Source organism: Clostridium sp. AF27-2AA (assembly GCF_003478505.1).
Taxonomy (GTDB): Bacteria; Bacillota; Clostridia; order Lachnospirales; family Lachnospiraceae; genus Brotaphodocola.
Genome location: NZ_QUFI01000016.1, coordinates 1 through 57,671, shown reverse-complemented (window position 1 = coordinate 57,671; position 57,671 = coordinate 1). Strand labels below are relative to the sequence as shown.

Sequence of the window (57,671 nt, the reverse complement as noted above, 5' to 3'; positions counted from 1 at the left end):
AGTGATTTCCCTCTCCTGGTCTGCAAAACTGCACCAGGATACTTTTCCTGTATCCGTGTTCAGGATCAGCCACCTCTTTTTGTAAGTCTGCGGACATAAAATGTTTCTGCCTATGGAAACAGCCCCACCAAATACCCCCGGAATACCACGTACCTTATTCTTATCCGCCATTGTATAGGTTACATGTCCGGAAGTAAGATCTATGCAAAGGATGCTGTTGTACCATGCAGGCATACAATATAGTACATTACCTCTCTGAAAGCCTTTCAGGAATAACGGCTGTTCTATAAAATGCTCTGCATCACGGATCTGTACGGACTCAAACTGATCCTTATCTATATGGTAAATGGCCAGGTTTCTAGCAAAATACGGGATAAGATACAATTTATCTTCCACCCATACAATTGAGCGGAATAAATCCCTCTTAAACGCCAGTTCTCCCGGAACCTTTCCTATACAGGAAAGCAATTTCTTTTGTTTATCATAATGGAACAGCAGATTTACTTTTCCATGGACAAACCACACTTCTTTTTCATCCTCACAAAAAGCCCCCGGCCAGCATGGGATCTTATATTCTTTTTCTCTTACCAGGGAATCCTGATATAAAACCGGTTTTCCTGTTTCCCAGAACAACTGGGCTACAGAGCTGTAATCCCCGTAATAGCAGTCGCAGGAAGCAATGGCAAGATCAAGATCGTATCCGCTGTCCAAGATTCCCCAGCCTTCTTCTTCATAAGAAGCCAGAAGTTCTCTATATTTCTGTAAAAGCTGGGGCCGCATCACCTCCAGTGTCTGTTCATACAGTGGATGAGGACGAAGCCATAAAGCGAGATCTTTTCTGTTTCTAAAATATTGAAGCACCTCTTCTATCTTCTGCATCATATCTGGCTGGTTCAGAAGTGCCTCTACAGACGGACTGTAAAATACAGTCTTTTTCCTGGCTCCGTCAGGTCTGTAAAGACATTCCCTCCATTTTTCTGGAAGAGAACTGTCCTGTCTTTTCGTACTTCGGGCACGTTCAATCTTTGGTGATCCAAAGTTCTGCACTTTCTCTTCCCATTGCTCTGTTGGAACTCCTTTGAGTCCGGAACACAAAATATTGATAAACAGTTCTCTTTCCTGCTCTGTTGCCGTAACAATACAGTCTGCATTAACAGCTCCAGGCTCCATGACAAACCCAGTGCTTCTCGCCTGGCGTTCCGCGGATTCTACGTTTCCAGTACTTGCTGTGGTATAATAAGGCAGATATACAAGCTGATCTGCATATTTCTTCAATCTGCTGCTATAAAAATCCGGATGGACACTGGTCAATCTATTGTTCTGGTCATAGGGATTGTGGATAAACACCGCATCCGGTTTTTTATCTTCCAGGCGGAATGTGCGGTAATCTGTGACAGGAACATCTGGTGGATACTGATCTCCCTCGTAGTGTTCTACTGCAAGATTTCCTTCCTGGTCTTTATCAAAATAGGGGATCGGTACAACGTAGGCATCGCAATCCGGATCCTTATCTGATGCTTTCCAGACGGTTTCCATAGAATCCCACATAGACACTTTATATGGAAGAAAGACAAAACAGAGACGGTCTGTTTCCATATCATTCTCCATGCGTTCGTATAAAAGTTTCAATTCTTTCTTTATTTTTTTATACAGCCTTGCAATCTGTTTTTTACTGTGAAGATTCTGACTCATCTCATAAAGATCTTCACAATATGCTTCCAGAAGGGGGACCAGATCTGCTTTCCCCACATTTTCCAGCTCTGTTCCCAACAAAAGGGCTGTTTCCTGAGATTGTGAAAGAGCATCAATCATCACTTCTTCTGTATTCTGGCCGAATCCCATGAACACTCTTTCATTTGCCCGCATTAAGAGGGCCGCTGTCTGCAAAAGCCTTCTTTTTTCTTTTCTTTTGATCGCCATTTTTACGGTTTCCTCCAAAAATGATCAGATATCCTATCTCAGATAATTTTATCGGCGTTTTCTTTTTTTTTATAACTGTTTTATCAACTCACTGTTTCTTTTTGGAAATCCCCTTATCCATTTTCAACCACCGCCGATAAAGTTAAAAGAAATACTATTCTGATTATTATGAAAAAAGGCGGTGTACAATATGAGCAGTGGTATGGACAGCAGTATTCTGGATACATACCTTTATGAAGAAAACAATCTTTTAGACCAGTTAGACGAAATGCTGGTTGCTGATGAGAAAAACGGTGATTTTTCCACCGATGACGTAAATGAGATCTTCCGTATCATGCATACGATCAAAGGCTCTTCTGCAATGATGGAATTTAATTCGATCTCCACGATCGCCCATCATATTGAAGATGTATTTTTTTATATCCGTGATAAAGGAATCGAAACTCTGGATCCTGAACATAAGAAAGAACTTTTCAACCTGATGTTCCGTTCAGAGGATTATTTAAGAAGCGAAATCGAGAAAGTAGAACAGGGAGTACCTCTTTCTACTGATATTGATGCGTTCTCCAATGAGATCAATTCTTTTTTGAAGAAGATCAGCGGCGCTGCACCTGCACAGCCGGAAGCTTCACAGGCTGCTCCCGGATCTTCCAGTCCTGCCGCTCCTGCTTCTCTCCCTGATGATAAGGATGCTGTCTGCTTTTTCCATGTTTTTCTGGAAGAAGGCGTGGGAATGGAGAATCTGCGGGCTTATATGATCGTAAATGCAGTAAGGGAATGTGAAGTGACTTTTCGTTTCTATCCCAGTGATATGGAAACAGATTCGGATACTTCACAGAAGATCGCAGAAAATGGCTTTTTCCTTGCTTTTGACTCCAGTGAAGACGCTTCTAAGGCTGAAGGGATTTTAAAAACCCAGAACCACATCCGATCTTATGAGCTTGTAAATGTCCCAAAAGCCGCTCCTCCCGCAAAAGCTGAGGAAAAAAAGGCATCTGTTTCCAAATCCACGGCACCAGCACCTGCATCCACAGATACAGCTGCCGGGAAAGCAGCTCCTATGCTTTCCCATGCCCCGGTCAAGCAGAATCTGATCAGCGTCAACCTGATGAAGCTGGACAGCCTGATGGATATTGTTGGTGAGATCGTGATCACTGAATCCATGGTCACATCTTCCCCTGAATTAAACCTGCTGCCAAGGGACAACAGGGATAATTTTATGAAATCTGCACGTCAGCTGCGTAAGCTCACCAATGATCTGCAGGATATTGCCATGTCTTTACGCATGGTCCCGATTTCCGGCGTATTCCAGAAAATGAACCGTATTGTGCGTGATATGAAGCAAAGCCTGGGAAAAGACGTCCGTCTGACCATTGTAGGTGAAGATACAGAGGTAGATAAGACGATCGTAGACAATATACAGGATCCTATCATGCATATCGTGCGTAACAGCATGGATCATGGGATTGAAGAAACAGCCCAGGAACGTATTGCTGCCGGTAAGGATCCCCAGGGCGAGATCGTTCTTTCCGCTTCCCATACCAGCAGTGAGGTTGTTATCTCCGTTAAAGATGACGGATATGGCATGGATCCCCAGAAGATTCTTGAAAAAGCCCGGTCAAAGAACATGCTGACCAAGCCTGATTCTGAATACAGCCAGAAGGAGATCCTGGGGCTGATCATGCTTCCCGGATTTTCCACCAATACAGCGGTAACTGAATATTCCGGTCGTGGTGTTGGAATGGATGTTGTAAAGAAAAATGTAGAATCCTTAGGCGGTATCGTTTCTGTATCCAGTACCTACGGTGAAGGAACTACGATTTCCATGAAGATCCCGCTGACTCTGGCTATTGTTGACGGCATGAAGGTAACGGTAGGTGATTCTATTTTTACTATACCTATCGCCAATATCCGTCAGTCCTTTAAGGTGAAAGCGGATCAGGTGATCAAAGATGAATATGGCAATGAAATGGTAGAACGTGTTGACCACTTTTATCCTATCGTCCGCCTTCATTCCTTCTATCACCTTCCAACTGAGGTTACCCAGATGGAAGACGGTATCCTTTTATGGGTGGAAGCAAATGACCGTTCTTACTGCCTGTTTGTAGATGATCTGATCGGCGAGCAGCAGGTGGTAGTAAAGCCGCTTCCTGCTTTTCTCAGTGAATTTAACCTGAAAGACCACGGCATCACCGGCTGTACTATTATGGGTGATGGCAATATCAGCATCATTCTGGATATCCTCAGCTTATATTCCATAGCTGTAGAGAATGCGTAAACAGGAGGTTTTAAAATGGCTGAAGTAACAGAAACAAATATCCAGACAGACGTACCGGCTGAAAACCAGTCCGTTGAACGCTGTCTTACCTTTGAGTCGGGAGATATGACTCTGTTTTTAAGTATCAATAACGTAACGGAGATCATCAATGACTGTGCGATCACTCATCTTCCACTGGTACCTGATTATATTAAAGGAATCATCAATCTGCGTGGTCAGATCCTTCCGGTAGTAGATATACGGCTCTATATGGGCAAGCCTGCTTTGGAATATAACAGTAAGACCTGCTTTATCGTTTTAAATGTAGACGATCTTCCTGTATGCATCGTTGTGGATTCTGTACAGCAGGTGATCGATATTGATCTTCAGGATGTACGTCCGATCCCTATCAAACGCAGACAGAAGCTGTTAGATGGTATGATCACACTTGAAAATGGGACTGTGCTTATGTCTTTTGACTGCAAGTCCCTGGTCAGCTCTTAATGTACTCCCGGAATCTTTTTGTACTTGATTTTGCGAGAAGATTTTTTGTCAGTCGCAAAGGCAGGTGCAGGAAAGACTCCGAGAGTACATCCGATTCCTAAGGAGGTCATACAATGCTTACATTAAGTGACGGGGATTTTAACCGTCTTTACACTTATATTCAACAGCACTATGGCATCAATCTGAGCCACAAAAAACAGCTGATCACCAGCCGTCTTACTAATATGCTGCAGCAGAAAGGGTTTCATAGTTTTACAGAATACATAGATGAGATCATCTCAGGTAAAGATCCTGAGATGGTTTCTGTTATGTTAAACAAGCTGACTACCAACTATACCTATTTTATGCGGGAAAAAGAACATTTTGACTTTCTCCAGAAGCAGATTCTTCCTGAGCTTGCAAACAAGCACTCCCGGGACCGTTCTATTGCGATCTGGAGTGCCGGCTGCTCCTCCGGTGAAGAACCTTATAACATTTCTATGTATCTGAAAGAATATTTTTCCGCTATTCCCGGAAGCTGGGATACCCGTATCCTTGCTACGGACATTTCCCAGCGTGTTCTGGATTCTGCCATGGATCCCAGATATTCCCTTGAAAGCTTAAAAGAGCTTCCTCCTTCCTGGCAGGAACGCTATTTTGTTCCCATAGGATATAAAACCTATACCGTTTCAGATGCTTTAAGGAAAAATGTGATCTTTCGTTCCTTTAACCTGATGGATCCCATCCATTTCCGCAAAAAGTTTGACCTGATCTTCTGCAGAAACGTGATGATCTATTTTGATCGTCCTACGAAGGCGGCACTGGTAAGGCGCTTTTATGATGCTACCGCTCCGGGAGGCTACTTATTTATCGGACATTCTGAAAGCCTGGATAAGGAAAGCTGCCCGTTTTCCTATATTGAACCGGCTATTTACCGAAAGATCTGATCCCGTAGGTTATCTCATACGTTGTTACACTTATCTTATTAAGGAGGCATTATGATCATGGATCATAAATTAAAATTAATGGTGGTGGACGATTCACCCTTGTTCCGCACCTGGCTGATCCGTTCTCTCTCTGCGGATGACCGTTTCCAGATTGTAGGATATGCAGTAAATGCCCTTGACGCCCAGGAAAAGATCCCGCTACTGCAGCCGGATATGCTTACCCTGGATATTGAAATGCCGGGAATGTCCGGCATTGATTTTTTAAAGCAGCTTCTTCCAGTCCACCCTATCCCGGTGATTCTGGTATCTTCCCTGAACCTGAGGGTTTTTGATGCCCTGGAAGCAGGAGCTGTGGATTTTGTACGGAAACCGGATGAAACCAATGGACTGTCTAAAGAGATCTTTCTTTCTACACTCCGCTCCAAACTTATGGTAGCGGCTGCTTCCCACGTACACCTTCCTTCTGCTCTCTCAGACCCTCAGGCAGGTGGTATCCGCAAGGTTTCTTCTTTACCTCCTGCCAGAAATACTTTCCTGCAGAAACCAAAGATTCCTCTGGGTGCTTCCCCTGAAACAGTGATCGCTATCGGGGCATCTACAGGCGGTACAGAAGCCATTCTCGAAGTAGTAAAGAATTTTCCTGCAGATACTCCCGGAGTTGTCATCACCCAGCACATGCCTGCCGGTTTTACAGCCATGTATGCAGACCGTTTAAACAAGATCTGCAAAATGGAAGTACGGGAGGCGAAAAATGGAGACCGGATCCGCAAAGGTCTCATGCTTTTAGCTCCCGGAGGTCTGCAGATGCGTGTGGTACCTCTTGGAAACTCCTATGCAGTCAGTGTGCAGGAAGGAGAAAAGGTAAACGGACACAGGCCTTCTGTGGATGTGCTTTTTGACTCAGTCGCATTACATGTGCGGGAACACGCCATCGGCGTTCTTCTCACAGGAATGGGAGCAGATGGAGCTGCCGGTCTTTTGCGTATGCGCAAAAACGGCGCTTATACCATCGGACAGGACAAGAACAGCTGTGTTGTCTACGGCATGCCTATGGAAGCACATAAGATTGGCGCTGTATGCCAGCAGTGTCCTTTAAATACCATTGGTCAGACTGTCCTGGCCCGTCTATCCCTTCGTTAACGGATAAGAAATGAATGGATAAAAAATGAAAGATAGAACTTTAAAGAATCAAAAAAAACATATAAATAAAACCTTGAAACAGTTCCGACTTGCGAAAACGCTGATCCAACTTTCTATTACCGGTACAGTTTCGGTGATCACTGCCAGCCTGAGCTTTTATTTTTGCCCAGGCTTTTCTTCCCAGGTCGTAGATGAGGCCAGATCTGGCATTTACTTTGTACAGACTGCCAGCCACCGTAAATTTCAGGAGCTGGAAGACTTTTTAAAAAAACAGAATCAGACAAAACAGGGAGCACAATCAAAGACAGAGCTTTCAAAGGATACTTCCGGAATACAGGGGGGTCCAGATACATCTTCTGTCACCTCAAAGACCTCTCCGGTGATCCTTGGTAAAGCAGAAAACCTGGATATGGAGGCAAAACCGGGATCAGACGGCAATTCTTTAGATGCTGCCATCCTGGATACCAGTATGGGACCGATGTACTACTATAATCAGGGAGATACCCGCTGGAGCAGTTATCTCTACGGCGGTTCAGATCCCATGCTCCAGTATGGATGTGGTCCTACTGCTGCAGCCATGCTCATCTCCAGCTTCACAAATGACGGAGAAGCCATTACCCCGGTAACGATCGCAGACTGGTCTGCTGCCAATGGCTATTATGCCCCCCAGGGAGGTTCCTATCATAGCCTGATTCCTTCTGTCCTTGCAGCCTATGGCTTCCAGGTGGAATCTGTAACAGACCATTCTCCCCAGAATGCAGCTTCCCTTCTTTCTTCCGGTCATATCCTGGTCGCCCTTATGGGTAAGGGAAGCCTGACGCAAAACGGTCACTTTGTCCTGATCACAAAACTCCTTCCTGACGGTAATGTTTCTATCGCAGATCCTAACAGCTTTGATAACAGCACCTGCGAATGGGAGCTTCCTCTTCTCATGGAAGAGTTGAAAAAAGTCTATGACAGCGGTGCCCCGCTCTGGGCCGTTTCCATGGCTGCATCAAACTCTTCCCTCTCCTGAGGAAGGAGGATTCCCCTGAACATCCGCTCCAGATCCTTTCTGCCTATTGCCATAGCCACCCGCAGAAGGATCACCTTGTCTTTTATATCAGAATAATCATAAATCTTACCTAAAAACTGAACTACCTCTTCTGCGCTGACATTGCTCTCTGTAAAACAGTTGATCAGAGTCAGCAGCGCATTCATATCTTTGTGGTCAGTATTCAGTACGATCACACAATAGCGGACCGCTTTCTGGTAATCTCCCAGCCTTCTGCAGCCTTCTCCCAGACACTCATACATCTGGATCAGCATAGAGGTGGTAATGATCCCCCTGTTCACTGTCCCATAGGTTTCCAGCTTTGCTATAGCCAGTTCATACATCTGTACCGCTTTTTCATATTGCCCCTTTCTCCAGTACCAGTCCCCCATAACACAGTCAAAATCAGGCTCTTTCGGAAGCTTTTCCACTGCTTCTTTATAAATAGCTTCCACCTCGGCTTCCGGTGCATTCAGGCACTGGGAGACCCTTAACAGGTTTGTATAGGTATAAGAACTTCGCTGATCATATACCCCCAGTTTTTCCGGCATGGCTGCCACCGCCTTTTTGTATGCATCCCTTGCTTCTTCATTTTTTCCGTCTGAAGAATAGGTATCTCCCAGATATCCAAGATAATCACAGTTTTCAGGCTCCTGCTTCAGGATCTCCAGGATGATGTTCCGATTCCTTTCAAATTTTGACTTATCCTTCTTCTCCTGTTCCTGGTATCCGGTATGAAGGAAAGCCAGCTGCTTTGTAGCATCTGTCAGATGCAGTCCGGATCTTCCTTTTCTGACCAGGTGTTCGTGTATTTTTCCTACATAGCGCAGGTCCGGCCGGTTTACAAAAAAGCGGATCATGGTGCCGCCGCTTGTAATATGGTTGTTTTCATCCAGATCTACAATCCCTGTAAGAAGACCATCTACATCGTCTCCAACATATTCCAATATCTCCGGTATCTTCTTTGTATCCTCCGGAGTAAAGCTTTCATCTGCATCAAGAAAGGCGATCCAGTCTCCTTTTGCCTGGTCAATGGCAAAATTTTTGGCAGCAGCAAAATCATTGATCCATGGGAAGAAAAATATCTTTGCCCCCATTTCCCTGGCAATCTCCACAGTACGGTCACTGCTTCCTGTATCTACTACGATCTGTTCACACATGATATCCTTCCCCCAGGAAAGGGCACGGCGGATATTTTTTTCTTCATTTTTCACGATCATACACTGTGATATGGTTTTTTTCATCATCGGTTACCTTCTTTTTAAGTTCTAAAGGACATATTTAAAAAAAGAGGATCTGCGCAAAGCAGATCCCCTAAAAGATGCAGAATCAATTTCAAGATTACTGCAGCATACTTAATACACCCTGAGGCATAGCGTTGGACTGGGAAAGCATAGACTGAGCAGCCTGTAAAAGAATGTTGTTCTTTGTATAAGCTGTGATCTCATCTGCCATATCAGTATCACGGATACGGCTTTCCGCTGATGTAATATTTTCAGAAGTTACCTTCAGGTTGTTTACTGTATGCTCCAGACGGTTCTGGGCAGCACCAAGGGTCGCACGGTAAGTAGATACTCTCTCAATTGCAGCATCTACAGATGCCATTGCCTTGAATGCATCCGTTGTAGTACTAACTTTGATCTGATCAATAGTTAATGCTGCCGCTGTCATAGTCAGCTGTGCAACGGTCATTGCGTTGGTCTTATCTGCAGTAGCACCGATGAAGAAAGTCAGGTTCTGCCCTTTCTTCGCAGGACTTAAAGGTGTCTCACCATTGAACTTTGTAGTAGAAGCGATACGGGTAATCTCCTTGTTCAGTGCATCGACCTCAGCCTGGATGTTATCTCTTGCAGTCTTGGTATAAGTACCATTTGCTGCCTGGGTGGTCAGAGTCTTCATACGCTGAAGCATGGAGTGGGTCTCTGTCATAGCACCTTCTGCTGTCTGGATCAGACCGATCGCATCGTTTGCGTTGTTTACAGCCTGGTTTAAACCATTGATCTGGGAACGCATGGTCTCGGAAATAGCCAGACCTGCTGCGTCATCGCCTGCACGGTTGATCTTGTAACCGGAAGACAGCTTCTCTAAGTTTTTGCTCAGTGCACTCTGGTTGGTACTTAAGTTTCTGTAAGAATTGATCGCTGCAATATTATGCTGAATTACCATAATGAATTCCTCCTTTTATAAAAGAAAATATGGCAGTGGACTCCTTTCCTCTGTCTTCTATTGTCCCAAGGGCCCATTCTGGAACAGCAGAATTTTCTTTCTATATATATATATCGTCTTATGTAAAAAAAACATAAGCCTGTTTTTCATTATTTCTTTCATTTTTATTTTAAAAGTTCAAGTATGGTCTGAGGGAGATTATTTGCATTTGTAAGCATCATATTAGAGGACTGTAGGACGATGTTACTGCTGGTATATTTTGTGATCTCCTCTGCCATATTGGTATCACGGATCTGGCTTTCTGCCGCCTGCATGTTTTCACTTGTAACACTCAAGTTATTGTGAGTATGCTCCAGATGCATATAAGCAGCTCCAAAAGATGCCCTGACCTTAGAAACAGCCTCTATCGCGTTTTCAATGTATCCCACAGATTTATGTCCCTTTTCTACATCGGAAAAATCTGTCTTATCCAACTGTAGTTCCTTGCTTCCTATATAATAGCGTTCTACATCCAGAACTTCTTCAGCCTGAGCTGAACCGCCGATCTGGAGCGGGATCGTATCGTCCAGCTTTGGCGGCTGCCAGAGCGTTGTATCTGTCTTGGCATCTGCCCTGGAAAACAGGGAGATTTCTCCAAATTTAGTGGTAGAACCAATCCTGTCAATCTCCTCAAGGATCTGGTCTTTTTCCATGTTCAAGGTTTCCCTGTTGGATTGATCGTAAGTTCCATTTGCAGATTTTAAAGCCAGAGTCTTCAGTCTCTGGAGCATGGAATGGACCTCTGTCAAAGCGCCATCTCCTACATTGGTAAGTCCGATGCCGTCATCAATGTTTCTCATCGCCTGGTTCAGGCTGTTGATCCTGCTGCGCATACCTTCCGAGATCGTCAGGCCAGCTGCATCATCTCCTGCACGGACGATCCGAAAGCCGGAAGACAGCTTTTCAAGGGACTTTTTCAGCTTTCCTGTTTCGATCCCTTGATTTCTGGCAGCATTTATGGATGCTATGTTATTCTGTACCTGCATGATGTTTCACCTTCCTTTGTATCTTCTATGAGAATATCATCAAATAACCATTTGTTTTTATTATCGGCAAAATGCCTTACTTTATTGATACCAGCGTCAAGAAGCCGGAATTGCGGGAGTGCAAAGCACGCAGCAATGCGGTATCTGTCTGTCAGATCAGCGTACCCCTATCCTTACCCATATTCATCATCATCTGAAGACGGAGAATCTGCACCATATTAGACCAGTCTTCCCCGGAAAGGTTCTCTCCCTTTCCTGCTGCCAAAAGTGTACCAAGGCTGCTTCCTGTAAGGCCACTTCCTATAAGGCTGCTCACTGCTATACTGCCGGATGTTTTACCATATGTTCCGGTACTCACCGTACGTCCTGCCAGGATCGTATTGTTTCCCGCATAATCTGCCATGATCTTTTTTACATAATTCTGGGTTTCTTTATATGGTGGGATGCCTCCGTATTTGGTCACACTGCCCGGTCCAGCGTTATAGGCTGCCAGTGCAAGGCTTACGTCTCCTCCGAACCGGTCCAGATTTTGTTTTAAGTATTTTGCCCCGCCAAGGATATTTTGTCTGGCATTGTAAGGATCGCTTACTCCAAGAGAACGGGCTGTTCCCGGCATCAGCTGCATCACGCCCATAGCCCCTGCTTTGGATACAGCCTTTGGATTAAACCCTGACTCCGCCTTTGCCACCGCCCTGAGAAGTTTAGAAGGGATCTGATATAAAGCAGAAGCTTCTTCGAAAATAGAATCCATATCTTCTTTTATGGCATTCAGCCCATTTTTCAGTATCCCCTGAAATTCCTGGACCGGTGTTGTCTTCTGTGTCTGATCTGCTGCCTGTGCAGCTAACTTTACTCCATCTCCTGTTATCGGTGCTAAACTCATATTTCTTACTCCTTTCGGCCTGCGCCGTCTGCTCCAAGGTACCAGCCGTCCTGAGAACGGTTTACTGCCATAGATCCATCGTTATTTAAATAATACCAGATATTTTTATCATAAAACCAGCCGGTCTTCATATCCCCATCCGGGTTTAAGTAATACCATGTTCCATTTCCAGTATCCACCCAGCCGGTCTTCATACAGCCATTTCCATCGAAATAATACCATTTTCCACCATACAGGAACCATCCCCTGGTACGGTTTCCTTCAGCGTTAAAGTAGTACCATATACCTCCCACCAGCTTCCAGGTATTGACTGCCAGAGTCCCATCCGGCATAACAAAGTTGTCTCCCTTTAGAGAACCTGCTACGCCGGGACCAGTACTGCTGCTCTGGGAAGTTGCTGCATGTTTTTTTTCTTTCTCCTCTTCCTCACTGTCATCTATATCCTGTTCCTGTGATGTAACAAATTCCCCTTCTTTTAAGTATTTTTTCTGTTCTGCTGTAACCGGGACCGCTTTTACCTGATAATAGTAGATCTTGTCCGGATCTGTCATGTACTCCTTTAAGCTGACAGAGTTATCTGTAACTGTCATCCGTTTTACCACTTTATCATTTCCATATAAAGTCAGGGTATAGCCCGGAGCATAGTCTACCTTCTTCCACACTGCCTTTTCTGAGTCAAGTGAACTCCAGCCTGCTAAAGCTGTGTCACCCAGAACAGTGACCGGCGTATAGTCCACTTTTACCTGCATGGTGGTATTATCCAGGGCTTTCGCCGATACAAAATCCGCCCCGGTCACACGGCATTTGGATCGTCCAAGGGACACAGGAAAATACTTTCCCTGTGCAGCATCCACCGTGATCTCCATCCGTACCTTTTTACCAGGTTTCCAGTTTTCATATTCTGTTTTGTAATAAATATCCCCAATGGATACCCCTGATCCGCTGATGGTGATCTGGGGCTGTGGTATTTCCTCCGGATCTCCAAAAGTGGTGTCAAATTTAATACTCATGGTCTCGATGATGCTGCTCTCTGCCCCATAAGCTGTATACATATGAAAGATTCCCCCCGGTAAAGACTGTAAGCTTCCTGTTCCAAGCAGCAGTCCTGTTCCGGCACAAAGGAGTATTTTTCTGATCATTTTCATATCCATTCCTCACATATCTTTACCTGTACCAGATCCCGTCCTCATTAACATAAAATCCATTGATATACTGGTTTTTTGCCATTTCACCTGAATCCGGCCAAAAATAATACCAATTCCCGTCAATCTGATACCAGCCGGTAGCCATAACTCCGTCAGCATCCAGGAAATAAGTTTTCCCTTCCCGGATCATCCAGCCGGTAAGCATAGCTCCCTGAAGGCTGTTGTCAAGTGTGTTTAAGTAATACCAGGAACCATTCTGTTCCAGCCAGCCGGTATATAAGGAGCCGTCTTCCCTGAAAAAGTAATAATCCGCCCCTATGATCTTCCAGCCTCCATAAGCCATGGTTCCCTGTGTATGCCCATTTTCCGTTAATGGCCAGAAATAATACCACTGTCCATTGATCTTTGCCCATCCGGCTGCCATTTCCCCGGTATCATACAGGTAATACCAGTCATTTGCCAGCTTCTGCCAGCCGGTGAGCATCGTGCCATTGACATCAAAATAATACCAGTATCCGTTGAGCGACTGCCATGCACCCCGGCATATAGAGCCATCCGGAAATCTGTAATTCCATATATTGTCTTTTTTTACCCAGCCTACTGTATCTGTGGTTCCGGGCTTTGCAGAAGGATTTTTTGATTGCTGTCCTTTACCATCTGATACATACCGGTCTGTAATGGAAAGCTCCCCGGATTCTATCCATTCACTTTTTCCACCATATTTTTTTTGGGAATCCGTTCCCGGTACCGTTCGCACCTTAAAGGTATACTCTCCTGTTTTTGTCATATATGGATAAAAATTATACTGGACTGCACTGGTCTGGGAGACGCTGTAAACTTTCGATTTTCCTCTGTAAAGCTGTACCTCGTAATAACCGGATGTGTTATCCGGCTTTTCCCATTTAGCCTGTCCCAGGCTTTTTTCATTCCACCAGGCATCTTCCGGAGCAGCATAGTCTCCTTTGATCCCTTTTACCCGCAGGGTAACTACCAGTTCATCTCCATCTCGTCTGGCAGACACAAATGTGCCTCCACTGATCTTTACATTCGCTTTTTTATAGCTGGAAACAAAATAATCTTCACTGACATCTTCCGGTTCCAGGGTGACTTTCATCTGAGGCTCTTCAGCAGCTTTCAGTTCATTGGAACTTTTATCCGTCCATTCGGCCTCGGAAACGCTGTATTTACCTCCACTTGCATCTACTGCCACTTCTCCATCTGAAACCGTGGTCGTTTCCAGTTTTATATCTGGAAGCTTGCTGCCTGCTTCCAGCTTGGATGTAACACGGATATTTACTGTTTTTATCTCTTTTGCTGCTGCAAAAGCATCTATCTTTCCCCACTGAAACAGCAAGACTCCCGAAAGAAGGAGCAGAAACATTTTATGTCTGTGTCTGAACTTTCTATCAGGTATTTTTGGATTTTGTTTCATTCTCTTTTTCCTCCGATGACGGCACATATCCTAAAAAATAAATGTAGATTTCTATGATCGCCTGATATAATTCTTCCGGCACTGCCGCTCCCAGCTGTAATCTGCTTAAAAGAGTTGCAAGGGAATCATCCTCATAAACAGGAACTCCTGATTTTCTGGCTGCTTCTGTGATCTTTTCTGCCATATATCCCATTCCGGAAGCAACGATCACCGGGGCAGTGTCCTTTTCCGGTGAATATTGAAGCGCAACTGCCTTTTGCTCTAATAGCCGCTCAAACGCTGACATTGATTCCATTCTCCTTTTTTCTTATCTTTGGGAAAACATCCAGAAGACGGTAATGAGCTTTTCTTTCCTGTACCTGCATCATTTTCACGCGCATCCCGTTTCTGGTACATATTTCCTGAAGCTTTGCCTGTATCTCTCCGGCACCGGCAGAAAGATTTTTAGGAACTCCCAATTCCATGGATATTTTATGATCCTGGAGATCTGCCAGAAGCTGGAAATCTCCCAATCCCCTGATCTCAAAGTCCACCAGAAGGCGTATTTTCCTGCCGCCATCTTTCTCTTCTTCTTTTTTCTCTGCATCCGGATCGATCCAAAATTCAGATACCGCCTCTTTTCCCTGATATTGAAAAGGAAGGATAAAATGATTGACAGGCATATATACGCTTTCGTTTACCAGCATCCCACGCATTAGCTGGTAAAAATCCTGTACCTGTTCCAGCCCGGCTTCTCCTTTTGCTCCTCTTTCCACAAGTGCGCCAAAGATATCTCCATAAATATTTCCTTTTTTTCCTTCTGAACCGGTAAGTACAGCATACAGTTCTTCAGGCTCTGTTTCAAAAAAACGTTTAAAATCCCTATTAGCTGCAATTTGTTCAAAAAGGCTCCTGAGAAGGACACTGCTTCCGTTTTCATAACGTGCCCCATAAAGGATCAGCTGGATCACGCTGCTTCTTACACTGCCATAATCATGGGTACGGGAAATATATTTTGAAAGAAAGGGGACCAGCTTCTGAAACAAAACCTGGGCATTTTCTTTCGTTTCCCCATTTTCTGCATTCCAGTCCAGCTGATCCAGAATCGATGCGTATTCCTGTCTTGCAGAGGTGTAAAGCATTCCTTTTATATCATCTGTCAGTTCCTGCATCTGTCCTAAAAGATGCTCGCCGCTGGAATAATTGTTGAATACCTGAAGGAATTTGAGGGCTGTTTCCTGCAGGCCTCTGTTTCCTTCCTGCTGCAAAAGAGTTCTCAGGTTTTCGAAGAAAGTACCGGAAAATTTTGTCTGTCCCTGCATTTTCAAAAAATCCAGCAGCTGGCCAGGATCTTCAAAACTGGCAGAATCCAGCAGCTGCTGCACCATTTTGCCCAGACCTTCATCACCTTTAGCGATAAAGGCTCCATCCCGGAACAGGATCCGGCCCAGGGAATCCTTTATTTCATTTTCCTGCCCCAGCTTCTGAAGAAAGTCAGTATAATTTCCATTATAATTGCGGACGCTGAAGCCACTTTCATTTTCCTGGTCACCAGCGGTACCGCTTTTCTGTCCATCTGCCCGCACTACACGAGATGGGTCAGAAGGATTCTGGATCTGGGAACTGTTCAGGGCGCTTTGCTGCTCCTGGCCTGTATGGACATTTCTATTATCTATATATGTAGAAGGATCTGTTACCTGTAATATATTAGACATGTTTTATTCCTTTTCTTTTTAATTCTATATATTATACTAATATGAGTTTATCCTGCATACTTCCATATGTTTATTTAGTCGTCGTTTTCCCGTTTTTTATAAATATAATTTTTCTTATATTTTCAAGAAAAAAGGCGATAATTTACATAGATTCAGTAAGCATGTGAGAATCACAGGATACTTTTGTGGTCCTGCCGTTTTATTTTAAGGTGAGGAGTAATTGTATGAAAATTCAAGATTCTATCCAGGAGCAAATACACATGGAACATGTATCAATGAGACAAAGCAACATTGCTTTGTCTGATAAAATTTCTGCAAAACCGGCTGATCTTGACCGAGCCAGTTTTGAATACACCGAAGGTATTTCGGCTGATGAAACACTTTTTGCACGATCTCTGGCTCACAGCATTACAGAAGATGTCTGCCGCGAGAAAGGCGTTTCCGTTGAAAAGGCTGCCCAACTGAAAAAACAGGTTGAGGAAGGAACCTACGAACCGGATCCCATGGCCATTGCAAGGGCCATGTATAATCTATGAGGGCGCCTGAAAGCCTGATCCCGGTATTAGAACAGCTGTGTACTGTATTAGAACAGTTATGCCAGGTTGAGGCTGATAAACTAACTGTTATTTCAGCTGATCATCCCGATCAGCTGGAATCTCTTTTAAATGATGAAAACATGCTTTTACTGCAGCTGCGCGGACTAGATAAAAAACGAAGTGATCTTCTTCGCAAGTCGGGTCTTGAGGGCCTTACTTTCCGCCAGATTTTGATGCAGGAGGACAGCGAGGAGGCTGTGGCACTTCTCTCTCCGATCCTGGAACGGTTATCCAGCCAGGCTGAAAAGCTGAAAAAGATAAAAGGTGGCACAGACCGTCTGATCCGGATCCGCATGAAGCAGTTAGAACAGCGCCTTTCCGGTGCGAAGCAGAGCGATCCTCATGTTTATGACAAATATGTCTGATAAAACTGTGGGGACTGCAGGATATTTATATTTTGGAGGTAATAATACTTTATGGTAAGAGCAACTTTTTCCGGTTTTAATACCGCTCTGTCCGCTCTCCAGGCCAACCAGAAACGTCTGGATATTACAGGACAGAATTTGTCAAATATGAATACTGCCGGATATACCAGGCAGCAGTTAGAGGCATCCAGCCTTAATTATACGAATCCTGTTTCCCATTATTCTAATGGGAATGAAACTGCAGTAGGCTTTGGGGTAAGCATGAACCGGGTCTCACAGATCAGAGATCCTTATCTGGATATCCAATACCGCAGCCAGTCTGCTGACTGCAGCTATACCAATCGTTTACAGACTGCCCTTAATTCCCTGTCAAAGGTACTGGACGAAACAACCATTTCCGGCATCCGTCAGGCATTTGATGATGTCCAGTCTACCCTTACAAGCATGCAAGATCCTGCAAAGGTATCCGATCCCATCTATGAAAGTGAGCTGCGAACTAAAATGCAGTCTGTATGTAATCTTTTTAACCAGGCATCCAGACAGATCACACAGGCCGAACAGAATGAATTTCAAAGGCTCACAGGGGAAGGCAGCAGTGAACAGGGCGATGTGCAGAAGATCAATGACATCCTCCGCCAGATCGGTGACCTGAACGTACAGATCAAACGTAACCAGGTTGCCGGTCATCCTTCTCTGGAACTGCAGGATGAACGTAATCTTCTCCTGGATGAGCTTTCCGGTTATATTCCTGTTGAAACCAGATATTACAAGGATGATGCCCATTCCGGGAATAACGCCTATGACTATGATGCAAATGGTGCTGTGATCGGCAAGAAAGATTGGCCTGATGACCTGGAAGTGAGCATGAATTATATTGATGCCCAGGGAAAGAGCCAGAAGCTGATCCTGGTAAACGGATCTGACCTTGGTGCTAACGGTCTCACAAAAAACTACGGTCAGTTAAGTGTGTTAAAAGGCGATCACCAGACAGCTGCTTCTGTTTCTGATCCTGCAAACATTTCCATCAAGTTTGAAAAAGCCCCCAGCTATAAAGGGAATGGACAGGCAGCTGCAGATGTATACGCAGAGTCAAAAGGGATCCATTTTGAAGGCGGCTCTCTTCAGGCAAGCCTGGATATGCTCCAGAAAACAGGTACCGGCAATGTGATAAATGGATCTACTGCTGTGGATGATGTCCGTGGATACCAGTATTACTCAGAAAAACTGAATCAGTTAGCTTCCACTTTCGCAAAATCCATGAATGACATCAACAATGGCAAAAACCACACGGATCAGAATCTTTTATCTAATTCCACCGATGACTCAACAACTGGTATAACAGCCGGAAATATCGGTATCAGCAAAGGCTGGACCAGTGGAACGGTCCATATTTCTACAGACGGCACCAACCGCACAGATACAGTCCTTGATATGATCGCAGCTATGAAGGATACCAAGAAATTGAATGGAAAGACATTTGCTGATTATATGAATAACCTTTCCACCCAGCTGGCATCTGATTCCAGTTCCAACCAGACTGCATTAAAGACGGGCACAACTGTTTTAAACAGTATCCAGGACTCCAGAGAATCTCTTTCCGGTGTCAGCCTGGATGAAGAAGCAACCAATATGATGGCCTACGTTTCAGCCTATAATGCTGCTTCCCGTCTGATGACTGCCCTTGATGAAGTGTTGAATACCCTGATCAGTAATACTGGTGCATAAATATAAGGAGGATTAATAAATTATGAGAGTTGTACGTTCATCTGTTTACCGCAGGTATACTTCTTCTTTAAATGATCTTCAAAGCAATCTGAACAAAAGCATGAACAAGGTTTCTACCGGCGCTGCTTATGAAACAGCTGCTGATAATCCTCTTGCTTATTATCAGGGAAAGAAAATGGATCATTTATATCAGGATGCAAAGAGTAAAAGTTCTATTTTAGGTGATATTAAAAACCGTCTGTACCAACAGGAGCAGGGTGCAAGGGATATCCAGAAAACTTTAAGCAACAGTAAGACTTCCATGCAGTATGTGCTGGATTCCTCCCATAACAGCTCAAAAACTTCTGTCCAGACAAAAAGAGATGCTCTTCTTCAGGATGTGCAGAGCATGGTCAGCAATCTGAACAGCCAGTATCAGGATTTCTATGTTTACGGCGGAAATGATATTACAACAGCTCCGTTTTCTCTAAGCGGAGATGGAAAAACCCTTACTTATACCCATAAGTATTCAGACGGTACCACAAAGACGGTCAATATGACCATGGCATATGATAAAAATACAAATACTTACAGTTATGATTTAGGCCCTAACCCTGATGATGCCCTGAACAACCTTGTGACAGCTATGAGAGAACAAGGCCGGGTAGATATCGGTTATGGCGATATTTCCAACCGCCAGTCTCTTTTAGATACCTATACAGGAGGACTGAATATGCTTACGGGGCTTACTTCAGATTCCTTAAATGCCATGTCTGATGCGGATGCAAAGAAAGCGGTCAAAGCTGCCCTGGAAACCACTCCTGTGGCACTTCTCAGCCGTTCGGTTATGGCCTGTGATAATTATATCAGTGATACTACAACCGTTGATCAATTTACAGATACTATGGGCAGTGTACTTAAGGATGCAGCTAATACAGAGCATACCATCAGCACCGTTTACAGCGACCTTGGCAATAAATATTCCCTGGTAGAAACTACAAAAACCCGTCTTGATACTTTAAGCGACAACCTGACAGAGGAATACAAAGACATTCTCGGAGCTGATCCTTATGAGGCCATCACAGAAATGTACTCTTACCAGTACTCCTATTCTGCTGCTTTAAAAATGGGGTCAAACCTGATGCAGTCATCTCTTTTTGATTTTATAAAATGATACCGATACATTGTTTACAAAAAACAAGCAAAAAATAACTTTCTATTTTCAGGTCTGAAGAAGGTGAAAATGTATGAAACCTGTGATTGAAGCAAATTTTAAACCTTTTGAATCTGTCCGTTTCCGTCAAAATGCCAGGCTGGTTTCAAAGGACCAGCTGGCAGCAAGACAGCATCAGGCTATTTCCCAATACCGCCTGAAAGCACGCCAGGCTCAAAATTACGGGATCAGTTTTCCGGAAAGCATGACCTGTATCCAGGAGATCAGACAAGCTTTTGATCTCCAGGATACTGTGCAAAGAGTACATGGCGCAGCAAACGTCTCTGGATCAGGAAACAGCTTTGGTGATCCATTTTCTGGAAGCCCTGACAATAATGGGTTGTATACCCTTCAGAGAGGTGAATTTGAATTTCGTGTGGCATCTGGCGATCTGGAATACATACCAGCCCTGGAAATGACCATCATAACCTCTTACCCTGAAGTAGAATTTATATATACCGGCACCCCCAATTATGTTCCACCAAAAAAAGAGCCGGATTCCCCTGCTCTTAATATTACCATATAAAAACTGATCCCCGGAGGCTTATACAAGCATGAAGATTGATACAAAATATTACGGCGAGATGGATTATACGAAAGACGAGCTGGTTGTATTTCCAGATGGTTTATTTGGTTTTTCCCAGTACCATGACTATCTTCCCCTCTCTATGGAGGAAGATGACAGCTCCCTGCTGATATTGCAGTCTGTAGACGAACCTTATGTAGCCTTTTTTCTCATCGATGCAGCAGCACTCTTTCCTTCTTATTCACCGGTTCTTCTACCGGAAGAATTATCCTTTCTGGAAGTAAATTCCAGTGATGAATTGTCTTATTATGCCATATGTACTGTAAAGAAGGATTATCTGGATGGAACCGTCAACTTGAAATGTCCTCTTGCCATTAATCCGGATACCCGCAAAGGGATCCAGGTGATCTTATCCAACGCTGACTATAATTACCGCCATACCTTACGTTCTCTTCTTGGTAAAGAGATAAAGGAACAGGACACTAAAAAGGAGATAAATAGCCATGCTGATACTGAAACGTAAAAAAAATGACAGTATCCTGATCGGGAATGACATACGCATCACTGTACTTGACTGCGACAATGGATCTGTCAGCCTGGCTATAAATGCCCCGAAGCATATTTCTATTTTGCGGGAAGAATTGACAGAAGCAGAACGCAGCAACCTGGATGCCTTATTATCTGATACAGATTCACTGCGCTCTATTGAAAAAGGACTGAATTCTTATATGAAGAAATAGACCATAAGCTTAGTGACCCGCAAACGGGTGAATACTGATAAAATGACTCTTATCTGCTAAACCAAATATCATATAGCTCTTTCAGCTGCCGGCGTACGAGAGAAAAAAACTCTCTCAGACGCCGGTAAAATAATGCTCTTTTTTCCATGCGGTTTTCCCATTCTTCTTCTTTCAATATGTCTGATCTAAGATCCAGCGCCTGTTCATCTGTTTCCGGCCCAAATTTCCCAGTCATGCCATAGAATACATTTTTCTCCAGTATATCAAATACCTGGAGTTCTTCTTCCTCTGTCTCCATGCTGGCACATTCTTCCCGTGTTCCAAACCACATATAGCTTAAATGCAGAAGCTTCTGCGCCAGTATATTTACTTTAAATTCCTTTAACCGGTTCTCAAGATCCTGAAGCTGGTTTTCTGCTGCTGTTTTTCTGTAAAATACATATAAGTCTGCCAGGTGGCGTATCTGCAGATGTCCTGTTACATATAGGTAAGAAGACTGCACCATAAGGTATACCAGCTGGTCTATGGCATTCCATTCATAAATGTAGTTTTCATTTTCTTTCAGGAAAGCACGCTGGATCAGCTTTTCCATCCCCCTCTGGTATACCTGGGTTTTAAAAGGAAAGGTATCATAGATTTCAACAGAAAAGCGGCCTGGTATACGCATCTTTTCACCCACTCCCGGATAGAGCGTATCCGTTTCGTAGCCTATATTGACCAGATAGCCTTTTGCAAAAAGATAATCTTCCGGGTCAAGAAAAAAAAGCTTCAGAGAGCTTTCCCCCGCCATTTCCTCTCTTGGATACAGCTGTCTGCGGCTGCTGGAGGAAAGGACAAGTACCGGGATTTTTTTTAATTCCAGAAGGACCAGTATCTCCCGTTCTCCTTCTGTGCAGCTTTCGTTGAATTTCAGAATATCACTGTAGCGCTCATAAAAGCGTGTTTTCCACCGTTCCGGTATTTTTTCATTATTTCCAAGGATTGCAAGATAGATCAGGTTTGAAATTTTATTATAATCTGCAACCCGGAACAGCTTTTCCCAGTCCAGATTTCCATGAAGCGGCTTTAAATCATCCTGGCGCATAACAAATGCAGCCATATTTACCAGTATGCGGCCTTCATAAAAGTTTTGATTTTCCATTTAACTTCACCTGTTTTTTGATATTCTTCTGTTAAGTCCCCCATCGATCCTGCGTATCTTATCTAAAAGCTTTTCTGTGCGGCAACGCAGATCCTCAATACGCTTCTCCAGCATTTTTTCCTGCTCTGTCTTTCCCTGAAAACAGCTTTTTACATTCTTTAATGGACCTTTAGCCAGATCTCGTAGATACCGGGCCTGAAGGCTGTTTCCCGCAGTCTGCAGGATGATCTGTTCTTCACAGTCTGCATGGCGCTGCAGCTGTTCTCCCCTCATATCTAAAAGAAGAGAGGCGGAGACTGTGTCGCCTCGCTCCACTGCCTCCGCCAGTTCTTCCGTCAGACTACAAACTTCTCTTAATATATTATATCTCCTTTGAAGATATATCACAATTGTTTCCAAGTCTGCACTCATATATTCTCCTTTAACCGAAAACACTTCGTTCTCTCACAATGTGCTGATCACCGGAAATCTTTCCCGCCTGGTTAAATGCATCTCTTAATTCAGAAAGTATGTGGCTGATCCTTGGAAGCTCTTCTGCCCTGCGTTCCCTTCCTGCTTTAACACGGCTGATATCATAGATCAGGTACTCATAGATACGTTTCAGATCCTTGCTGATGGGATACTGCATATCCAGTATCTGTATTAAATACCGGACGATCCGTCCTGTTCTTTCGAGACATTCTTCAAAAGTCTCATATTTTTTATCCTCAAGTGCGATCTGTGCCATTTTCAGACGCTTCACTGCTTCGTCATACAATAAAAGCAACAACTCCAGATTGCTCATAGAATAGATCGTACTTTCCTTGTACTGCTTAAACTTTTCATACATGTTTCCTTACCCCCATCAGCCACCTAACTGTGACAGGTAGCTGGACTGTGAATTCATCTGATTGATCAGCCTTTCCATCTGCGTAAACTGGCTGATATAACGGTCCTGCTCAGTTGACAGCTGGGACTGCAGGTTTGTGATGGTTTCCTGCATATCCTTTAATTCTTTATAAATACTGTTGTTAGTCAGGGTCAGGCTTAGTTTTTCAGATCCTGCCTCTTCAATAAGCACACCATAGGAATTTCCATTCCTGCTTGCATATCTGGTGGCATAAGTAGAAAGAGTACTGTCTATGGTGTTTACAATACCATGCGTGCCTGTGAACAGGTCTGATACCTTTTCCGGATCACTGTCCATGGCAGTTTTAAACTTTTCTTCATCAAATACGATCTTTCCACCTGCTGTGTAATCATCTGAGAAGGAAATTCCGATCTTTTCAAGATCGTCATAAGAAACACCGTTTATCATCATTGAAGAGAAAATACCCTGGGTAGCATTGTCCAGATCTTTTAAAGCGCTGCTGTTGTACAGAATACCCTCTTTTGCCTTATCCTCCCAGTTTTTAATGGAGGTTTCATTCATTTCATTTTTCTGGTCATCTGTCAGAGGCTTATAATTACTGTCCGGCTTGGTTGTTGCCTGGGTGCGGACCTCATCGATCATGGCATTATAAGCTTCAATGAATTTCTTTACAGTCTCTGTCACCTTTTCTGTATCTGCTGAAGCAGTAAAGCTGACGCCTCCTTCAGCAGTGGCAGAGCCTGTATTAAATGTATTAGTGGCTCTAATATCCAGACCGTCAATGGAGAAGGTATTGCTGCTGCTGGTAATGGTGGTCTTTACACCATTATAGAGAATACTCATCTCACCGTCTGTGCCATCTTGGCTTACCCCGCCGAAAATGAGATTTGCTGCATCATCTTCCGCACCAAGGCTGATCTCACGGCCCTCACCTTTTTCATTGGAAGAAAGAACAAATTTATTTTCCCTGCCCAGATAGGTGGCAGTTACTCCTGCATCTTTATTATTATTGATCGCAGTAAGCAGTTCGCTAACTGTAGTATCAACAGTAATGCCTTCTATTTTTGTACCATTGACTGTAAAGTTCTCTAATGCATTGTTTAAGTCTTCTTTTGTCTTGTACTTTTCCAGTCCCAGCTTGCCCCTGTTCTCCCACAGGCTGCTTCCTGTACTGATCTTGTTTGACTGGGTAGATGTGATACCCAGGGCATTCTGAAGTTCCTTTGAGTCTGCGGATATCTGTAATGTCTGTTTGTTGTCTTTTGCAGTGCTGTCTGTTGCAGTGTTGTCTTTTGGAATAGTAAACGTCAGTCTGTGTTCATCATCCTCACCTACAGTAACCTTTCCTGAACCGAAGGCTTTATTCAGTTTTGTCTGTAAGCTAGTCTTAAAATCTGAAAATTCTTTTATCTCTTCCTTATCGCCGATCAGTTCAATATTCTTTGTCTGTCCGCCATAAGAAACAGAAATTGATTTTCCCTTAAGATAGCTGGAAAGGGACTGCTTTGTTATAGCTGCAGCCTCGAATGAAGATGTATGGTCGTTAAATTCCTTAAGTGAAATGCCGTTATCTATATCATCCTGATTCATTTTTTTGTCGGAATTAAAGCCAAGACTCTTTAAAGCAGATGATGTTCCCCTGATCACACAGCTTTTTCCTTTATCGGTAATATTTGGTGTCTGACTGATCTGGATCTGAGCACCACTCAGTTCAAATTTAATACCGCTCTTTCCATCTTTTCCGAGAAATCCTTGGGAATCAAGGGCTTCATTCAGCTGGTTTACTATATCTTTAGAACTAGCTGTATAATCAATGGTGACTGTCTCTGTTTTTCCACCGTCCAGCTTTTTTTCATAACTGGTGGGGAACGTAAAGGTTGCCTCCTCTGTGAATTTCTTATCTGTAATACTGTAGGTTCCAAATGTCAGCTTCGTTCCGGAAAGATTGGAGGTCTTTACTTCTTTATTTTTAAAATCAGACGCGCTGATGCCGCCTAAGGTAATAGGTGAAGCTCCTTTTTCGCCGGAGATCAATGTGGCAGATGTTGCTAATTGGTTTACCCCCAGAACTGATACCCTGGATGCAGTGTCTGCATTTCCTGTCGCTGATATATATTTTGTATAGGCAGGATCTCCCTGTGCACTGACCTGGTTTTTTGCAAAGAAATCACTGTTTTTTAAGCTCTTTGTTGCTGAATAGCTAAGGTAATTGTCCTGAAGATCTATGATCTTATTGCTGATAGAACGATATGCATCCCGCTTCCATTCCAGTTTAGTCATAGCCTGCTTCTTGGCTGTGATCTTGGATGTTGTTCTTGCTGTCATCTGTTCGATCAGTGCATCCCTGTCAATACCGGAAGCTAAACCACCAAATCCTCTTAAAGCTGTATTTCCAAGACTGCTGCTTGTACTTGATACACTTGACATATCTGCTGCTCCTTTCAGTCATGTGATGTCGCGGAGTACATAAAATGCGCCGCTTCTGTATACTTTATCCCTGTGATCCTATAGATTCTATATAAATATTTCGGCGCAGCATGAAAATTTATAAGATATGGCGTGGACGTTCTTTTACATCCATACAGGCTCTTATGGACTGGCTTATAACAGCCACACGGAATTTATTGTGGTAATAAGTTAACAGCATCGGAACTGCCGTATTATCTGCTACAATATATTTTGGAGGCAGCCTGGTAAGCATCAGCGCTTTTACATCTGCCTGACAGCGGCTGCAGGTACAGGTGCCATTGCTTTTTAAGGCGTCAAGGATCAGTTCCGGAGTAAGGATCTCCTCCATAATGTTTACGACCCGGTAACCTGGACCATCTTCCTGCTTCTGCTCTTCCTGAGATCCCGGCTCTTCCTGAGATCCCGGCTCTTTAGTTTTTTCCTGTACAGGTGTCCCGACCTTTATTTGGGGCTGCTCTTCGGGCTGCTCTGGCTGTTCCTGCGTTTGTTTTGTCTGCTCCTGGGGCTGTTCTGGCTGTTCTTCCTGCTCCCGGGACTGTTCTGCCTGCTCTTCTGCATGTTTTTCTTCCTGTTCTTTTTCCAGCTCACGGATCAGATTCTTCTGGATCTCTTCTGACAGCTTTCCTTCTTCTCTTGGATCAACTACAGTCACATTAGCGGAAGGCACTCTTACCGGTTCTTCAGCAGCTGATCCTTCCTGCTGTGTTTCACCGGAAGCTGAAGAAGACGGCTGTGTTTCGCCAGAAGACGCAACTGGCGGCTGTGAACCTGTGATGAGGTTCAGCACATGTGAGGTTTTATTTGTTTTTTTTGCCATATTATTTCTCCCTGAAACCTATGATCTTTTCTACCTCATCTAAAAACTTTCCATAGTCCTTTACAGCTGATGCTCTCGGACTGTACTCAAAAATACTTTCTCCATGGGCCGGTGCTTCTGCAATAGCCACTCCGGACCTTATTTTTGTGTCAAATACCCGGGTTTCCAGCTGCGCGGCCAGCTGCCCGGCCATTTCCAATACATCCCTGCAAAGACATGTTCTTGAATTAAAGCGGTTTAGCAGGATACCCATGATCTTAAGGCCGGGATTGATCTGTATGCGGACAGATTCTACTGTTTCCTTTAACTGTGACAGACCAACCAGACTGAGGATATCCGATGCCATTGGTATAATAAGATAATCAGAAACTGCATATGCGTTAACTGTGAGAAGATTTAAGGCAGGGGGTGTATCGATCACAATATAGTCATAAAAATCCATTACCGGCTTTAAAACATTTTTTAAAATAGATTCTTTTTCTTCTCCCGGATTATACTCCAGACCACTGCTGCTTAATGTAATATCAGAAGGAAGGATATCGATCCCTTCTGTGCGGCTGATAGCCTTTTGTATGGATATATCTCCTTTTAATACATCCAGTATGGTAGATCCTCCTTCGGTATCCAGACCAAGGCAGAATCCAAGATTTCCCTGTGGATCCAGGTCTATACACAGAACTTTTTTACCTGCCATTGAAAATCCTGCCGCCAGCGCTGCTGATGTTGTGGTCTTTCCCACACCGCCTTTTTGATTTGAAACCGTAATGACCATTTATGTATCTCCTTTTATCCTCTTTTCTGCATACAATGACACAGGTGCCAGCCGTTTTTCTGACACCATGATATCAGAAAAATACACTGTATTATTCGCCAAGGCGTTCCATGGATTCCTCTACCTGTTTTACCAGCTCCTGGATTTCCTGATATACAGCTGCTGACTCATTTGCCATACGGCCGATCTCATCTGCCACGACCCCGAAGCCTACACCTGCTTTTCCTGCGCGTCCTGCTTCAATGGCTGCATTCAGGGAAAGCATTTTTTCCATTGTGGCTGTCTGCTCCAGTCCTTTTGCCTTATATTTGATCTGTCCTACTGCATCCCGTACTTTCTTTTCCTCTTTTGCAAATGCTTCTACGCTGTCTGCATTGCTCTTCCGGTAATAAAGGGCATTAGCCCACAGATTCAGCATCTCAGCTAAAAGCTGTCCACTGGCACTTACTACTTCCTGGCTCGGGGCTGAATCACCCGGGTAATCTCCAAGGACGATACCTCCGATCACTGTACCTGCACGGAATCCTCCTACTGTAAGATCCTGGGTAAACTCACGCAGTTCATTGTGTTTTCCACTGGTATAACGGCTGTAAAAACTGGTAAAGGAGCTTCCTCTTATAATATATTTTCCCTTCATATCCACTACTGCTGCTGTCATGCCTGTAGCCGTTAAAAACAAATCCTGGATCCTCTGAAGCTCTTTCATATCCAGGATCTGACGGATATCCAGATTTTCTGTACTTTCATCTTTTGTAACGGTATCCATATAGGAAGTTTTCCCTGATACAGCTGATCCTGTTGCCACTTTAGAAGCTGTAACTTCATTTTTGGCTCCATTCTGGATCCACTGGGCCAGCTTGCGGTCTGTTTCCCGGATATGCTTAACCAGCACGCTTACCATATAGTTGATCTCGCCAAGGGAATTGATCGTCGGGCCTTCCTGCTCCAGCTTTATAATGGCATCACCCAGTTTCTGTTTATACCATTCATGAAATTTATGATGTTCTGTATATTCCGGATATTTTGACTGCTTCTGGAGATCCTCCTCATCTGAAAAGTGTTTCGTTACATATTCAACAAGAAATTCTCCCAGACTTGAAAGATTTTCTCTTCCCTTTCCCTTTGAGCATGCATCCAGAAGGGTATTGACTTCGTCAAAAATCTTCCTGTGCTCACTGTCGATCAGTTCATTTCCTGTTACAAGATCTTGTGTTAATACATATTTTTCCATCCTTAGAGTCCTCCTTACTGCTGACTGTGCTGTTTTTTAAAACGGGCAAGCAATTCATCCATTACTGTGATCAGATGCCCGATCTCCGGCTTGGAAAGCTGTTCGTCTGCACCTAATTCTTTCCCCTTCTGCCTCATCTGCTCATTGATCAGGGACGAGAAGATGATAACCGGGATTTTCTTTAAATGTTCGTCATCCTTGATCAGCTTTGTAAGCCTGTGGCCATCCATTTCCGGCATTTCGATATCTGTAATGACCAGATTGACCTTATCATACAGATCAGAATCATTATGTATTTGTGAAAGATAATCCCATGCCTCCTGACCATTGGAAAAATTCTTTATATTGGTAAATCCGGCTCTTTCCAGGGAATCATCGATCATTTTACTTAAAAGAATGGAATCTTCCGCGATCACAATAGGACTGTTGCAGATAGGACGGTCTCCCATCTTATCTACATCTGTCACCTGTATGGTTGTTTCCGGTGCGATCTCTGCCACGATCTTTTCAAAATCCAGGATGATCACCAGCTCTTTTCCGCACTGGGCAATACCGGTAGCAACACTGTCATCTCCATTTGCAATGGTCTTATCTGGCTTCTGTATGTCTTTCCATGAGATCCTACTGATACCTTCGATGCTGTCTACCCGGAAAGCAACGGTCATTTTATTAAAATTTGTTACAATAAACAAATCTCTTGGCCCATTTTCCCGATCATTTCCTGTAAGATATTTTGCCAGGTTGATCACTGTGATCAGCTCATCCCTTGGTTTAAAGATACCTTCTACTGCCGGGTTTGCATGAGGCATCGGTTTTACCTTTTCACTCATGATGATCTCTTGGACTTTTGCTACATTAATGCCATAAAATTCGCCCATAACTGTGAATTTCATTACTTCGATCTCGTTTGTTCCTGATTCTAAAAGAATCCCTTCTTTTTCATTTTTGACCATGATCTTCTCTCCTTTTTTCTGTAAACAGGCATGTCACAGATGGTGACACCACCACAAATGAAAGCCCTGGCTATAGATGGCGTTCCGGTCGTCCCACTGTACGCACGATCACATCGCCTGTTGCAAGATCTAAAAGCATGGTACGGGCATAATTTCCTCCTGTATCCTCTGCTGCGATACAGATTCCTTCCTGGGCCATGACTTTTTTTACACTTTCTGCATTTCTCTGCCCGATATTTCCAAAGCTGCTGTTTCCGCTGATCTCAAACATCTTGGCTCCCCCTGCGATCTTAACTACCATCCGGCTTTTTACCATACCGAATATTTTCAGCTTTCTGAGGGTTTCCCTGATGCCGCTGTCTGCAAATTTAAATGGATTGGAATCCTTTCCTTCAAACTGTGCCGGAAGCATGATGTGCAGAAGTGCTCCCAGACGGGTAACCGGATCATAAAAGGTTATCCCGATACAGGAACCCAAAGCATAGGTTATGATCCTTCCTTCCCCTCGTGAAAACTTCATATCACCGATTCCTACTTTTAATTCTGTGCCTCCGATCATTATGAAACTCCCAACCTCTCTAAAATATCGTTTAGAGAACGAATATCCGGCAGCATGAGCAGCCAGTCAGAAAGTGCTTTTCCGCCGATCACAAAATCTGCATTGCAATACATCAGTTTATCTGTTTCATATCCATACTCAGCAATAGGTACCATTAAGATCCCACCCAGCATGTTGATGGTAGCACTTGGAACAGACAGTTCCACCTCTACATTTACAAGTTGTGAAAAAGCATTTATATAAGAACAGATAATGATGTTTCCTACTTCTACCAGTGCTGATCTGGCCATTTCGTCCATATCCAGAAAGGACTTATAACGGCTTCCAAGCAGTTTTTCCAATACCTCATTTGCAAAATCCAGGTCGAAAAGGAACAGCATCAACCCCTCAATATCACCTGACATTTTTACAAGAGCTGCTGCAACAAGCTCCTCCGCATCACCGATCCGGTTCATGGCATCATTGTATCCCAGGATATTCACAGATGGGATCGAGATCCGGACTTCTTTCTGCAGAAGCTTGGAAAGAGCAGTTGCTGCATGACTGGTACCGATACTGCCGATCTCCCGCATTACATCCAGAGCCTGCAGGTCCATATCTTCATATCGCTTTATTTCCATTTTTTACCTTATCCTCTCAGTGAATTGATCGTTCCCTCTATATCATCTGATGTAGTGATCATTTTTACAGCATAGGAAAAGGCTCTCTGGCATTCGATCACATGGACCATTTCTTTTGCCATATCGGTGCCTGAATTCTCCAGTGCCCCCTTTTGCAGGACCGCATCTGATTTTAAAGAAGCTTCCATTTCATCCTGTACTTTATATTCATTATCTCCTACGCTTAAGAGACGGCTGGGATTTGAAAATGTGTATACACTTACCTTAGGAAGGTCAGTATCATCCTCTGTGCTGTCTGTATCATCTGTATCGTAGTCATCGTCTTCTGACTCTGATTCCTCCTGCAGCTTTTCTACATCTGTTACTTCCAGCTTAAGAGGCTGCCGGTTTTGGTCCAGCACCAGCTTTCCATCTTCTGTTGTAAGATAAAATCCATCTTCACGTTCTCCCCTGTGAAAATGACCGTTTCTTGTATAGGTGATCTCACCTGATGCAGGATCCTGTATCATAAAAAATGCATTAGGCTCCATAATTGCATAATCATATTCTTTTCCGGTCTGAGTAGCACCGGCTGTACTAAAATCCGTCCAGGTACGCTCCAATCTGGCTCCTGAACCTGTCTGCAGCTCTGTCTGGGCATTTTCAGAATCATTAAGATTATAGTGGATCAGTTCAGAAAAAGCCGCTGTTTTAGGTTTAAAGCCTGTATTGTTGATATTGGCCAGGTTATTGGATACAACTGACAGTTTTTTTGTAAACTGTCCGGCTCCTGCTGCTCCTGTATAAAATGACATATTCATTTCTTTATCCTCCTTACAGCTTACCGACATCTGACACAGACTTACTCATGATTTGATCATACATTCTCAGTGACTGGGCTGCGCTTTGAAGCGCTCTCTGGGATGACATCATAGCTGTCATCTGCTCCACCATGTCTACATTGGATTTTTCCAGCATTTTCCATTGAACGGTTGTATCTGCAGGCGTTGTTTCTGCCTGTGCAGTAGAGAAAAGTCCATTATCCTCTGCATGAAGCTGCCCCTGATCTGGAAAATCCACTACTTTCAAAGTTCCATAATCCTCTATGGTAACTTCCTGGCTGCCGCTTTCTTCACCATCAGACTGATTTGTAATAGCAGCAGTAATGTGTCCTTTGGAATCAACTGTAAAGTTCTCATTTTTGATCTGGACAGGCTGTCCTTCTTTGTTTAAGACTCTTCCTGCCTGGTTTAAAACCAGATATCCATCTTTATCTACTGAAAATGAACCATTCCTTGTATACCGGATGCCCTGTGATGTCTGGATGCAGAAAAAGCCATTTCCATTTAAGGCAAAGTCATAGATCCCATCTGTCTGTTCCAGACCGCCCTGGTTATAATTGGTATAAACCTGCTTTGCTGTCTTTATTTTTGAAACAGTTGCCAGCTGGGTTGGATTTTCTTTGCTATACTGTCCTGTACGATAAAGCATTTCTTCCTTGAAAGTACTGCTTACCATTGTTTCATTTTTATATCCAGGAGTCTGGATATTCACCATATTATTGCTGATGGTATTTAAGTTCCTGCTCTGGGTCAGCATGCCTGACGCCAGATTATAAAATCCCTGATACATCTGACTTTATCCCCTTTCCATCTTTTGTTTCTATAAAATGGCGCAGCTTACGCAAGGCGATCGTGTGGATCTGGGATGCTCTGGGCTGGCTGACACCTATGACCCGGCCCACCTGTTCCATTTTCAACCCTTCCATATAATGCAGTGCCAGTGTTTTCTGCTCTTTTTCATTTAGCTGGGCTATGCCTTCCGCCAGCACCCGCATATCCTCTTCCCACAAGCATGCCTCCTCAGGCTGTACCTGGGTATCGTTGTTTGTGATCTGGACTCCATTGGATGTATTCTGGTTTTCCAGTAAAAAATCAAGAGACTGGATATTTCTCCTGTTTTTCATGGAAATGATCCTCTGGCAGCGTTTTTTTTCTATTCCAAGATGCTTGGCCAGTTCATCAACTGTTGGTATTCTTCCTAATTCCCGCTTCATGTCCTCGCATGCAGATTCTATAATACCCAACTGCTTGTAAAATCCCCGGGGCATCCACTCCTGTTTTCTTACATAATCCAGCATTGCTCCTCTTACCCGCGTTGTAATGTAAGTGGAAAACTTAATGTTTTTATCCGGATCATACATATCGATCCCTTTTATGATCGCCACCACACCCTCATTTACTGCATCTTCCATCTGCATAGTGGTAGAATAAAGATCGTATAACTTTGCTGCCATGGTTCTTGCTATGTACAGATACCTCATGGTGATCTCTTTCTTTATTTCTAGATCTTTCGTTTCTTTATAAAGCGCAAATAACTCCTTTTCTGCTTTTTCTTGATTTTCTACCATAACTTTTTCACTCCTGTTATCTGCTGTTTATATCATTTGACCGTACACTTATGATCCTTTTTTCATTGTACTTATATTTCCAATTGACTGGATCTGCACATTATTTGCGATCTCATTAAATGAAAGCACCCTGATATTAGGATAAAAGGGTTCTACCAGATGGTAAAAATGAATCCTCATAACCTGTGAAGTCAGAATCACCGGGTTCTGTGATAAACCACTGAACTTTTTTATCTGCTCTGCCAGCTGCCGGATGACATGCTGGAGCATTTCCGGGTTTAATGCCAGATATAAGCCATTTTCCCCTTTTGACAAGGATGCGACCATTTCCCGTTCCAGCTGGGCATCCAGTGTGATGACTTTCATGCATCCATCTGTACAGTACATGCGGGTAATGGTACGTTTAAGAGCTGTCCTGATCTTTTCTACTGTCTGGTCCAGCTCTCTTGGAGGAAGACCTGTTTCTGAAGCTGTCTGCATCAGATTCTCTACAATGGTCTCCAGGTCGCGGATCGGGATTCCTTCTTTTAGAAGGTTTGTAAGAACTCTCTGGAAATAACTGTAGCTGATCATCTGTGGTATTGCCTCTTCCACCAGTTCAGGAGCTGTTTTTTTGAGATTTTCCGTAAGCCTTACCACTTCCTGTCTTGTAAGCAGTTCGTATGAATGCTGCCGGATGACTTCTGAAAGATGCATGAGCAATACAGACAGAGGATCAATGACCGTATAACCATATAATTCAGCTCGATCTCTGTTTTCAGGCTTGATCCACCTGCTGGGTATACCGTATGCCGGTTCAATGGCCTCAATACCTTCAATTTCTTCTTCCACCTTCTCTGGTTCCAGAGCAAGGAAATAATCAATCAGGATCTCTCCTCCTGCAATTTCTTCTCCTTTTATGCGGATACTATACTGACTTGGTCCCAGGGAAGAACTGTCCCGGAGCCGGATGGATGGGATCACAAATCCCATATCCTGGGCATATTGGCGGCGGAATATAACGATCCTGCTGATCAGCCTTCCGCCTACTGACTCATCTGCCAGAGGGATTAGACTATAACCAAACTCGATCTCCACTGGCTCCAGTGTAAGAAGGCTGTATACATTATTTACATCTTTAAAATATTCTTCCTCACTTACTTCCTCTTTTGCAGCAGCTGCCTGAGCCTGTGGGGAATCCTGAAGCTGGGTAGAAGGAGCCATTGCCATTTCTGCCAATGCCTGTGGCTCTTTTTTTATCTTTCCGGAAAGATAAAATCCGCTTCCCATAAGACATGCAGCCACAACCAGAGTCCTTACTGCCGGCATTCCAGGTATCACAGCCATAACCGCCACTGCTGCACCACTAACGATCATAGCATGAGGCTGGGCCAGAAACTGCTTTGATACATCTTCATTTAAGCTGCCTTCTGAAACAGCTCTTGTAACGATCATTCCTGTTGCAGTAGAAATAAGAAGAGCTGGTATCTGGGATACCAGACCATCACCTACTGTCGCAATGGAATAGGTACTCAGTACCGCTGAGATGCTGCTGCCGGACTGTACAATACCGATGATACTGCCGCCGATCAGATTAATGGCAGTTGTGATAAGTGACATAACTGCATCGCCCTTTACAATCTTAGTCGCACCATCCATTGCACCATAAAAATCTGCTTCTCTCTGAACCTTGGCACGCCGTTCCTTTGCCTGTGTTTCATTGATCAGGCCAGAACTAAGGTCTGCATCAATAGCCATCTGTTTTCCCGGCATGGCATCCAGATTAAATCTGGCTGCCACCTCTGCCACTCGTTCTGCACCTTTTGTGATAACAATAAACTGCATCAACACGATGATCAGGAAGATGATCAGACCTACTACTACGTTTCCTCTTAAAACGAAATCACCAAAGGCAGCAATGACACGGCCTGATGAACCTCCCTGAGAAAGGATATTTCTCGTGGTTGAAACATTGATACCCAGACGGAACAGCGTGGTAATAAGCAAAAGAGAGGGGAATATGGAGAATTCCAATGGCTCCCGAATGGTCATGGTTATTACCAGGATCATCATGGAAAGGGACATATTCAATATGATCGCCACATCCACCAGTCCCGCCGGAAGGGGAATGATCAAAAGCAATATGATCGTGATCACAAACATAACCACTGAGTAACTCAATAACCGTTTCATTCGTCCATTAATCTCCAACTATTATTTTTTATCTTTATTTTTCCCGTTGTCCTGTTTATACAGATATACCAGGATTTCCGCTACTGCTGTATAAAATTCTGAGGGGATCGGCCTGTCCAGTTCACAGGAATTGTACATAGCCCGTGCAAGTGGTTTATTTTCAATGGTATAAACATTGTTTTCCTCCCCCACCTTTACGATTCTTAACGCCAGTTCATCTAATCCCTTGGCAAGTACTACCGGAGCATTGTCATGATCAGGATCATATTTTAAAGCAATGGCCACATGGGTAGGATTTCGTATGATCACATCTGCCTGGGGAACCTTCTGCATCATCCGGCTTGATGCCATCTGACGCTGCAGGCTTTTGATCCTGTTTTTAATCTCAGGATTACCTTCTGTCTGTTTATACTCATCTTTTACTTCCTGCTTTGTCATGCGAAGCTCTTTTTCATATTCCCAGCGCTGATACAGATAATCGCCAAAGGCAATGACCGTAAAGGCAATACATACACGTATCAGCAGATCAAAGATCATTTTCATCATATAAGCCGCAGATGCTGTAGGATTCATATCGATCATTGATGCCATGGGCTGCAGATCCCGTTTCAGTATGTTATAAAGCAATACCAGCAGCAGGGTTATCTTGATGGAGTTTTTCACCAACTCTACTACATTTTTCATGGAAAACAGACGTTTTATACCTGAAAGAGGATTAAGCCTGTTCCATTTTGGCCGTATGGATTTAAAAGATACATTAAAACGTGTCTGTACTCCATGCGCCACAATTCCAAGTAAAAGGGCTAAAAGCAACAGAGGAAGCGCACATTTTAAAAACACAGACAGTGTAACAAAAACAAGGCTGGCTGAAAGCATATCTTCTGAGGACCGGGCTGCTCCATCTATGACCCAGGTCATATAAGTTTTCAGCTGTCCGTATATAAAAGGAAGCCATATGCGGATCCCGAAAAATATGCCTGCCAGGATCAATACGGTAGCTACATCCCTGCTTTGGAAGATATTTCCTTCTTTTCTGGCATCCTGCCTCTTTTTGGCGGTAGGCTGTTCTGTTTTCTCCTGACCACTCTGTCCCATCTTCTGTTACACTCCCTTCAGACTGGTTTCATATTGCTTAAAAGCTTCCACATCATCTGATACATATATGTAAAGATGGTATTTATATAATCTGCCATTGGCGAAAACAGCAGCAGCATCATCAAAAGCCCCATTATGATCTTTACCTGGAAATTTACCGTAAAAACATTGATCTGGGGAATGATACGCATCAGAATCCCCATTGCCAGTTCTGATACAAGCTCAATTGCTATCATTGGAAATGCAAACTGCATACCAGTAAGGATTCCCTGGCAGAATCCAGCTGTGATCACATGGACCAGCATGGGATTAAATGTCACTTTTCCAAAAGGGATCAGCTGTACCGACTGGTAAAACAATGCTAACAGCCGTAAATGACTGTTGCTGGCAAAAAAGATAAGTACCATAAATGCATAATAAATACCGGAACTGACCGTTGACTGGGTTCCATACTGGGGATCATAAACCTGAGCCATGCTAAGTCCCATTGAATAATCCATAATGGAAGAAGCAAACCGGATAGTAAGGAATGCCAGTTCCATTGCAAAGGCCAACACTGCCCCAAGAAAAAGCTCTCCCGCAAGCATCAGGATGTATTCTGCCATTGATCCCGGATATGCCATCTGGGTCTGGTCTGCAGACAGATACAGGAGCAGTGACAGGGCAAAAATAAAATATGCCCTTATTTTTACAGGAAAATTACTTTTTCCAAAAAGGGGATTGAATCCGATGGCTCCGCTCATACGCATCACTGCCATTGAAAATGTGATAAACATAGATCTTCTTTACCCCTTTGCGATCAATTCCACTATGTATTGAAAAAATTCCTGAAGCATAACCAGCATAGAACTTCCTAAAAAACCTAAAAGCACCATAATAGCCAGCAGCTTGGGGACAAATGTCATTGTCTGTTCATTGATCTGTGTGGCTGCCTGAAAAACAGCAATGACCACACCTACGATCATACTGAGCAACAGAAATGGCAGCGACAGCTTCATTGCCAGCTGAAATGCTTCATACATGATATCCAGGATCTGCACTTCTGTCATATTCCCACCTCTTTCCTACCGGAAGCTTTGTACCAGACTTGAAAATAAAAGTTCCCAGCCATTTACTGTAATAAATAAAAGTAACTTAAAGGGAAGAGAGACCATAGTTGGCGGAAGCATTACCATACCCATGGACATAAGGGTGGTAGACACCACTATATCTATAAGCAGAAATGGAAGATAAATCAGAAATCCTGCAAGAAACCCTTTTTTTAATTCGCTGGTCATAAAAGCCGGTACAACAACAGTAAGAGGATATTCTTTCACATCTTTCTTAACTTCCTGTTTTGACATCTGTACAAAATGATCCAGCGTATCCTTCTCTGTATTGCGAAGCATGAATTGCTTCAGTGGATCTGCCATGCGGCTTACTGCCTCCTGCTGTGTGATCTCCCCATTTTTATAGGGCTCGTAGGCAACCGTATTGATCTGGCCTATAACCGGACTCATAATATACAGCGACAAAAAAAGTGCCATGCCTGTTAATACCATATTAGGCGGCGTCTGCTGGACTCCCATTGCATTTCTCGTAAAAGAAAGTATGATTATGATGCGCATAAAGGAACTCATCATAACCACAATGGAAGGAAGCAATGCTGCAAAGGTAAGCAGCATGATAATATCCAGCGCAGGAACATTTCCTCCATTTAAGCCTGTAATCAGCTCATTCATTCGTTTTCTCCTCCTTAAACCGTTCCAGAACCTGGATCCCCGTCTGACTGGTCCCAAGCAGATATTGGTTTTCATCCAGTTTAAGAAGGATAATGTACTGATCGTTTCCTACTTTTAGTTGTTCCAGTATCCGCACCTTCCCCCCTTTATTTCCATAAGGGGCATTTTTCCCCAGGTACCGGCTTGCCTGCCATGCCAAAAACAAAATGACTACAAAAGCAAGCAGCATACCTGTTGTAGAAACAATATCTGTTATCATATTAAAGGCTCTCCGGATTGATATCCCTGGTTACAATATCAGTAATACGGATACCAAAATTATCCTCTACTACTACAATATCTCCTCTGGCAACACACTGTCCATTTACATACAGGTCTGCCTGTTCTCCTGCCATTTTGTCCAGGACCACAAGAGATCCCTGGGTAAACTCCAGAATGTCTTTTACCAGCTTCTTGGTGCGTCCTATCTCCACAGATATCTCCAATGGCACCTTCATAAGCATTTCCTGGTTGGCACTTTCTTCTCCCTTTTCAATTCCGGAAGCTTCAAGACCGGGTGCTATTGCCGGCCGGATCAGGGCCGGTTCCCTGGATTCCGTTTTCTCATCCTCTTCCCGTTTTTCCATGCCCTGCATCATCTGCATCATCTGCATCTGTGACTGCTGCATCTGATTTAAAAGCTGCAATAAAGCCGGATTCATATCTGTGGAAATGCCAGCCGCCATACCTGCCGGCATCTGGGTATATACAGGCTGGGGGGCCGGGGCTGGCTGCGGTTCTGGTACTGGCTGCGGGGCCGGGACTGGCTGCGGGTCTGGTACAGGCTGCGGGGCCGGGGCTGGCTGCGGTTCTGGCTCAGGCTGCGGGGCCGGGACTGGCTGCAGTTCTGGCTCAGGCTGCGGAACCGGGGCGGCTTCTTCTGCTGCCTTTGATCCTGACTCTTTATTTTCTGCCGGGATCTCTGCTGCTTCTTCCAGGGATATCTCAAATGGTTCCAGAAGCCTTTTTGCAAGCTTCTCCGGCATGATATTTAAAAACTCACTTTTCAGTTTTCCTTCGATCTCAAGGATAAAGGAAATGACTACCATAGGAGTTGCTTCCGGGAAATACTTGTTTTTAAAGCTTTCTGCGTCTGTGATCTCAAAAGAAACCGGCGTGGATATATTAACTGTAAATTTCAGAAATTCCGAAAGTGCTGTTGCAGAAGCACCCATCATCTGGTTCATTACCTCACAGATCGCACTTCTATTGATCTCATCCAGTTCAAATTCATCATCTGAAAGTTCTTCTCCCAGAAGGGTTCCTACTATGATGCGCACGTCATTTCTGCTAAACATCATAATATTGCTTCCTTCCAGACCCTCTACATAAGCGATCTCTACTCCTACTGCCGGTTCTAGCTTTTTAAACTCAAACTGATCCCTTGTAAGGATCTTTACCTTTGGCGTCGTAATGTGAACGGTAGATCCTAAAAGGGTAGACATTGCTGTCGCTGATGCTCCGAGGCTGATATTCATCATCTCCCCAAGAGCATCTATCTCCATCTCATTAAAGCTGAGTGCACCCATTTTTTATTTTCCTCCTGTTTTTTACTTACCAATTTCCAGTGCTTTCTGAGCCATCAGCTTAATTGCGTTTAACGCTGTTACATTTGCTTCATAAGACCGGGTAGCTGACATGCTGTCTACCGTTTCCTTCAGCACATCCACATTTGGCATAGTCACATAGCCGTCCGCATCCGCATCCGGATGGTCCGGATTGTAAACTTTCTTAGCTTCTCTGTCATCTTCCACAATGCCAGAAACTCTTACTCCTGCATGACGGCTGGTTATTCCTTTTCCCCGTGCTGCATTTTCCATCGCCTGGGCAAAAGACGTATCTGAATAGCTTTCAAGAAGTACATTTTTCCTTCGGTATGGACCACCTGACTCTGTCCGCGTTGTGTCCATATTTGCTATGTTTTCTGCCGCAATATCCATCCTGACACGCTGTGCGCTCATTCCAGAAGCGCTTATATCAAATGAACCTAAAAATGCCATAACAGTTCCCTCCTTATGGATCATTTTCCTAAAATGTCATTTACAGTTTTTACAATTCTCTGTGCATCAAAAGGCTTCACCACAAAATCACGGGCACCTGATTTGATCGCATCTACAACCATGCTTTCCTGTCCCATTGCTGTACACATAACAACTTTGGCATTTGGATCACCTTCACGAATTTTTTTCAAAGCCTGAAGCCCGTCCATATTTGGCATGGTGATATCCATAATTACCATGTCCGGTTTTTCCTCACTGTATTTTTTCACTGCTTCTGCCCCATCCTGTGCCTCGATAAAATCGTTATATCCACTTGAACTGAGAGCTTTCTTGATCATCATCCTCATAAAAGCAGCATCATCTACCAGCATTATCTTAGCCATTTCTTATTCCTCTTCTTCCTTCATTCTTAATTTATACTCCCGTATTTCGGAGCGTATTTATCCTTGTTCTTTTACAGATCCGTCACTGTTATCAGGATCTTCTTCCTTCTGCGGCATTATATCCGTTTTCTTTTCTTCTATTTGTGACGCAATGCATTTTTCAATCTTCACAGCCACATTTTTCTTATAACATCCCATTTGTCCTGTAAACCAAGGCTGACGTCCTACAAAAAGTCTGACCGGACTGTCTTTTGACTTTCCAAGATCGATCACATCTCCTACCTGGATCTGATAAAGTCCTTTCAGATCCAGCTGTACCGTGCCAAGCTGTCCTGTAATAGGCAGTTTGGAGTAACGGATATTATCCATGATCTTCTCTTTATTATCCTGATAAGAAAATCCTCTTGCCAGGTGCTTACGGTCGTCAATACTGTGAAAGATCACCGTAAGAAGATTGCCCGGAAGGCAGATCTTTAATTTTTCCTGTGCCTGTCCAGATATGTCCACATTTAAAATGATAATGGCTACTGTTTCATCCAGACCTACATCCTGGACCATGGTTGGATTTTCTTCTACATGTTCTACGGAAAAATCAATGCTCACATAATTTGAAAATCCATCCTTTAAGGCACCTGTCATATATTCTACAATCCGCTTGTACAAAGCACGTTCCACGTCGGAATACCGGTAATCATCCTCTACTGCTACAACATCTTCGCCCCCCAGCATATGGTTGATCAGTGTAATCACCATACCCGGAGTTACAAACAGCATCAGGGGAACACTCATTTTTTCTTCTCCTGCTATTGATGCGTCTATCAGTGTCATGCAGTCGTTTTCGTGAAGGGCATTTACGTATTCGTAATACCTTCTTTCCTGTACATCCAGCACCGTTATGTCCGTCATCACGCGGAAAATACCGTTGATCTGGGAAGTAAGAATACGAGCATAATTCTCAAATACACTCCTGAGGATCTTCATTTTTTCTTTTGTGAATTTCCTCGGGCTGAAAAAGTCGTATTTAATATAGTTCTTTTCTTCTGGCGACAGAGGCTGTACAGATTCGGTTTTCGTTTCCTGTGCTGGTGCATCTGCACTCATGGATTTTAAAAGTGCATCTATCTGGCTTTGTGATAAAACATCTGCCATTCTTCCTGACCTCTCTTATTCACTGGTATTTTGCATTTCCTCCACAGGCCCTGTATCTGCTGCTGTTCCTGTATCTGCTGCTGTTCCTGCATCTTCTGCGCCTGCCTCTACAGTTCCTGCATCTTCTGCACCTGCCTCTACAGTTTCTGCATCTGCTGCACCGGTATCTGCCGGTGCCTCTGTATCTGCCGGTACGGTTTCACCACCCTGGGAGGAGCTTTGTGACTGCCCTACCGTTACTACTGTAGTATTCGTATATTCACCGCTCTTAAACTCTTTATAATACTCATCCAGGTCTTTTTCTTTTGCCCCATTATCTAAAAGCAAAAATTCAATCCTGCGGTTTTTTATCCTTCCTTCTTCTGTGGAATTATCTGCTATGGGGCGATATTCACCATAACTTATATCCACCAGCTTCTCCGGCTTTATTACATTCTGGTGCTGCAGGTAAATAGATACTTCTGCAGATCTCATCGCCGAAAGGATACGGTCTTTTCGTATAGTCTGTGGATTGATCTGTGAATTATCTGTTACTTTCGCAGTGTGGGACATGATATTAACCTGTTCAATCCCACCTGCTGCAGGAGCTATGGCTTTTGCAAATGTATAGAGGACTGCCTGTCCTTCCCGTGTAAGCACGGAGCTGTTTGCATCGAAAAATACACTATTTGCAAAAGAAACATAAGTATAATCATCTCCTCTGATGACCGTAGCATCCTTGACCCCCGACTCATTCAGGCTTTCAGCAATCGTAAGATACAGCTTATTTACATCTTCTGTCTGAAGAGCTTCCTGGGCAATCTCCTGGCCGATCTCCTGGCCTTTGCTATCCACATCTGGTGTATCTGACATCTGGGAATTAATGGTAATATTCTCTGATCCCTGGTTCTGTATGCTTGGAATGCTTTTCACAAAAACACTCCATTTTTGTGCGTCCAGGTTAGACATGGAATACAGCATGATAAAAAATGTAAGCAGCAATGTTACCATGTCTCCATAAGTATCCATCCAGTTGCCGCCGCTGTCTGTGGGGCGATTTTTCTTACTCATTTATCTTCCTGTTCCTTCCCCTGGGAACCTCCATCTCCTGCTTTTGCAAGAATCTTCTGCTGCTGTGACTGTTTAATCGATGCAAGAAGATGTTCTCTCAGGTATTTTGGATTTTCTCCTGCCTGTATGGCAATGATCCCTTCAATGATAGTAGAACAATACAGTTCTTCCTCATCCTGACGGATCCTCAGTTTCTTTGCGATCGGATTAAAAATAACATTTGCAAGAATACAGCCGTAAAAGGTTGTGATCAATGCTACTGACATGTCGCTTCCGATAGTAGATGAACCGCCTGCATCCATATTCATTCCCTTCAGCATGTTGATCAGACCGATCAGGGTACCTATCATGCCAAAGGACGGTGCATAAGATGCAGCTTTTTCATAAAGACCTGCCGCCTGGTCGTGACGGACCATCATATTATCCAGTTCTCTTTCCAGAACCAGCCTTACTTTGTCCGGATCGTTTGCATCTACGATCATCAGGACACTCTGCTTAAAGAAAGGATCCTTGATCTCCGCCGCTTTATCCTCCAACGCCAGAAGGCCGCTCTGCCTTGCTATGGTTCCCAGATCTACAAGCTGTTCGATCAATTTGGGGATATTATAGCGGTTTCCCCTTATAAGTACTGCAAAATGCTTTGGGATATCTTTTAATATCCCTAATGGATAGCTGGACAAAGTTGCTGACAGAGCCCCACCAATTACAATGACCATACTGGGGATATCAATAAAGTTACCAATCTTGGCAAAACTGATTCCGTTTACAATTAAAGCAAAACCCAGGATTATACCTAGTAATGTTGTAGGATCCACCTGCTTTTCCTCCTAAATCTGCTCCTCTTTTTTTATGCTGACACATCTTTGAAAGAACCCGGTCACCTGATCTTTGATGCTTTCTACACTGTCTTTTACCAGATAGTAATCTCCATTCATCATACGGATCTTTGTTTCCGGAATCTGTTCAATCAGTTCAACCTGAAGCCAGTTCAGATATAAAATCTCTCCGTTAAGACGTTCTACACAGATCATATTACTTACCGCTTCATGTTGATCAGGTCAGACAGGATCTCATCACTGACTGTTATGATCTTTGAATTGGCCTGAAAGCCTCTCTGTGTTGTGATCATATCAGAAAATTCCTTTGCAAGATCCACATTGGAAGCCTCCAGATATCCAGTCATTAAAGAAGAGGTGCTTCCTCCTGGGATTGTAGCGGAAGCATTACCACTGTTATCGCTTTCTGCTGCTCCATAGTAAAAAGAACCCTTTTTGCTTAAGCCCTCCGGATTCTGGAAAGTAGCAATGGCAACCTTACCGATGCTGACGGTTTTTCCATCCTTATCCTTGTCCGTTGACTTTACTGTACCTGAAATCTCTCCCAGACTGTTGATTTTTACATCCGTCAGCTGAAGGGAATCATTTCCGTCAAAGCTTGCGCCATCTACATCTGTAGGAACCTTGATGGCTACAAGGGCTCCGTCAAATTTTGTTGGAGCTGCTACGTTATCCGGCCGGAAACCATAAACAAAATTTCCGTTGGCATCTGTAAGATATCCATTTCCGTCAATATTGAACTGGCCAACTCTGGTATAATCAAAGTCCGTTTTCTTCATATCCGCTACTGCAACCGTTTCTGTACTCTTTGGAAATGTAATAAAGAAGCCTTCTCCGTCTACACTTGCATTAAGACCACCTACATAGGTTGGTGTAGAGGCACCCATATCTGTACTGATGGAACCCATCATGGAACCATATCCATACTGGGCTGCATTTACACCACCGGCATTCTCGCTTCCCTTTGTGGAAGTGGTGGAAGTCTGGTACATTGCCTCTTTAAAGCTGTAACTCTGGGACTTAAAACCAAATGTATTTACGTTTGCAATATTGTTGCCGATGACGTCCAGTTTGTTCTGATGCGCCCGAAGACCTGATACTGCTGAATCCATTGCTCTTAACATATTCTTTTGCTCCTTTTTACATTTCTTCTGTTTCTGTATCTTCAGATCCTGTGTCTTTCAGATCTGCATTTGCTAACTGTCCTGTGATCTTATCTGTTTTTTCAGATCCCCTGTCAGGATCTTTTTCACCTGCTGCCTCTGACTTATCTGTTGTATCCTGTGTGTCCTGAAGCTTTCCTACTCCCAGGACACTGGACATCTTATAACCAGTATCATCACCTTCCAGACGTACTACCGGATCTCCCTTGGTAAAATCAACAGAAACTACCTTTCCGTATTTCACGCCATTTGCTTTCCCGGTATCAGGATCTGTAACTGCCACAGTTACCTCCTGACCGATCAGGCTGCCTGCATACGTCTGTGTTGTAACAGCAGCTGATGTATTTAATGACTTTGTCATGGCAGTAAGTGACTGAACCATTGCCATATTGGTCATCTGGGACATCATTTCACTGTTATCCATAGGGCTTGTCATATCCTGATTTGCAAGCTGTGCTGCTAACAGCTTGATAAAGCTGTTTACATCCATCGTGTTCTTGCTGTTGGATCCGGCACTGTAAACACCTGCCTGATACGGGTTTGCAGTGCTGCTGACTGTTATTTGATCTGCCATATCACTTTAATCCTCCTTCTAGGCCAGTCCCAGCCTCAGCTGTTGGGCAAAGCTGTCATCCTGCTTCTGGCGCTGCTCTTTTGGGCCCTGCCTGCCATTTCTGCCATGACCGGTATCCTGATCCATATTTTGCCTGTTTTCAGTCTGTTCCGGTGTGTAAATAACAGTAGGAGTTCCTGTTTTTTCTTCCAGGATCTGCGCCAGATGCCCTGCTTCTTTGCTTAATATCTCCAGTGTTTTTGCACTGGTTGAAAAAATAGTGACCTCTGTTTTTCCTTTTTCATACTCCAGCCGGATAGTCAGCTTTCCAAGCCTTTCCGGCTCCAGGGAAAGCTCCAGCTTTCCTTTTTTTTCACTGATCTTTGTATCCAGGTAGTTTCCCAGATCCTCTGTCAATGTATCCTGGGCTGTTGTCAGCCGGTCTGCCGGTCCTGTATCAACAGCAGCTGGTTTTGCTGCTGTTCCAGCTGAACTTTCAACAGTTCCTGTATAACCGGGCGATGCCAGGGCTGTCATTTCCTTTCCGGAAATATGTTCCTTCCGGTCTGGCATCTCTTCTTCCCGGTTCATTTTGGCAGTTTGCTTTGACTGCCCGGCTTCTCCGGTCCGTCCTGTATCTTCTGTCTCTCCGGTCTGTTCCAGCCTGTTCTGGAGTTTTAAGCCATCTGCATGGACAGCTGTTTCTGTGTGGGGGGCTTCGGTCTTCTGTATGGTACTGACAGCTGCCGACTGATCCTCCATTCCTGCTTCCGACGTTGTCTGTACAGCCAGATCTTGTATTCCATTTATTTCATTGTTGTAAACAGCAGGCGTTTTACTATTTTCTGCTGTTATCTGTACAAAGGTCCTGTAACAGGTTTCAGAAGCATAGGCAGCTGCCAGTTCCTGCTCTTTTTCTCCATCCTGGCTGTTCTTTTCGTCCTGTATGTCCGTTACTTTTATTTCTGCTTTTATTTCATCTGTTTTTTCGTTTTCTCCGGACTGCCTGCCATTAACCTGTTTTTCATTTTCCCTGTTTTTGGTTTCTTCTGGCTGTGTTTCTTTATTTTTTGTTTCCCCTGTTTCTGCTTTTTTTGTTTCGTCATCCTGGGCTGCTCTTTTCTTGTATTTTGTCAGCATAGATGCAAAATCTGACCCATTCCCTACTTTTTCTTCTGAGTTCGTACCTGACTTCACAGAATATCCTGTCTTTACCTGACCGGCATTTTCAATCCTGTTCAACCTAGACCACCTCCCTGTTTTGAGAATACCTGGCTGTTCTTGAAGCATATTCTTCTATAAACAGCTCCTGTGCCTTTTTTGCTGCTTTTTCATACTCACTCTGCCGCCTGTCCTTTAACTTTTCATAACGGGACGTATCTATCTTTGCAGCGATCACTTGTTCTTTTTTCTTTTCTTCCTGCTGCTGTAAAAGCTTTAACTGTTCCTGTTTTTTCCGGATCTGATCTTCCATTTCACTGATATACATACCATAAAGACAAATATCTTTTATCTGTACATCCTGTTTTTTCAAATCATCCATCTTATTCTGGGCAGATACCAGCTTGTTCTCCAGTTCCTGTATCTCTGCTTCTTTTTTCCGGATCTGTGCCAGAAGTGTACCATGTTCTGCCTTAATGCTGTCCAGAATCTGTTCCTTATAATGAAGTACATTTTCAAGACTGTATTTAAATCGCTTCATCTTAAGTATCATCTCCTATAACTGCTAACCCACGATTTTTTCCATTCTCCTTATGCTTTCCTCATAAGGGATATTTTCATCTGTTTCCTGTTCCAGAAATGTATTCATATCACCTATGCGGTCAACTGCTTCATCCAGAGCACTGTTTGCACCTTTTTTGTAAGCGCCAATGGAGATCAGGTCTGCATTTTTCTGATAAAGGCTTAACATGTTCCGGAACCTTGAAGCTGCTTTCCTGTGTTCTTCCCCGGCTATATCATTCATAAGACGTGAAATACTTGCACTGATATCAATAGCCGGAAAATGGTTTGCATTAGCCAGCTGCCTGCTTAAAACAATATGACCATCCAAAATACCTCTGACTGTATCAGCCACCGGCTCATTGGTATCGTCTCCCTCCACCAGTACCGTATAAATCCCGGTAATGGAACCTTTTGCAAAATTCCCGCTTCTTTCCAGAAGCCTTGGAAATTCTGCATAAATAGAAGGTGTATAACCTCTGGCTATAGGCGGTTCTCCAATAGCAAGACCGATCTCCCTCTGTGCCATGGCATATCTGGTAAGAGAATCCATCATCAGCAGCACATCTGCTCCCTGATCCCTGAAATATTCAGCGATCGTTGTTGCAACCAGGGGACATTTCATACGCAGCATTGCCGGCTGGTCTGATGTGGCTACAATAAGGACAGAACGTTTCATGCCCTCTTCTCCCAGATCCTTTTTAACAAATTCCAGAACCTCCCTGCCTCGCTGTCCTACCAGGGCGATCACATTGATATCTGTTTTTACATTCCGGGCGATCATTCCCATCAGTGTACTTTTTCCAACACCGGAGCCTGCAAAAATCCCCATTCTCTGACCTTTTCCAATGGTATTTAAACCATCAATGGCCTTAATCCCAAATTCCAGATGTTCCCTGATAGGAGGACGGTTAAGAGGGTTGATATAGGCACTGTCTACTGTATAAAGCTTCCCTGGGGGAAACTCTCCTTTTTCGTCAATGGGATGCCCCAGCGCGTTGATGATACGGCCTTTCAGGAAGTCACCCACCGGTATCTGCAAACGGCATCCGGTATTGCGGACAAAACTTCCCGCTGTGATCCCGCTGATATTTTCATAGGTCATCAGCTGTATTTTGCCATTTTTGAATCCTACCACTTCCGCAGGAACCTGACAGTTCTCAGCTTCATTGTAGATCATAACAATATCACCAACACCGGATCTGCCTCCGGAAGCTTCCATTGACATTCCCACTACATTTTCAATTTTTCCAATGCGGTCTGCTGTTTCTGCCTGCTGTATTAACTTCAGGAGATTTTCATACATGGTTTTCACCTCTGTGTACTTTATGTATCCATAAAATCTTTATGTATTGGCGTTGTCTACAAGTCTGTGTATATTTTCAAGCTGGGTATCTACACTCATATCTATGATCCCGTCCGGCATTTCGATGATACAGCTTCCGCATTTTCCGTCCTCCATTACTATAAATTTGACGTTGTCAGAGAGCCGTGACAGTTTCTCTGCCAGATGTCCATCTGCCTGAACCATGGTCTCATAGTCTTCTTTTTCCATATAGATCTTGACCCAGTCCATTTTCTGCAGTTTTTCTGTTTCAGCTTCTATCATCCTGCTTATAACAGAACCGCTGGATCTCAGGCTGATATGGATCACTTTTTCAGCCACTGCCACAGCAATATCTTTTAATTCTTCCAGATATTCTCTGAGGCATTTTTCTTTTTCTTTGTTGATCTCTATTAAGGCTTTTTCCAGGCTTTCTTTAAAAAACCGCTGATTTTCATGATGTTTCGCCTCATTTTCCTCTTCTGCCCTAATCAGTCCCTCTTCATAGCCTTTTTGTCTGCCTTCTTCAAATCCTTTCATCCGGGCTTCCTCAAAGATCTGTTCTGCCTTTTCGTTTGCTTCCTGTTCAATGGCTGCCGCTTCTTTCCGGGCTTCTTCTAATATTTTTTCTTTTTCCCTGAGCACCAGCTCTATTTGTTCCTGACTGCATTCCAGACCATTGTATGTATCATTGTCCGCATTTAAAGAAGCTTCCGTTTCTTTTTTATTCTGCTTTTCTGTTTCTAGTTTCTGTGCATCCGGTGCCGTAAATACCTGTAAGGGAAGCTTCCGGACTCTGGCTTTATTTTCAAAGCCTGTATCCTGATCAGACAACAATGTTATCGTCATCTCCTCCCTTATTGATTATTACTTCTCCTGCATCTTCCAGTTTACGGATCAGATTAACAATACGCTGCTGTGCCTCTTCCACTTCCTTAAGCCTTACATTGGTAGTGATCTCCAGGTCTCCCTTGACTGTTTCTGCCATACGCTTGGACATATTTGCAAAGAATACGTTCTTCATATCCTCTGATGCAGTCTTTAATGCATATACAATATCCTTGGAATCGCAATCCCTGATAAAACGCTGTACAGACCTTGGATCCATATCGATGATATTCTCGAACATGAACATCTTGTCCCTGATGCTTTTTGACAGTTCCGGATTATCTTTATCCATTTCATCAAAGATCTGTTTCTCGTTTCCTCGGTCAACATGGTTCATCACATCTGCCACATAATCAATACCGCCCAGGTTCATATTATCCTCACTGGTAATGATCGTAGCGAATTTCCTCTTCATTTCCTCTTCTACAATGGCAATAGCCTCAGGAGATACACGGCTCATATTTGCCATGCCTTCCAGTACCGGTATCCTTTTTTCATTTGGAAGCTGTTCCAGTATCTGTGCAGCCTGCTGAGGATCCATATAAGCCATGATCAAAGCGATCACCTGAGGCCGCTCATGCTGGAGCAGGGCAAGAAGGGATTTGGGATCTCCCTTTGTAAAAAAGTTAAATGGCTTGGACTGGAGAGTCTTGGATACTTTTTCCAGGAGATTTCTGGCTGTGGTTTCTCCAAATGCTTTTTCCAGTACGCTTCTGGCATAATCCAGACCTCCATCTGTCATCATCTTGTGGGTAAGGCACATTTTATAAAACTCATCTAATGCATTCTCCACCTGGGCATTATTTGTTTTTCCAAGCTTTGCTACCTCATAAGTCAGGTCTTCGATTTCCTGTTCACTGAGATATTTATAAATCTGGGAAGCGCGGTCTGCTCCCAAAGACACAACTACCACTGCTGCTTTCGCCCGCGCATCCATTTTATCCAGTTCGGATCCCCCGGTAATATCTGTTATCTTACTTCCCTCTATTTCTGCCATCGTTTCCTCCACCAGTAAGCAGCCAATTCTGGATCAGTTTTGCTGCGATCTGCGGATTTTCATCCACAAAGGAACCGATCTCCTGTTTTAATTTCAGACTGTGCTGCATTTTCAGATTTAAAATTTCTTCATTTTTCTTAAGTTCATCATCCTGTCCCTGAAGCGCCGACTGTTCCTCTTCAGTTAACAAGGATATATTCCCATCATTTTTAGTTTTATTGTCGGCGGCAATGGCATTTTGAGGATTTTCAGTAATCGCATCTCCATCCGGTATCTGTTCCAACAGTGCCTGTCTTTCTTCTTCTGACGCTTTCAAATGCTGCCTGCTGAGTATCAGCAAAGCAATCAGCAATACCAGAAGCAGCCCACCTGCCCCTATGGCGATCAAAAGAGGCAATGGAAGCTTTGCTTTCTGTGCCGGTGCTGTTACCGGCACTGCATCTGTGTTTTTACTGGCTGCTGAAAGGGCTCTTATAACCGTGATCTTTGAAGGAGCGTCCTCCTGGGTAATACCTGCTGAATTAGCTACAAGACTGACCAGATCTGCGTCTGCAATAGATGTATCATCTGTATCAATAGTAACGCCTACTGTTGTATTTTCCAGAACACCCGGATCGATCTGACGCTGTTCTTTTGTGGAATTATACAGCCACTCTCTTATTGCGCTGTTGTTGGAATATGTATCTGAACCTGCCTGTGTGCCTGTCTTGCCCGTATAACGGGGTGTATCTGCATTAGCATCTGCGCCTGCTGCGCCTCCATTTCCCGAAGACGTACTTCCTGTATTCTCCCCTGCTGTTTCTTCTTTTTCCAGCAGTCCTGTTTTATCATTCTGGTCAACCTTATCCGGAGTGGTATACTGGACTGTTTCCTGGATCAGCTTCTGCATATTCAGGGTACCTTTTACAGAAACTGCAACTTTTCCCTGTCCATACATTAATTCCAGGACCCGGCGCACATTTCCTGCTATACTTTTTTCTATCTGGCTGGTAAGCTCTGCTACATCTTTGCCTGTCCCCGTAGTACTATCAGCTTCATCTTCACCGCCAACTTCCGTCATGGTAGCGGCATCAAATACAGAAACATTGGTAAAATTCATTCCTTTTACAGCCCTGGCGATCAGGTTTTTAATAGCAGCTGCCTTTGTATCTGTCAGATCCTGTCCAGGATCCATTGTCACCACAACAGAGGCCGATGCATCTGTCTGCTGTGTATCATCCAGTGCATATTTCTGGGTTCCTCCTTCTGCTATGGTCACCTTGGCATCACGTACCCCGTCAAACAATCCGATCTGGGCACCCAGACGATCCTGAAGCTCATACAATGTATATTTTTCCTTATCCTTTTCAGTGCTCATGATCCCCGCATTATTACGGTACATATCATAGGTAAAACCACTTTTAGGATATCCTTTGCTTAGCAATTCCGCCCTGGTCTTATCCACTGTATCTGACATTACCTGGACAGAACCGTTTTTGTCATTGTATCTGTAATCAACACCTTCATCCTGAAGAAGACTTACAACTGCCTGGGCATCTTCCGAGCTCATTCCTGTAAACAAGGTACTGTATCCTTTTTTCGTGCCCATATTCAGGACCAGAAGTCCGGCTGCCGCCAGGATAATCGTCCCCGCTGCAATGACTGCGATCATTTTTTTTGTTTTCCCTGGCATCTTCTGCCATGCTTCTTTTAGATTCTGCACTGTTCCATTCATCCTTTGCATTTCCATATATAGCAAATATTAAAAATCTACTGTTCCATTCCATGGCCAGCAGTATTAAACACTCATCTTTAAAATTTCATTATACGCTTCCATTGCTTTATTTCTAAGAGAGATCATAACTTCCAGGCTCAGTTCTGCTTTTGCCTGGGCGATTGGAAGACTGTGGGCATCTTCTAACTGCCCCGTTGCCAGAAGATACTGTTTCTGTTCTACATCCTTCTGTGTGTCATAAACATTTTGTATTGTATCTTCAAGCACTGACTGGAACACAGATTTTGTGCCATTTTCTGTTCCGGTTATTTTTCCATCATTCTTTCCAACAGCATCCCATTCTTTCATGGGGGTAATAAACCCATTCACCTGTTCAATCATTTTATATTTTCTCCTTAACCGTATAATTTGTATGATTTAAAAGTTTTTAGCTGCGCTGCGCAGACGTGAAAGATCGCTGCTCACAGAACTGATCATAAATTGGTATTCATAAGCTGTTCTTGCCAATTCAACCTGTTCCTGATCCATATCCACATTATTCTCATCCAGCCTGGTTGATTCATTTAAGGTAGTATGGACAGACGGTCTCATATTTTCAATCCCTCTTGCCACATTTTTCATAGAAGTCTTCTTCACAGACAGAGCTGATTGGATCTTCCGTGCCAGTTCATTCTCAAAGGTCATATATTGTGACTTAAAACCTGGCGTATCAACATTTGCAATGTTGTTCATAGTCAGGTTCTGTCTCATCCATAAGCTGTCCAGGGTTTTTTCTCCAAGTAATAATCCATTTCCATACAAGTCCATCATAAATGTTCATCCTCCTGTGTGGCTGATATAATTTTCTTCAAAAAATACATACCGTTAATATCCCCTGATGGAAGGGGTTACAATTTTCGTATTTTATCATTATTTACACACTCTGTATAATATATAATTCTTATGTTTTTTTCAAGTCTTATGTTTTTAGCTGCCACCTTTCTTCCATTGGTAATTTGTCGCAAAGTTTTATAGCAATTTGCATTGTTTTTTTGTTATTATATCTATTTATTTTTTTATTTTGCCCATACAATTGCGATTTTGCATAACTCACCCCGTTATTTTGCACATTTTAGACGTTATATTTTGTCAATAAATATGATAAATATACTTTGTTAAGTTTTTTTAATTTTGCTACTATAAATGAGCAAATTTGGTAACTGTTCAGAACCCCGCTAGTTGAAAATGATATCAGGGGTTCCGTTCAGTGCTTCGCGGATAGCTGTGAAAGCATTTATTCCGTGCTTGCGAGCTGATCCGATATAACTCATAATTGTAAGATATTCCTGTGCACCTTCTTCATTTCGGAAGCATCCAGAGACTTTGGTTTTTACTTTTACCATTCTCAGATCACGTTCCACCTGATTATTATCAAACGGTACACAGAGATTCTTTATAAACAGGCAGACTGATTCCTTATAATTATACAGTCTGCAGATCAAATTTATGGCGGTGATAGTAGCTAACCTCATCCTTATCTAAAAGAAGTGCTTTATCTCGCACCTTTTTCATATCGAGCAGAAGCTTCTTAAAACGGACTGCCCATGTCTGCTCCGGATGATTTTCAATCACACCGTTTAATTCCCTGAGAAGATGCGCACAGCAGATGGCATGTGTCACATTTTGATACTTCCAGTAAGAATTCCAGCAATCATGCATAATGATCCCGTTGGCATGCGGCAGTACATTCGCAGCATCCATGCCAGCCTGACCACTTTTCTGATTTATGGTCAGATATGTGTAATTCTGATCGGATGCAACGTGAACCCAGCAGGTTTTTCCATCTACGCAGCTACCAGTCTCATCACAATGGATCAGTCCGAGCGTAATCATTTTCAGACGGATTTGCTCATAAGTATCTTTCAGTGATTCCGCACAGCGGGTTACCATGTTCTTGATGGTTCCCGTTGCTAATGGAATATTCAACACACTGGACAGGATTTCATGAGTGCGATTGATGCTGACTGCACCAACCGTATTGAAAGCCACAACCATCGCCTGAAGATTTTTGCCATACTGGACAGTTGCTTTTATGTTTTTAGGAAATGATCCTGTTTTTACGCCACCATGCAAAGGGCATTCGCGCACTTCAATAAGATTGTGCGCAGTGACATCTACAGTCACAACCGCATCAATCTCATGACGGGTTTCTTTTATACAAGCATTATCCAGACATTTCTCGCGATAAGGACATCCGTTACAGTCAAAATGCATATGTTCCATGGTGTGATCCGGATTGGAGATGACAGAAAGATCGACACCATTGTGACCTTGCTGAGCGCCCTGCTTTTTCCCGGAAGATTCACGAAGACTTCGGTTCTTTTTTACCGCAGGTTTCTTAAGACCGTCAGAGGAAGGTGGCTTGGAACTGTTTTTGGAGTTTTTGTTTAGTTGTTCTTTCAGCTCTTTGATGGCTTGATTCAGCTCGGCAATTGTAGCTGTTAATGTGCTGTTTTGCTTCGTCAGAAAACGCCGGTGGTTTTTCGTTGATATAAAATGATTCGGTGCGTCAGATTTTTCTTCGTTCAATCCCGCTTGTTTTATAGTATTCTGCCTTGTCCTCATACATCCGCTTTTCCGCTTCCATCACGGAGCGTTCCAGACTCACTCCCATCTCTTCCAACCAGACCATACCGACGGCCAGATTCACAGAATAATCCTTCATAGTTTTCTTCAGCTGCGCCACCCAATCATCTGCGATAGCATGAGTAATGTTCGGGCAAATTACCATCAGTTCATCACCGCCAGTGCGGAACAGACCATAGCCATCAAATACCTGTTTGAGAGATTCACAGGCATTCCGTATCAAGGTATCGCCCGCCTCATGCCCCTGTGTATCGTTCACTTGCTTCAATCCTGTAACGTCACAGTACACGACTGCAACACTCTGCTTCCGATCCATCTGCCTGATATAGTTGGTCATAGCAAAACGATTGCCTATCCCTGTAAGTGCATCCTTATAGCTTAACTCCATCAATTTTGCCAGCAGCTTTCTCCGCTTGAGACAGGCAAGCAGGAAGGCAGCAGCAATCTGAAGGATATCGTGTGAGTATTCCAAAAATATTGGTGGCGGATTGTCCACCCCGTAGAAGGCAATAACCTTTCCATTATCGTACAGAGGAACCACCACAAGAGAACGGATTCCCTGCCGCTTGAGGTTTTCATATTGCAGCGGATCGCTTTCCTTTATTTCCTCCAAATCTTGAATCATGATATCCTTGCCCTCATCAAAGCAGCGATACCATTGGGCACAGACCTCCGGTGTCAGGTTTTGCAGGTTCTCCTTCTCCGAGTGAACGCCCGATGCACACCACTCATAGGTGTTGTCATCACCACCATTTTGATTTTGTTCAAATACGTAGGTTCGCTCACCACAGAGAGCCTTTCCCATATACTCCAAAATAATGTCTATGCTCTCGTCCGGTGCCTCAGCGGAGATAGCTTCCTTCATCCCTTTATTGACCAGCATCTCCATCTTCTGATAGATTTTTAAAATATCATCCTGTGCTGTTTCTTTTGTGGTATGGCCGGTAACATCAATGGTAATCCCAATACGGTATTTTTTCCCTGTGTCCGGATCCTCCACCATTGTATCCTTCACCATCAGATGTCGGTCGATCACATGGTTGTAGTAGCCCCATTCCACATAGTTCCCCACGGAGAGTTGATTGTTGGTACACAACGCACAAGGGAGATTTGAACCTTGCAACACTTCGTAGCACTTTCGCCCCTTAATTTCATCTATGGATTTCAGTCCGAATGTGTCCATCGCCTTACGGTTTAAATATACCAACTCATTAGTTTCAATGTCCGATGCGTATACAAATTCACCTAAATTCTGAAAAACAGACCAAACATTCTTTAATTTATCCATTTCTATCTCCTTGAAATAAGTGAACTACCCATTGTCTAAAGCCAATGGGCTTCCTGCTTCATCGACCTCGTAACCTACTATCTCCACAGGCGTTAATTCGGACAGTCCCTGCCCTATTTATTTTTTATGCTATTTGTCTTATTCCTTCTGCCAGTATATTTTTTGCAGCATTTATATCCCTGTCATGTTCCGCTCCACATTTCGGACATATCCATGTTCTCACTGACAAATCTTTTATGTCCGAATTCTGATACCCACAAAGAGAACATATTTGACTGCTGGCATAAAATGTATCTATTTTGATGTATTTCCTACCATTCCATTTTGCTTTATACTCTAACTGTCTTGTCAGCTCATACCATGATACATCACTTATGGCTTTTGCCAGATGATGATTTTTTATCATGTTTTTTATCTGCAGGTTTTCTGAAACTATCACTTGGTTTTCGCTGATAATCTCATGTGAAACTTTATGCAGATAATCTTTTCTGGTATTCCGTATTTTCTCATGACATGATGCTATCTTTTTCTTTGCTTTATAGTAGTTTTTACTTCTTTTCTCTTTATGCGCTAACTGGCGCTGCAGTTTTTTTAACTTTCTTTCCTGTTTTGTCAGTGTTTTTTGATTGTCGTATTTCTTTCCAGCTGACGTAATGCATAAATTCTTAATACCCAAATCTAATCCTATACAGCCTTCTTTTTCAGGTAATGAAATGTGCTCGGTTTCTACAAGGATTGACACATAATACTTTCCGCTTGGAACTTGGGAAATTGTGGCCGATTTTATTTTTCCAATGAATTTTCGATGCAGTTTTGCCTTTATGTTTCTCAGTTTTGGCAGCTTTATCGTACCTGTCTCAAAATCTACTGCAATATTTCCATTTGTGAAATTGGTTGTATAGGTTTTATGATTGTCGTGCTTGCTTTTGAATTTCGGATATCCTGCATGTTCCCTGAAAAACTTCCGATATGCTGCATCCATGTTATATATGGCATTTGTCAGAGCAAATTTATCTACTTCTTTCAGCCATTCGCACTTTTTCTTTAATTCTTGGTTACAATAATTATTACAGGCAATTTTTCCAACTGTTTTCTTTTCTTTCTCGTATAATTCTTTTCTGTATGCCAGCGTCTGGTTATAAACAAAACGGCAACAGCCAAATGTTTTTGCAATCTGTGTTTTTTGCTCCATATTTGGATATACTCTAAACTTGTATGCTTTTAACACGACTGTCACCACCTTCTTACCCTTGATTTTCTATATATTTTCTCAACATCTCTTCTGAAACATTTCCTACACTGCAGGCAAAATATCCATCCGTCCAAAAAGTATGCTCAATCCAAAAATGTTTTCGTAAATAATTCGGATATCTTTCCCAAATATGATATGTTGTATAGCTCTTCATTAGATTTACCATTTTACTGATAAACATTGTTGATTCTGTTTCTATCATGTAATGGATATGGTCTTTATCTGTTTCCATATATCTGATAATGGCTTTATGCTTTTGACATATCTCATAAGAAAACTGCTTTATTTCCATGTTCCCATAACGCAAGTATAGCACAAACCACCACTTTCAGCTACCTTAACCCACCGTCTAAAGCCAGTGGGGTTACGGTAGCCCTATTTCAATTATGATTATTTTATTATATCGTCAGACTCCAATTAAAGCAATATGAGATTATATCATCTATAAATTTCCCATCATCTTCATATAATCGTAAACGCACTATAGTAAGTACCTGTTTTCATGATTCATTTTCTGTAATAATAGTCTCATACAACACAGAGTTAAAAAAATTGAGCACTTAACTTTTTTGACCGACTATGGAGGTCGGACTATGAGCAGTCAAACAAGTTTGGTAGCTGAGCAGGTTC

Annotated in this window: 62 protein-coding genes (1 of these 62 running past the window's edge); 12 read left to right on the top strand and 50 right to left on the bottom strand. The window is 43.3% G+C overall.

Annotation, left to right across the window (positions count from 1 at the left end):
* On the bottom strand, positions 1-1,920 hold the 5' portion of the coding sequence (locus DWY84_RS10485) for a hypothetical protein (RefSeq protein WP_118533030.1). 516 nt of this gene lie to the left of the window's left edge; only the first 1,920 of its 2,436 coding nucleotides appear in the window; its start codon is at positions 1,918-1,920; its stop codon lies off the left edge, out of view.
* A 190-nt stretch (positions 1,921-2,110) separates the two neighbouring features.
* On the opposite strand from DWY84_RS10485, the gene DWY84_RS10480 reads away from it, so the two are divergent.
* From DWY84_RS10480 to DWY84_RS10460, 5 genes are all read left to right on the top strand, one after another.
* Entirely contained in the window at positions 2,111-4,198 is a 2,088-nt protein-coding gene (locus DWY84_RS10480) for a chemotaxis protein CheA (protein ID WP_118533028.1), read from the top strand.
* A 15-nt stretch (positions 4,199-4,213) separates the two neighbouring features.
* Positions 4,214-4,681 carry a chemotaxis protein CheW gene (locus DWY84_RS10475; protein ID WP_117483967.1) on the top strand — a complete coding sequence of 156 codons (468 nt, stop codon included), beginning with the start codon at positions 4,214-4,216 and terminating at the stop codon, positions 4,679-4,681.
* A gap of 113 nt (positions 4,682-4,794) precedes the next feature.
* On the top strand, positions 4,795-5,607 hold the full coding sequence (locus DWY84_RS10470) for a protein-glutamate O-methyltransferase CheR (protein ID WP_118533026.1): 813 nt from the start codon (positions 4,795-4,797) through the stop codon (positions 5,605-5,607).
* 51 nt (positions 5,608-5,658) lie between these two features.
* Entirely contained in the window at positions 5,659-6,747 is a 1,089-nt protein-coding gene (locus DWY84_RS10465; RefSeq protein ID WP_347560787.1) for a chemotaxis response regulator protein-glutamate methylesterase, read from the top strand.
* A 73-nt stretch (positions 6,748-6,820) separates the two neighbouring features.
* Positions 6,821-7,762 (top strand): C39 family peptidase, encoded by a 942-nt coding sequence (locus DWY84_RS10460; RefSeq protein ID WP_243024828.1) that lies wholly within the window; start codon positions 6,821-6,823, stop codon positions 7,760-7,762.
* On the opposite strand, the gene DWY84_RS10455 is transcribed toward DWY84_RS10460, so the two are convergent.
* The 8 genes from DWY84_RS10455 to DWY84_RS10420 form a co-directional block, all read right to left on the bottom strand.
* Entirely contained in the window at positions 7,699-9,027 is a 1,329-nt protein-coding gene (locus tag DWY84_RS10455) for a glycosyltransferase (RefSeq protein WP_118533022.1), read from the bottom strand. The two genes, DWY84_RS10460 and DWY84_RS10455, sit on opposite strands and share 64 nt — an antisense overlap.
* A 94-nt stretch (positions 9,028-9,121) precedes the next feature.
* Positions 9,122-9,946: a flagellin gene (locus DWY84_RS10450; RefSeq protein ID WP_118533020.1), complete on the bottom strand. Its 825-nt coding sequence runs from the start codon at positions 9,944-9,946 to the stop codon at positions 9,122-9,124.
* 164 nt (positions 9,947-10,110) lie between these two features.
* A complete protein-coding gene (locus DWY84_RS10445; protein WP_118533018.1) occupies positions 10,111-10,971 on the bottom strand; it encodes a flagellin in 861 nt (286 codons plus the stop codon).
* A 151-nt stretch (positions 10,972-11,122) separates the two neighbouring features.
* A complete protein-coding gene (locus tag DWY84_RS10440; protein WP_118533016.1) occupies positions 11,123-11,854 on the bottom strand; it encodes a lytic transglycosylase domain-containing protein in 732 nt (243 codons plus the stop codon).
* A 5-nt stretch (positions 11,855-11,859) separates the two neighbouring features.
* A complete protein-coding gene (locus DWY84_RS10435) occupies positions 11,860-12,906 on the bottom strand; it encodes an N-acetylmuramoyl-L-alanine amidase family protein (RefSeq protein WP_243024827.1) in 1,047 nt (348 codons plus the stop codon).
* A 112-nt stretch (positions 12,907-13,018) separates the two neighbouring features.
* Positions 13,019-14,353, bottom strand: a complete 1,335-nt coding sequence (locus DWY84_RS10430) for an N-acetylmuramoyl-L-alanine amidase family protein (RefSeq protein WP_243024826.1) — start codon at positions 14,351-14,353, stop codon at positions 13,019-13,021.
* A gap of 52 nt (positions 14,354-14,405) precedes the next feature.
* Complete coding sequence (locus DWY84_RS10425) at positions 14,406-14,717, bottom strand: EscU/YscU/HrcU family type III secretion system export apparatus switch protein (protein WP_118533012.1); 312 nt, start codon at positions 14,715-14,717, stop codon at positions 14,406-14,408.
* On the bottom strand, positions 14,704-16,125 hold the full coding sequence (locus tag DWY84_RS10420) for a hypothetical protein (RefSeq protein WP_118533010.1): 1,422 nt from the start codon (positions 16,123-16,125) through the stop codon (positions 14,704-14,706). The genes DWY84_RS10425 and DWY84_RS10420 overlap by 14 nt, the downstream gene beginning before the upstream one ends.
* A gap of 224 nt (positions 16,126-16,349) precedes the next feature.
* Between DWY84_RS10420 and DWY84_RS10415 the strand changes: the two genes are divergently transcribed.
* From DWY84_RS10415 to DWY84_RS10385, 7 genes are all read left to right on the top strand, one after another.
* Complete coding sequence (locus DWY84_RS10415) at positions 16,350-16,661, top strand: flagellar biosynthesis anti-sigma factor FlgM (RefSeq protein WP_118533008.1); 312 nt, start codon at positions 16,350-16,352, stop codon at positions 16,659-16,661.
* Entirely contained in the window at positions 16,658-17,086 is a 429-nt protein-coding gene (gene flgN, locus DWY84_RS10410; RefSeq protein WP_118533006.1) for a flagellar export chaperone FlgN, read from the top strand. The genes DWY84_RS10415 and flgN overlap by 4 nt, the downstream gene beginning before the upstream one ends.
* Before the next feature lie 51 nt (positions 17,087-17,137).
* Positions 17,138-18,811 (top strand): flagellar basal body protein, encoded by a 1,674-nt coding sequence (locus DWY84_RS10405; RefSeq protein WP_118533004.1) that lies wholly within the window; start codon positions 17,138-17,140, stop codon positions 18,809-18,811.
* A gap of 22 nt (positions 18,812-18,833) precedes the next feature.
* Positions 18,834-19,964, top strand: a complete 1,131-nt coding sequence (locus DWY84_RS10400; RefSeq protein WP_118533002.1) for a flagellin — start codon at positions 18,834-18,836, stop codon at positions 19,962-19,964.
* 73 nt (positions 19,965-20,037) lie between these two features.
* Positions 20,038-20,529 carry a hypothetical protein gene (locus DWY84_RS10395; RefSeq protein ID WP_118533000.1) on the top strand — a complete coding sequence of 164 codons (492 nt, stop codon included), beginning with the start codon at positions 20,038-20,040 and terminating at the stop codon, positions 20,527-20,529.
* A 28-nt stretch (positions 20,530-20,557) separates the two neighbouring features.
* The gene (locus tag DWY84_RS10390) at positions 20,558-21,052 is read left to right on the top strand and encodes a flagellar assembly protein FliW (RefSeq protein WP_118532998.1); all 495 of its coding nucleotides are present in this window, start codon (positions 20,558-20,560) and stop codon (positions 21,050-21,052) included.
* The gene (locus DWY84_RS10385; RefSeq protein ID WP_117483982.1) at positions 21,033-21,269 is read left to right on the top strand and encodes a carbon storage regulator; all 237 of its coding nucleotides are present in this window, start codon (positions 21,033-21,035) and stop codon (positions 21,267-21,269) included. Before DWY84_RS10390 ends, DWY84_RS10385 begins: the two co-directional genes overlap by 20 nt.
* Before the next feature lie 49 nt (positions 21,270-21,318).
* On the opposite strand, the gene DWY84_RS10380 is transcribed toward DWY84_RS10385, so the two are convergent.
* From DWY84_RS10380 to tnpA, 41 genes are all read right to left on the bottom strand, one after another.
* Positions 21,319-22,410, bottom strand: a complete 1,092-nt coding sequence (locus tag DWY84_RS10380; RefSeq protein WP_118532996.1) for a nucleotidyltransferase family protein — start codon at positions 22,408-22,410, stop codon at positions 21,319-21,321.
* A 6-nt stretch (positions 22,411-22,416) separates the two neighbouring features.
* Entirely contained in the window at positions 22,417-22,821 is a 405-nt protein-coding gene (locus tag DWY84_RS10375; protein ID WP_118532994.1) for a hypothetical protein, read from the bottom strand.
* Positions 22,822-22,831: 10 nt separating this feature from the next.
* Positions 22,832-23,239 (bottom strand): flagellar export chaperone FliS, encoded by a 408-nt coding sequence (locus DWY84_RS10370; protein WP_118532992.1) that lies wholly within the window; start codon positions 23,237-23,239, stop codon positions 22,832-22,834.
* A gap of 15 nt (positions 23,240-23,254) precedes the next feature.
* Complete coding sequence (gene fliD / locus DWY84_RS10365) at positions 23,255-25,687, bottom strand: flagellar filament capping protein FliD (protein ID WP_118532990.1); 2,433 nt, start codon at positions 25,685-25,687, stop codon at positions 23,255-23,257.
* A 118-nt stretch (positions 25,688-25,805) separates the two neighbouring features.
* On the bottom strand, positions 25,806-26,546 hold the full coding sequence (locus DWY84_RS10360; RefSeq protein WP_118532988.1) for a late competence development ComFB family protein: 741 nt from the start codon (positions 26,544-26,546) through the stop codon (positions 25,806-25,808).
* A 1-nt stretch (position 26,547) separates the two neighbouring features.
* Entirely contained in the window at positions 26,548-27,318 is a 771-nt protein-coding gene (locus DWY84_RS10355) for a ParA family protein (protein ID WP_118532986.1), read from the bottom strand.
* Between the two features lie 91 nt (positions 27,319-27,409).
* Positions 27,410-28,549 carry a hemerythrin domain-containing protein gene (locus tag DWY84_RS17965; protein ID WP_279220332.1) on the bottom strand — a complete coding sequence of 380 codons (1,140 nt, stop codon included), beginning with the start codon at positions 28,547-28,549 and terminating at the stop codon, positions 27,410-27,412.
* Positions 28,550-28,563: 14 nt separating this feature from the next.
* Positions 28,564-29,502 carry a chemotaxis protein gene (locus DWY84_RS10345; RefSeq protein ID WP_118532984.1) on the bottom strand — a complete coding sequence of 313 codons (939 nt, stop codon included), beginning with the start codon at positions 29,500-29,502 and terminating at the stop codon, positions 28,564-28,566.
* A gap of 70 nt (positions 29,503-29,572) precedes the next feature.
* A complete protein-coding gene (locus DWY84_RS10340; protein ID WP_015553149.1) occupies positions 29,573-30,061 on the bottom strand; it encodes a chemotaxis protein CheD in 489 nt (162 codons plus the stop codon).
* Entirely contained in the window at positions 30,061-30,681 is a 621-nt protein-coding gene (locus DWY84_RS10335; protein ID WP_015553148.1) for a chemotaxis protein CheC, read from the bottom strand. Before DWY84_RS10335 ends, DWY84_RS10340 begins: the two co-directional genes overlap by 1 nt.
* Before the next feature lie 8 nt (positions 30,682-30,689).
* Positions 30,690-31,481 (bottom strand): flagellar hook-basal body complex protein, encoded by a 792-nt coding sequence (locus DWY84_RS10330; protein ID WP_118532982.1) that lies wholly within the window; start codon positions 31,479-31,481, stop codon positions 30,690-30,692.
* A gap of 13 nt (positions 31,482-31,494) precedes the next feature.
* A complete protein-coding gene (locus DWY84_RS10325) occupies positions 31,495-32,292 on the bottom strand; it encodes a flagellar hook-basal body protein (RefSeq protein ID WP_118532980.1) in 798 nt (265 codons plus the stop codon).
* Positions 32,273-33,070 carry a sigma-70 family RNA polymerase sigma factor gene (locus tag DWY84_RS10320; protein WP_118532978.1) on the bottom strand — a complete coding sequence of 266 codons (798 nt, stop codon included), beginning with the start codon at positions 33,068-33,070 and terminating at the stop codon, positions 32,273-32,275. Before DWY84_RS10320 ends, DWY84_RS10325 begins: the two co-directional genes overlap by 20 nt.
* Before the next feature lie 48 nt (positions 33,071-33,118).
* Positions 33,119-35,242 (bottom strand): flagellar biosynthesis protein FlhA, encoded by a 2,124-nt coding sequence (gene flhA / locus DWY84_RS10315; protein WP_118532976.1) that lies wholly within the window; start codon positions 35,240-35,242, stop codon positions 33,119-33,121.
* A gap of 21 nt (positions 35,243-35,263) precedes the next feature.
* Positions 35,264-36,337 carry a flagellar biosynthesis protein FlhB gene (gene flhB, locus DWY84_RS10310; RefSeq protein WP_118532974.1) on the bottom strand — a complete coding sequence of 358 codons (1,074 nt, stop codon included), beginning with the start codon at positions 36,335-36,337 and terminating at the stop codon, positions 35,264-35,266.
* Between the two features lie 17 nt (positions 36,338-36,354).
* On the bottom strand, positions 36,355-37,113 hold the full coding sequence (locus DWY84_RS10305; protein WP_118532972.1) for a flagellar biosynthetic protein FliR: 759 nt from the start codon (positions 37,111-37,113) through the stop codon (positions 36,355-36,357).
* Positions 37,114-37,122: 9 nt separating this feature from the next.
* Positions 37,123-37,386, bottom strand: a complete 264-nt coding sequence (locus tag DWY84_RS10300; RefSeq protein ID WP_066544376.1) for a flagellar biosynthetic protein FliQ — start codon at positions 37,384-37,386, stop codon at positions 37,123-37,125.
* A 15-nt stretch (positions 37,387-37,401) separates the two neighbouring features.
* The gene (gene fliP, locus DWY84_RS10295; protein WP_015553140.1) at positions 37,402-38,058 is read right to left on the bottom strand and encodes a flagellar type III secretion system pore protein FliP; all 657 of its coding nucleotides are present in this window, start codon (positions 38,056-38,058) and stop codon (positions 37,402-37,404) included.
* Positions 38,051-38,317 (bottom strand): flagellar biosynthetic protein FliO, encoded by a 267-nt coding sequence (locus tag DWY84_RS10290; protein WP_118532970.1) that lies wholly within the window; start codon positions 38,315-38,317, stop codon positions 38,051-38,053. Before DWY84_RS10290 ends, fliP begins: the two co-directional genes overlap by 8 nt.
* A 1-nt stretch (position 38,318) precedes the next feature.
* Positions 38,319-39,626, bottom strand: coding sequence for a flagellar motor switch phosphatase FliY (fliY, locus tag DWY84_RS10285; protein ID WP_118532968.1), 1,308 nt, complete (start codon positions 39,624-39,626; stop codon positions 38,319-38,321).
* A gap of 21 nt (positions 39,627-39,647) precedes the next feature.
* A complete protein-coding gene (flgC, locus tag DWY84_RS10280) occupies positions 39,648-40,097 on the bottom strand; it encodes a flagellar basal body rod protein FlgC (RefSeq protein ID WP_015553137.1) in 450 nt (149 codons plus the stop codon).
* A gap of 20 nt (positions 40,098-40,117) precedes the next feature.
* Complete coding sequence (locus tag DWY84_RS10275) at positions 40,118-40,480, bottom strand: response regulator (protein ID WP_015553136.1); 363 nt, start codon at positions 40,478-40,480, stop codon at positions 40,118-40,120.
* Between the two features lie 57 nt (positions 40,481-40,537).
* Positions 40,538-41,629 (bottom strand): FliM/FliN family flagellar motor switch protein, encoded by a 1,092-nt coding sequence (locus DWY84_RS10270; RefSeq protein ID WP_118532966.1) that lies wholly within the window; start codon positions 41,627-41,629, stop codon positions 40,538-40,540.
* Between the two features lie 15 nt (positions 41,630-41,644).
* The gene (locus DWY84_RS10265) at positions 41,645-42,679 is read right to left on the bottom strand and encodes a flagellar motor protein MotB (RefSeq protein WP_243024825.1); all 1,035 of its coding nucleotides are present in this window, start codon (positions 42,677-42,679) and stop codon (positions 41,645-41,647) included.
* The gene (locus DWY84_RS10260) at positions 42,676-43,494 is read right to left on the bottom strand and encodes a MotA/TolQ/ExbB proton channel family protein (protein WP_118532964.1); all 819 of its coding nucleotides are present in this window, start codon (positions 43,492-43,494) and stop codon (positions 42,676-42,678) included. The genes DWY84_RS10265 and DWY84_RS10260 overlap by 4 nt, the downstream gene beginning before the upstream one ends.
* A 12-nt stretch (positions 43,495-43,506) precedes the next feature.
* Positions 43,507-43,710: a flagellar FlbD family protein gene (locus DWY84_RS10255; protein ID WP_118532962.1), complete on the bottom strand. Its 204-nt coding sequence runs from the start codon at positions 43,708-43,710 to the stop codon at positions 43,507-43,509.
* Positions 43,711-43,715: 5 nt separating this feature from the next.
* Entirely contained in the window at positions 43,716-44,639 is a 924-nt protein-coding gene (locus DWY84_RS10250) for a flagellar hook-basal body complex protein (RefSeq protein WP_118532960.1), read from the bottom strand.
* Between the two features lie 16 nt (positions 44,640-44,655).
* The gene (locus tag DWY84_RS10245) at positions 44,656-45,252 is read right to left on the bottom strand and encodes a flagellar hook capping FlgD N-terminal domain-containing protein (protein WP_118532958.1); all 597 of its coding nucleotides are present in this window, start codon (positions 45,250-45,252) and stop codon (positions 44,656-44,658) included.
* An 18-nt stretch (positions 45,253-45,270) separates the two neighbouring features.
* Positions 45,271-46,473 carry a flagellar hook-length control protein FliK gene (locus DWY84_RS10240; RefSeq protein ID WP_182434944.1) on the bottom strand — a complete coding sequence of 401 codons (1,203 nt, stop codon included), beginning with the start codon at positions 46,471-46,473 and terminating at the stop codon, positions 45,271-45,273.
* 1 nt (position 46,474) lies between these two features.
* A complete protein-coding gene (locus tag DWY84_RS10235) occupies positions 46,475-46,933 on the bottom strand; it encodes a flagellar FliJ family protein (RefSeq protein WP_177294241.1) in 459 nt (152 codons plus the stop codon).
* A gap of 24 nt (positions 46,934-46,957) precedes the next feature.
* A complete protein-coding gene (locus DWY84_RS10230; protein ID WP_118532952.1) occupies positions 46,958-48,259 on the bottom strand; it encodes a FliI/YscN family ATPase in 1,302 nt (433 codons plus the stop codon).
* Between the two features lie 39 nt (positions 48,260-48,298).
* Entirely contained in the window at positions 48,299-49,126 is an 828-nt protein-coding gene (locus DWY84_RS10225) for a FliH/SctL family protein (RefSeq protein WP_118532950.1), read from the bottom strand.
* Entirely contained in the window at positions 49,104-50,162 is a 1,059-nt protein-coding gene (gene fliG / locus DWY84_RS10220; RefSeq protein WP_015553128.1) for a flagellar motor switch protein FliG, read from the bottom strand. The genes DWY84_RS10225 and fliG overlap by 23 nt, the downstream gene beginning before the upstream one ends.
* Positions 50,140-51,876, bottom strand: a complete 1,737-nt coding sequence (locus DWY84_RS10215) for a flagellar M-ring protein FliF C-terminal domain-containing protein (protein ID WP_347560786.1) — start codon at positions 51,874-51,876, stop codon at positions 50,140-50,142. The genes fliG and DWY84_RS10215 overlap by 23 nt, the downstream gene beginning before the upstream one ends.
* 63 nt (positions 51,877-51,939) lie before the next feature.
* On the bottom strand, positions 51,940-52,257 hold the full coding sequence (fliE, locus tag DWY84_RS10210; protein ID WP_118532948.1) for a flagellar hook-basal body complex protein FliE: 318 nt from the start codon (positions 52,255-52,257) through the stop codon (positions 51,940-51,942).
* A 36-nt stretch (positions 52,258-52,293) separates the two neighbouring features.
* Complete coding sequence (gene flgB / locus DWY84_RS10205; protein ID WP_066544439.1) at positions 52,294-52,686, bottom strand: flagellar basal body rod protein FlgB; 393 nt, start codon at positions 52,684-52,686, stop codon at positions 52,294-52,296.
* Positions 52,687-53,090: 404 nt separating this feature from the next.
* Positions 53,091-53,258, bottom strand: coding sequence for a hypothetical protein (locus DWY84_RS17785; RefSeq protein WP_243024830.1), 168 nt, complete (start codon positions 53,256-53,258; stop codon positions 53,091-53,093).
* A gap of 79 nt (positions 53,259-53,337) precedes the next feature.
* On the bottom strand, positions 53,338-54,444 hold the full coding sequence (locus DWY84_RS10195) for a transposase (RefSeq protein ID WP_279220331.1): 1,107 nt from the start codon (positions 54,442-54,444) through the stop codon (positions 53,338-53,340).
* Positions 54,425-55,789, bottom strand: a complete 1,365-nt coding sequence (locus DWY84_RS10190) for a sensor domain-containing diguanylate cyclase (RefSeq protein ID WP_118532942.1) — start codon at positions 55,787-55,789, stop codon at positions 54,425-54,427. Before DWY84_RS10190 ends, DWY84_RS10195 begins: the two co-directional genes overlap by 20 nt.
* A 124-nt stretch (positions 55,790-55,913) precedes the next feature.
* A complete protein-coding gene (gene tnpB / locus DWY84_RS10185) occupies positions 55,914-57,017 on the bottom strand; it encodes an IS200/IS605 family element RNA-guided endonuclease TnpB (RefSeq protein WP_118532940.1) in 1,104 nt (367 codons plus the stop codon).
* 16 nt (positions 57,018-57,033) lie between these two features.
* Complete coding sequence (gene tnpA / locus DWY84_RS10180; protein ID WP_243024824.1) at positions 57,034-57,333, bottom strand: IS200/IS605 family transposase; 300 nt, start codon at positions 57,331-57,333, stop codon at positions 57,034-57,036.
* Positions 57,334-57,671: the final 338 nt, after the last annotated feature.

Excerpts from the sequence above, each read along its gene's own strand:
- DWY84_RS10390 (WP_118532998.1), top strand. The coding sequence starts at position 20,558 with ATGAAGATTGATACAAAATATTACGGCGAGATGGATTATACGAAAGAC.
- DWY84_RS10225 (WP_118532950.1), bottom strand. The coding sequence starts at position 49,126 with ATGACGATAACATTGTTGTCTGATCAGGATACAGGCTTTGAAAATAAA.
- DWY84_RS10385 (WP_117483982.1), top strand. The coding sequence starts at position 21,033 with ATGCTGATACTGAAACGTAAAAAAAATGACAGTATCCTGATCGGGAAT.
- DWY84_RS10465 (WP_347560787.1), top strand. The coding sequence starts at position 5,659 with ATGATCATGGATCATAAATTAAAATTAATGGTGGTGGACGATTCACCC.
- DWY84_RS10370 (WP_118532992.1), bottom strand. The coding sequence starts at position 23,239 with ATGTATGAAAAGTTTAAGCAGTACAAGGAAAGTACGATCTATTCTATG.
- DWY84_RS10400 (WP_118533002.1), top strand. The coding sequence starts at position 18,834 with ATGAGAGTTGTACGTTCATCTGTTTACCGCAGGTATACTTCTTCTTTA.
- tnpA (WP_243024824.1), bottom strand. The coding sequence starts at position 57,333 with ATGGAAATAAAGCAGTTTTCTTATGAGATATGTCAAAAGCATAAAGCC.
- DWY84_RS10455 (WP_118533022.1), bottom strand. The coding sequence starts at position 9,027 with ATGATGAAAAAAACCATATCACAGTGTATGATCGTGAAAAATGAAGAA.
- DWY84_RS10335 (WP_015553148.1), bottom strand. The coding sequence starts at position 30,681 with ATGGAAATAAAGCGATATGAAGATATGGACCTGCAGGCTCTGGATGTA.
- DWY84_RS10405 (WP_118533004.1), top strand. The coding sequence starts at position 17,138 with ATGGTAAGAGCAACTTTTTCCGGTTTTAATACCGCTCTGTCCGCTCTC.
- DWY84_RS10395 (WP_118533000.1), top strand. The coding sequence starts at position 20,038 with ATGAAACCTGTGATTGAAGCAAATTTTAAACCTTTTGAATCTGTCCGT.
- DWY84_RS10445 (WP_118533018.1), bottom strand. The coding sequence starts at position 10,971 with ATGCAGGTACAGAATAACATAGCATCCATAAATGCTGCCAGAAATCAA.
- DWY84_RS10245 (WP_118532958.1), bottom strand. The coding sequence starts at position 45,252 with ATGGCAGATCAAATAACAGTCAGCAGCACTGCAAACCCGTATCAGGCA.
- DWY84_RS10215 (WP_347560786.1), bottom strand. The coding sequence starts at position 51,876 with ATGAATGGAACAGTGCAGAATCTAAAAGAAGCATGGCAGAAGATGCCA.
- DWY84_RS10425 (WP_118533012.1), bottom strand. The coding sequence starts at position 14,717 with ATGTCAGCGTTTGAGCGGCTATTAGAGCAAAAGGCAGTTGCGCTTCAA.
- DWY84_RS10475 (WP_117483967.1), top strand. The coding sequence starts at position 4,214 with ATGGCTGAAGTAACAGAAACAAATATCCAGACAGACGTACCGGCTGAA.
- DWY84_RS10320 (WP_118532978.1), bottom strand. The coding sequence starts at position 33,070 with ATGGTAGAAAATCAAGAAAAAGCAGAAAAGGAGTTATTTGCGCTTTAT.
- fliE (WP_118532948.1), bottom strand. The coding sequence starts at position 52,257 with ATGATTGAACAGGTGAATGGGTTTATTACCCCCATGAAAGAATGGGAT.
- DWY84_RS10265 (WP_243024825.1), bottom strand. The coding sequence starts at position 42,679 with ATGAGTAAGAAAAATCGCCCCACAGACAGCGGCGGCAACTGGATGGAT.
- flgC (WP_015553137.1), bottom strand. The coding sequence starts at position 40,097 with ATGGCATTTTTAGGTTCATTTGATATAAGCGCTTCTGGAATGAGCGCA.
- DWY84_RS10355 (WP_118532986.1), bottom strand. The coding sequence starts at position 27,318 with ATGGTCATTACGGTTTCAAATCAAAAAGGCGGTGTGGGAAAGACCACA.
- DWY84_RS10235 (WP_177294241.1), bottom strand. The coding sequence starts at position 46,933 with ATGAAGCGATTTAAATACAGTCTTGAAAATGTACTTCATTATAAGGAA.
- DWY84_RS10250 (WP_118532960.1), bottom strand. The coding sequence starts at position 44,639 with ATGTTAAGAGCAATGGATTCAGCAGTATCAGGTCTTCGGGCGCATCAG.
- DWY84_RS10305 (WP_118532972.1), bottom strand. The coding sequence starts at position 37,113 with ATGTTTATCACATTTTCAATGGCAGTGATGCGTATGAGCGGAGCCATC.
- DWY84_RS10290 (WP_118532970.1), bottom strand. The coding sequence starts at position 38,317 with ATGATAACAGATATTGTTTCTACAACAGGTATGCTGCTTGCTTTTGTA.
- DWY84_RS10420 (WP_118533010.1), bottom strand. The coding sequence starts at position 16,125 with ATGTCTAATATATTACAGGTAACAGATCCTTCTACATATATAGATAAT.
- DWY84_RS10435 (WP_243024827.1), bottom strand. The coding sequence starts at position 12,906 with ATGTATACAGCTTATGGGGCAGAGAGCAGCATCATCGAGACCATGAGT.
- DWY84_RS17965 (WP_279220332.1), bottom strand. The coding sequence starts at position 28,549 with ATGGAAAAATATGTATTAACACAAGATCTTGTAACAGGAAATGAACTG.
- fliP (WP_015553140.1), bottom strand. The coding sequence starts at position 38,058 with ATGAATGAGCTGATTACAGGCTTAAATGGAGGAAATGTTCCTGCGCTG.
- DWY84_RS10480 (WP_118533028.1), top strand. The coding sequence starts at position 2,111 with ATGAGCAGTGGTATGGACAGCAGTATTCTGGATACATACCTTTATGAA.
- fliG (WP_015553128.1), bottom strand. The coding sequence starts at position 50,162 with ATGGCAGAAATAGAGGGAAGTAAGATAACAGATATTACCGGGGGATCC.
- DWY84_RS10255 (WP_118532962.1), bottom strand. The coding sequence starts at position 43,710 with ATGATCTGTGTAGAACGTCTTAACGGAGAGATTTTATATCTGAACTGG.
- fliD (WP_118532990.1), bottom strand. The coding sequence starts at position 25,687 with ATGTCAAGTGTATCAAGTACAAGCAGCAGTCTTGGAAATACAGCTTTA.
- DWY84_RS10270 (WP_118532966.1), bottom strand. The coding sequence starts at position 41,629 with ATGGCAGATGTTTTATCACAAAGCCAGATAGATGCACTTTTAAAATCC.
- DWY84_RS10345 (WP_118532984.1), bottom strand. The coding sequence starts at position 29,502 with ATGGTCAAAAATGAAAAAGAAGGGATTCTTTTAGAATCAGGAACAAAC.
- DWY84_RS10380 (WP_118532996.1), bottom strand. The coding sequence starts at position 22,410 with ATGGAAAATCAAAACTTTTATGAAGGCCGCATACTGGTAAATATGGCT.
- DWY84_RS10450 (WP_118533020.1), bottom strand. The coding sequence starts at position 9,946 with ATGGTAATTCAGCATAATATTGCAGCGATCAATTCTTACAGAAACTTA.
- DWY84_RS10470 (WP_118533026.1), top strand. The coding sequence starts at position 4,795 with ATGCTTACATTAAGTGACGGGGATTTTAACCGTCTTTACACTTATATT.
- flhA (WP_118532976.1), bottom strand. The coding sequence starts at position 35,242 with ATGAAACGGTTATTGAGTTACTCAGTGGTTATGTTTGTGATCACGATC.
- DWY84_RS10300 (WP_066544376.1), bottom strand. The coding sequence starts at position 37,386 with ATGACAGAAGTGCAGATCCTGGATATCATGTATGAAGCATTTCAGCTG.
- DWY84_RS17785 (WP_243024830.1), bottom strand. The coding sequence starts at position 53,258 with ATGGTAAAAGTAAAAACCAAAGTCTCTGGATGCTTCCGAAATGAAGAA.
- DWY84_RS10360 (WP_118532988.1), bottom strand. The coding sequence starts at position 26,546 with ATGGCAAAAAAAACAAATAAAACCTCACATGTGCTGAACCTCATCACA.
- DWY84_RS10325 (WP_118532980.1), bottom strand. The coding sequence starts at position 32,292 with ATGTATCAGGGATTTTATAATCTGGCGTCAGGCATGCTGACCCAGAGC.
- flgN (WP_118533006.1), top strand. The coding sequence starts at position 16,658 with ATGAGGGCGCCTGAAAGCCTGATCCCGGTATTAGAACAGCTGTGTACT.
- DWY84_RS10340 (WP_015553149.1), bottom strand. The coding sequence starts at position 30,061 with ATGATCGGAGGCACAGAATTAAAAGTAGGAATCGGTGATATGAAGTTT.
- DWY84_RS10415 (WP_118533008.1), top strand. The coding sequence starts at position 16,350 with ATGAAAATTCAAGATTCTATCCAGGAGCAAATACACATGGAACATGTA.
- DWY84_RS10190 (WP_118532942.1), bottom strand. The coding sequence starts at position 55,789 with ATGGATAAATTAAAGAATGTTTGGTCTGTTTTTCAGAATTTAGGTGAA.
- DWY84_RS10375 (WP_118532994.1), bottom strand. The coding sequence starts at position 22,821 with ATGAGTGCAGACTTGGAAACAATTGTGATATATCTTCAAAGGAGATAT.
- fliY (WP_118532968.1), bottom strand. The coding sequence starts at position 39,626 with ATGGGTGCACTCAGCTTTAATGAGATGGAGATAGATGCTCTTGGGGAG.
- DWY84_RS10330 (WP_118532982.1), bottom strand. The coding sequence starts at position 31,481 with ATGAATATGTCATTTTATACAGGAGCAGCAGGAGCCGGACAGTTTACA.
- DWY84_RS10440 (WP_118533016.1), bottom strand. The coding sequence starts at position 11,854 with ATGAGTTTAGCACCGATAACAGGAGATGGAGTAAAGTTAGCTGCACAG.
- DWY84_RS10275 (WP_015553136.1), bottom strand. The coding sequence starts at position 40,480 with ATGGCTAAGATAATGCTGGTAGATGATGCTGCTTTTATGAGGATGATG.
- DWY84_RS10230 (WP_118532952.1), bottom strand. The coding sequence starts at position 48,259 with ATGTATGAAAATCTCCTGAAGTTAATACAGCAGGCAGAAACAGCAGAC.
- flhB (WP_118532974.1), bottom strand. The coding sequence starts at position 36,337 with ATGGGACAGAGTGGTCAGGAGAAAACAGAACAGCCTACCGCCAAAAAG.
- flgB (WP_066544439.1), bottom strand. The coding sequence starts at position 52,686 with ATGATGGACTTGTATGGAAATGGATTATTACTTGGAGAAAAAACCCTG.